This window comes from Clostridium sp. DFI.1.208 (genome assembly GCF_024463855.1).
Lineage (GTDB): Bacteria > Bacillota_I > Bacilli_A > Erysipelotrichales > Erysipelotrichaceae > Clostridium_AQ.
In genome coordinates, this window is sequence record NZ_JANGCA010000004.1 from 57,672 (window position 1) to 115,342 (window position 57,671).

General features: G+C 43.4%; 42 protein-coding genes and 2 tRNA genes (1 of these 44 only partly in view). 41 read left to right on the forward strand and 3 right to left on the reverse strand.

The window, feature by feature from the left end:
- The 11 genes from NE665_RS03265 to NE665_RS03315 form a co-directional block, all read left to right on the forward strand.
- On the forward strand, window positions 1-426 hold the 3' portion of the coding sequence (locus NE665_RS03265; protein WP_117443502.1) for a zinc-dependent metalloprotease family protein. Its footprint begins 147 nt before the window's first position; only the last 426 of its 573 coding nucleotides appear in the window; the start codon falls outside the window, past its left edge; its stop codon occupies window positions 424-426.
- A gap of 156 nt (window positions 427-582) precedes the next feature.
- The gene (locus NE665_RS03270) at window positions 583-1,182 is read left to right on the forward strand and encodes a hypothetical protein (RefSeq protein WP_147324016.1); all 600 of its coding nucleotides are present in this window, start codon (window positions 583-585) and stop codon (window positions 1,180-1,182) included.
- A gap of 336 nt (window positions 1,183-1,518) precedes the next feature.
- Window positions 1,519-1,746: a hypothetical protein gene (locus NE665_RS03275; protein ID WP_147324017.1), complete on the forward strand. Its 228-nt coding sequence runs from the start codon at window positions 1,519-1,521 to the stop codon at window positions 1,744-1,746.
- A 308-nt stretch (window positions 1,747-2,054) separates the two neighbouring features.
- A complete protein-coding gene (locus NE665_RS03280) occupies window positions 2,055-2,747 on the forward strand; it encodes a response regulator (RefSeq protein ID WP_117443505.1) in 693 nt (230 codons plus the stop codon).
- 240 nt (window positions 2,748-2,987) lie between these two features.
- Complete coding sequence (locus tag NE665_RS03285) at window positions 2,988-3,470, forward strand: PTS sugar transporter subunit IIA (protein ID WP_117443506.1); 483 nt, start codon at window positions 2,988-2,990, stop codon at window positions 3,468-3,470.
- Entirely contained in the window at window positions 3,467-3,769 is a 303-nt protein-coding gene (locus NE665_RS03290) for a PTS sugar transporter subunit IIB (RefSeq protein WP_002607967.1), read from the forward strand. Before NE665_RS03285 ends, NE665_RS03290 begins: the two co-directional genes overlap by 4 nt.
- Before the next feature lie 50 nt (window positions 3,770-3,819).
- Complete coding sequence (locus NE665_RS03295) at window positions 3,820-5,235, forward strand: PTS transporter subunit IIC (protein ID WP_117443507.1); 1,416 nt, start codon at window positions 3,820-3,822, stop codon at window positions 5,233-5,235.
- 3 nt (window positions 5,236-5,238) lie between these two features.
- Window positions 5,239-6,528, forward strand: coding sequence for a sn-glycerol-1-phosphate dehydrogenase (locus NE665_RS03300; RefSeq protein ID WP_117443508.1), 1,290 nt, complete (start codon window positions 5,239-5,241; stop codon window positions 6,526-6,528).
- A gap of 8 nt (window positions 6,529-6,536) precedes the next feature.
- Window positions 6,537-7,232, forward strand: a complete 696-nt coding sequence (locus tag NE665_RS03305; protein WP_117443509.1) for an L-ribulose-5-phosphate 4-epimerase — start codon at window positions 6,537-6,539, stop codon at window positions 7,230-7,232.
- A 28-nt stretch (window positions 7,233-7,260) separates the two neighbouring features.
- On the forward strand, window positions 7,261-8,067 hold the full coding sequence (locus tag NE665_RS03310; protein WP_117443510.1) for an HAD-IIA family hydrolase: 807 nt from the start codon (window positions 7,261-7,263) through the stop codon (window positions 8,065-8,067).
- A gap of 361 nt (window positions 8,068-8,428) precedes the next feature.
- A complete protein-coding gene (locus NE665_RS03315) occupies window positions 8,429-11,890 on the forward strand; it encodes an InlB B-repeat-containing protein (protein WP_233104555.1) in 3,462 nt (1,153 codons plus the stop codon).
- Window positions 11,891-12,335: 445 nt separating this feature from the next.
- On the opposite strand, the gene NE665_RS03320 is transcribed toward NE665_RS03315, so the two are convergent.
- Window positions 12,336-12,411 (reverse strand) — tRNA-Val (locus tag NE665_RS03320).
- Between the two features lie 791 nt (window positions 12,412-13,202).
- On the opposite strand from NE665_RS03320, the gene NE665_RS03325 reads away from it, so the two are divergent.
- The 6 genes from NE665_RS03325 (at window position 13,203) to NE665_RS03350 (ending at window position 22,082) form a co-directional block, all read left to right on the forward strand.
- A complete protein-coding gene (locus NE665_RS03325) occupies window positions 13,203-13,799 on the forward strand; it encodes a TetR/AcrR family transcriptional regulator (RefSeq protein ID WP_117443513.1) in 597 nt (198 codons plus the stop codon).
- A gap of 21 nt (window positions 13,800-13,820) precedes the next feature.
- Window positions 13,821-15,893, forward strand: coding sequence for an efflux RND transporter permease subunit (locus NE665_RS03330; RefSeq protein WP_117443514.1), 2,073 nt, complete (start codon window positions 13,821-13,823; stop codon window positions 15,891-15,893).
- 12 nt (window positions 15,894-15,905) lie between these two features.
- Entirely contained in the window at window positions 15,906-18,098 is a 2,193-nt protein-coding gene (locus tag NE665_RS03335) for a hypothetical protein (protein ID WP_118654567.1), read from the forward strand.
- Window positions 18,099-18,204: 106 nt separating this feature from the next.
- Window positions 18,205-19,452: an HD domain-containing phosphohydrolase gene (locus NE665_RS03340; protein ID WP_117443516.1), complete on the forward strand. Its 1,248-nt coding sequence runs from the start codon at window positions 18,205-18,207 to the stop codon at window positions 19,450-19,452.
- Window positions 19,453-19,783: 331 nt separating this feature from the next.
- A tRNA-Thr gene (locus NE665_RS03345) sits at window positions 19,784-19,859 on the forward strand.
- A gap of 1,008 nt (window positions 19,860-20,867) precedes the next feature.
- The gene (locus tag NE665_RS03350; RefSeq protein WP_117443517.1) at window positions 20,868-22,082 is read left to right on the forward strand and encodes an ATP-binding protein; all 1,215 of its coding nucleotides are present in this window, start codon (window positions 20,868-20,870) and stop codon (window positions 22,080-22,082) included.
- 435 nt (window positions 22,083-22,517) lie between these two features.
- Here the strand turns inward: NE665_RS03350 and NE665_RS03355 are convergent, their stop codons facing one another.
- On the reverse strand, window positions 22,518-22,718 hold the full coding sequence (locus NE665_RS03355; RefSeq protein ID WP_117443518.1) for a hypothetical protein: 201 nt from the start codon (window positions 22,716-22,718) through the stop codon (window positions 22,518-22,520).
- Between the two features lie 628 nt (window positions 22,719-23,346).
- On the opposite strand from NE665_RS03355, the gene NE665_RS03360 reads away from it, so the two are divergent.
- The 15 genes from NE665_RS03360 (at window position 23,347) to NE665_RS03430 (ending at window position 46,016) form a co-directional block, all read left to right on the forward strand.
- A complete protein-coding gene (locus NE665_RS03360) occupies window positions 23,347-25,620 on the forward strand; it encodes a LuxR family transcriptional regulator (RefSeq protein WP_178760004.1) in 2,274 nt (757 codons plus the stop codon).
- Window positions 25,621-26,017: 397 nt separating this feature from the next.
- On the forward strand, window positions 26,018-27,058 hold the full coding sequence (locus NE665_RS03365; RefSeq protein WP_117443520.1) for a site-specific integrase: 1,041 nt from the start codon (window positions 26,018-26,020) through the stop codon (window positions 27,056-27,058).
- A 101-nt stretch (window positions 27,059-27,159) separates the two neighbouring features.
- Complete coding sequence (locus tag NE665_RS03370) at window positions 27,160-27,729, forward strand: four helix bundle protein (protein ID WP_233104556.1); 570 nt, start codon at window positions 27,160-27,162, stop codon at window positions 27,727-27,729.
- A 70-nt stretch (window positions 27,730-27,799) separates the two neighbouring features.
- On the forward strand, window positions 27,800-28,786 hold the full coding sequence (locus NE665_RS03375) for an RNA-directed DNA polymerase (protein ID WP_117443522.1): 987 nt from the start codon (window positions 27,800-27,802) through the stop codon (window positions 28,784-28,786).
- A 50-nt stretch (window positions 28,787-28,836) separates the two neighbouring features.
- A complete protein-coding gene (locus tag NE665_RS03380; protein ID WP_256302456.1) occupies window positions 28,837-38,610 on the forward strand; it encodes an Ig-like domain repeat protein in 9,774 nt (3,257 codons plus the stop codon).
- Window positions 38,607-39,884 (forward strand): hypothetical protein, encoded by a 1,278-nt coding sequence (locus tag NE665_RS03385; RefSeq protein WP_147324027.1) that lies wholly within the window; start codon window positions 38,607-38,609, stop codon window positions 39,882-39,884. Before NE665_RS03380 ends, NE665_RS03385 begins: the two co-directional genes overlap by 4 nt.
- 32 nt (window positions 39,885-39,916) lie before the next feature.
- Entirely contained in the window at window positions 39,917-40,666 is a 750-nt protein-coding gene (locus NE665_RS03390) for a hypothetical protein (RefSeq protein ID WP_117444447.1), read from the forward strand.
- Window positions 40,659-41,441, forward strand: coding sequence for a hypothetical protein (locus NE665_RS03395; protein WP_117444448.1), 783 nt, complete (start codon window positions 40,659-40,661; stop codon window positions 41,439-41,441). Before NE665_RS03390 ends, NE665_RS03395 begins: the two co-directional genes overlap by 8 nt.
- Window positions 41,438-42,193 carry a hypothetical protein gene (locus NE665_RS03400; protein WP_117444449.1) on the forward strand — a complete coding sequence of 252 codons (756 nt, stop codon included), beginning with the start codon at window positions 41,438-41,440 and terminating at the stop codon, window positions 42,191-42,193. Before NE665_RS03395 ends, NE665_RS03400 begins: the two co-directional genes overlap by 4 nt.
- Window positions 42,194-42,311: 118 nt before the next feature.
- The gene (locus tag NE665_RS03405; RefSeq protein ID WP_233104558.1) at window positions 42,312-42,770 is read left to right on the forward strand and encodes a hypothetical protein; all 459 of its coding nucleotides are present in this window, start codon (window positions 42,312-42,314) and stop codon (window positions 42,768-42,770) included.
- Window positions 42,771-42,779: 9 nt separating this feature from the next.
- Window positions 42,780-43,103 carry a hypothetical protein gene (locus tag NE665_RS03410; RefSeq protein ID WP_117444450.1) on the forward strand — a complete coding sequence of 108 codons (324 nt, stop codon included), beginning with the start codon at window positions 42,780-42,782 and terminating at the stop codon, window positions 43,101-43,103.
- 15 nt (window positions 43,104-43,118) lie between these two features.
- Entirely contained in the window at window positions 43,119-43,988 is an 870-nt protein-coding gene (locus NE665_RS03415) for a thioredoxin family protein (RefSeq protein ID WP_117444451.1), read from the forward strand.
- Window positions 43,989-44,001: 13 nt separating this feature from the next.
- Window positions 44,002-44,460: a hypothetical protein gene (locus NE665_RS03420; RefSeq protein ID WP_233104559.1), complete on the forward strand. Its 459-nt coding sequence runs from the start codon at window positions 44,002-44,004 to the stop codon at window positions 44,458-44,460.
- Window positions 44,461-44,494: 34 nt separating this feature from the next.
- Window positions 44,495-45,307 (forward strand): polymer-forming cytoskeletal protein, encoded by an 813-nt coding sequence (locus NE665_RS03425; RefSeq protein WP_117444452.1) that lies wholly within the window; start codon window positions 44,495-44,497, stop codon window positions 45,305-45,307.
- A gap of 25 nt (window positions 45,308-45,332) precedes the next feature.
- Window positions 45,333-46,016: a polymer-forming cytoskeletal protein gene (locus NE665_RS03430; RefSeq protein ID WP_233104560.1), complete on the forward strand. Its 684-nt coding sequence runs from the start codon at window positions 45,333-45,335 to the stop codon at window positions 46,014-46,016.
- A 585-nt stretch (window positions 46,017-46,601) separates the two neighbouring features.
- On the opposite strand, the gene NE665_RS03435 is transcribed toward NE665_RS03430, so the two are convergent.
- The gene (locus tag NE665_RS03435) at window positions 46,602-48,596 is read right to left on the reverse strand and encodes an FAD-dependent oxidoreductase (protein WP_117444453.1); all 1,995 of its coding nucleotides are present in this window, start codon (window positions 48,594-48,596) and stop codon (window positions 46,602-46,604) included.
- A gap of 131 nt (window positions 48,597-48,727) precedes the next feature.
- On the opposite strand from NE665_RS03435, the gene NE665_RS03440 reads away from it, so the two are divergent.
- The 9 genes from NE665_RS03440 (at window position 48,728) to NE665_RS03480 (ending at window position 57,666) form a co-directional block, all read left to right on the forward strand.
- On the forward strand, window positions 48,728-49,333 hold the full coding sequence (locus NE665_RS03440; protein ID WP_233104561.1) for a TetR/AcrR family transcriptional regulator: 606 nt from the start codon (window positions 48,728-48,730) through the stop codon (window positions 49,331-49,333).
- Between the two features lie 203 nt (window positions 49,334-49,536).
- The gene (locus tag NE665_RS03445) at window positions 49,537-50,415 is read left to right on the forward strand and encodes a peptide transporter (protein WP_233104562.1); all 879 of its coding nucleotides are present in this window, start codon (window positions 49,537-49,539) and stop codon (window positions 50,413-50,415) included.
- A gap of 270 nt (window positions 50,416-50,685) precedes the next feature.
- The gene (locus NE665_RS03450) at window positions 50,686-51,264 is read left to right on the forward strand and encodes a DJ-1/PfpI family protein (protein WP_117444454.1); all 579 of its coding nucleotides are present in this window, start codon (window positions 50,686-50,688) and stop codon (window positions 51,262-51,264) included.
- A gap of 29 nt (window positions 51,265-51,293) precedes the next feature.
- Window positions 51,294-51,944 (forward strand): alpha/beta hydrolase, encoded by a 651-nt coding sequence (locus tag NE665_RS03455; RefSeq protein WP_117444455.1) that lies wholly within the window; start codon window positions 51,294-51,296, stop codon window positions 51,942-51,944.
- Window positions 51,945-52,002: 58 nt separating this feature from the next.
- Complete coding sequence (locus NE665_RS03460; RefSeq protein WP_117444456.1) at window positions 52,003-52,377, forward strand: hypothetical protein; 375 nt, start codon at window positions 52,003-52,005, stop codon at window positions 52,375-52,377.
- An 80-nt stretch (window positions 52,378-52,457) separates the two neighbouring features.
- A complete protein-coding gene (locus NE665_RS03465; RefSeq protein WP_117444457.1) occupies window positions 52,458-52,997 on the forward strand; it encodes an AAA family ATPase in 540 nt (179 codons plus the stop codon).
- 391 nt (window positions 52,998-53,388) lie between these two features.
- Entirely contained in the window at window positions 53,389-54,300 is a 912-nt protein-coding gene (locus tag NE665_RS03470; protein ID WP_117444458.1) for a sugar phosphate nucleotidyltransferase, read from the forward strand.
- 178 nt (window positions 54,301-54,478) lie between these two features.
- Entirely contained in the window at window positions 54,479-55,660 is a 1,182-nt protein-coding gene (locus NE665_RS03475; protein WP_117444459.1) for an AraC family transcriptional regulator, read from the forward strand.
- A gap of 77 nt (window positions 55,661-55,737) precedes the next feature.
- Window positions 55,738-57,666, forward strand: a complete 1,929-nt coding sequence (locus NE665_RS03480) for an NAD(P)/FAD-dependent oxidoreductase (protein ID WP_117444460.1) — start codon at window positions 55,738-55,740, stop codon at window positions 57,664-57,666.
- Window positions 57,667-57,671: the final 5 nt, after the last annotated feature.

Sequence of the window (57,671 nt, forward strand, 5' to 3'; positions counted from 1 at the left end):
TCGAAATATAAAACATCCATTCGTACACGTGCACAGAACTGGATGTACACTGGATACGATAATAAAATATATATGACGGAGGTATCAAGTAATTATGCGACACATATGGATTTCTATGCAAAATCATCGGATAGTGTTATAAAAGGCAAGGTACTTGGTTATACAGCTTACTATGGCGGTACTGGAAGCAGGATAAGTCCATTAGGAAAGGGACCTTCAAAAAATTATTTTTATACTGAGATCATTTTAAAAACCTCAGTACCTACAAATGATAATAAGGGAACAATTGCACATGAAATGGGTCATGCTTTCGGACTTGCTCATACAGAAACCTCAAAGGCGAGGCTGATGTGGCCTGATACCGGCAGAACCAGAATAAAACCTGCCAAGCAAGAAAATGATATCATAAATTACTTATATAAATGATGGAGGTCTAAACGAATGAAAAAAACGGTTTGCTTTATACTGGCTGTCCTGATTCTTACAGGATGCAGTACAGTAACAGAAAAAGAAAGCGATTCTAAAATGGGTCAGAATGTTTCAGAAAAAATATATACAGCCTCTACCTATATCACGGAGGATATGAAAAAAAAGGCTGGAGATGCCTCATCCATTACTGCAGAAACCATAAATAAAACAATAGGTGAATGGTCAGAAGATGCTGATTTAGTTGTCTTAGCTACTGTAATCTCAATTGATGAAGCTAAAACCGTATTAGCAAGCGGAATAAAGGATGAGCTTGGCTTTACCTTCAGTACAATTCTCGTTCAGCAAACTTTTAAAGGTCAGGATATGAATGGGAAAACCTTAAAAACATTGAAGCAGGGAGGTATTCTTACACAGGCACAAATCGAGCAGGCAAGTGATCCTGAAGCTGTAAAAAAACACGATTATCTGAGAAAGAAAAATGGCGGAGAGAATCCTGCTGATGTTTATGTTAATACGAATTTAGAGAATGATGTTATGCTGGAAGAAGGAAAAACGTATCTGCTCCTACTGAATTATGTTGAAGAGGAAGATCGTTATGAAATTCTAGGTTTGAATAATTGTACAAGAGAAGCGCAGATACCACAAACAAGAACGATTCGTCAGCGCAGCTTCAAAAAGGACGAAATTATGTTAAAGAATTATGAAACACAGGAATTTGAATCCTTAGACAATGTTTTATCCCAAATTCGGTAAAGGAATGAATCCATTTGCGTAAAGATAACAGTAAAATTTCAATACAAGTATAGTTGGTAAACGATAAAGGGTATTGAGCAATTATGACGATCACCCAATAAATAGGTACATTAGGATATGGGTAAATCAAGACCACTTGTAAAGAAACAAATCATGAAATATATTCTGTGCATAGCTATAGGCTTTCTTTTATACCCTATGGCTATGACCTTAGGAAAGCATATTGCTATATACATTGAAAATAGAAAAGAACTGCCTTATCCTGATAAGCCTGTATCCTTTGTTCTGGATTATCTTAACACATGGCATGAGGAAAATTATGAAAGAGTATGTGACATGACAAGTGATCAATCAAAAATGCTATGCGAGGTACATTCTCCAATGACCTCCTTAACAATTAAGGATGTTGAGCTATTGAAAGAAGAAAAGACTTCAGCTGATGTATATGTGGAATTTGAAACTAAATTCCGGGATATGGGCATACAGGAAACCTATTACTGGACATTTCATCTGACACGCAGTAAGCAAGAAAGCAGCTGGAAAATGGAGAACTACGGATATTAGTAGGACAAGCCTCAAAAGCAGGAAGAATGGGAATAAGTTCTCCTGTTTTTTCTTTTCCTGTACGATATGGAAACAATGATTCAGATAGCTTTTTACACCTTAAAATGACCGAATGATACCTGTGGCATACCGCTTGTCCCAAAAGCCTTTTCATCTTTTCAAATTATGCTATTGTATATATAACGCACGAAGGATAAAAACCGGCACCTGAATGAATCCATAAAGGAAGCTCTCCACTATCCTGTGTGCTTCACCATATACATGGAAGCAGGAAACAAGGCAACACGCCATACTACAGGGAGGTACTTATGCAGCACTATACAATACTGATTATTGATGACAAAAGAGAACAGGCAAAGGAAATCAAAAAGAAAATTGAAGCCCTAAATCCCGCCTTTCACGCAGACATCGCCAATGACGCAAGCTATGCACTAAAGGGCACCTATGATGCCTATCTCAGCGATCTGATGATGCCGGTTCACTCTGGTATTGAAATCGGAAATATGATCTATAAGGAAAATCCGGATGCCATTATCATTCTGATGTCCTCACTAGATAATTTCGCAATCGAACGCACCCAGCAATTTTCCGCCTTTGCCTTTCTTCCAAAATCCAAACTGGATCAGGAGCTTTTCCCACTGCTTCAGCGTCTGGAACGTCGCCTGAACTACATCAATATACGCATCCATGTCAAAGAAGGGGAAAAAAGCATCGCTGTACCGATTCATAAAATCCACAGAGTGAGCATTGTAAAAAAGCAGCTCTGTCTGGATATGGGGAATACACGCTATACCTGTTCCATGCGATTTCAGGATTTTCAGCGCATATACGATGATTATTTTGTCTGCCCGAAAAACGGTCTGCTCATCAATCCATCCTGCGGCTATTACTATGAAGCGGGGCATACGCTGCAGCTGAAGGAGGAATCGATTCGTGTCAGTCTGCTGAAGCGGAAGAAATTCAAAGAAAAATACCAGAAATATTATAACCGTGTCATGTGATACCTGGCTGTCACTTATTTTCATAGAAGACTCTGTACGACCATATAGGGTCTTTTTCTTATAGTACAATATGCGTATGTCTGTTTTGCAAAGAATTCCACTGTTCAAAACTCTGCAATCCTTTGCGCAGTCTTTTACTCTTTTATGAAAGCGCTTTTTGCATTACACTGTAGGTGGATAGAAACAACGGGATACATGAAGGGGAAGCATCCCTCATGACCGACAAAAAGGAGTATGGAAATGATTTGGGAAGACTTAGATAAAAAACTGATTCACCTACAGGCGGAAGCAGAGCATGCCAATGATATCTTTGATCAGCTGGGCACCTGCTTCATAAACGAGGGCTACAGCCGAAGCGATTATGTTGAGGCTCTGAAACAAAGAGAGGCACAGTTTCCAACCGGATTGGATATCAACGGATTCGGTGTCGCTATACCGCATACGGATGCCGGCTATGTACTGCATGAAACCGAAGGAATCATGACACTGAAGCATCCGGTAACGTTCATTCAAATGGGCAGTGATGATACACAGGTAGAGGTGAAGGTTGTCTTCATGCTGGCGATTGAGGATCCCAAATACCACATCAAGAAGCTGCAGCAGATTCTGCGTATCATACAGGACAGCGCCGTGCTGGAGAAGATTTATCAGGCATCCAGTGCCGACGAGGTCATAGATATAGTAAAACAGAAGGAAATAGAAATAGGAGGAGAAAACTTATGAAATCAGTAAACATTCTATCAATCTGTGGTTCGGGAACTGTCACCAGCAGCATGGTGGCCGCAAAGCTGAAGGACCGCTTGTCCGAGCACGGCTATCAGGTAAGTGCCACCGAGGCAAAACCGACCGAGGCTTTAAATCTGGCGCAGTCAAAACGCTTCGATATTATCGCACACACATCCCCGCTTCCTAAGGGCGATTATGGGATTCCCTGTGTCAATGCCTTTGCCTGCATCACAGGAATGGGAGAAGACAAGTTCTTCGAGGACTTCCTCAAGGCACTGCAGTCAATAGGGAAATAGGCATTCGACTTCACAGTACGCAGCATAAATTATAAAGGAGAGATAAACGTATGGTTATATTAGAATTCTTGAAATCGATGATTGACAACTTTGGGGCTGCGATTATCGTACCAATCATCATCGGAATCATCGCATTGTTCTTCCGTGTCAAGCCGCAGAAGGCCTTCCTTTCCGCCTTATATGCCGGAGTATCTCTGGAGGGGATTTCTTTGATGGTAGGCGCATTTACACCGATTATCACCCCGCTGGTAAAGAATATGGCGGATGCCATGGTCAACATCACCGGTGTTAATCTGAATGTATTCGATGTCGGCTGGCAGGCAACCAGTCTGGTAGCGTTCTCGACAAGTGCCGGTATGATCTATCTGGGACTCGGTATCGTATTACAGACAGTGCTGTTTCTGATCAAATGGACAAAGTGCTTTCAGCCCTCTGATTTATGGAATAACTATTCCTATATGGTATGGGGAGCCATGGTTATCTTTGCGACAGACAACTTTGCACTGGGCATCGCCTGCATGGTGCTGCTGAACCTGTATTCTCTGTTGATTTCCGATATGCTGGCCAAACGCTGGTCAACGTATTATCAGTATCCAAACTGTACCATCATCGCTATGCATAACATTGAACCGGGTATTTTCGCCATCGTCTTTGACCCGATTCTGAATGCAATCGGCTTCAACAAGCTGAAGCTGAATCCGCAGACAATCCAGCAGAAAATCGGATTCATGGGGGAACCGATGACCATTGGATTTGTATTGGGCGGTATTATCGGTATCCTTGGAAATCTTTCCAATCTTGGCTCTATGGCAGGCTGGGGCTCTGTGCTGACAGCAGCTGTTGCTACGGCTGCGGTTATGGCTATTTTCCCGAAAATCACAGGCTTCTTTGCACAGGCATTTGCGCCGATCACCGAGGGTGCCCGTAAGTTCATGGGAAATACCGGAGATCGGGAGTGGTATATCGCTGTCAATGATGCTGTCGGCTATGGAGAGCCTGCAACGCTGACATGTGGATTGCTGCTGATGCCGGTTATGGTGCTGATCGCATTCTTCCTGCCTGGCAATCAGACACTGCCGGTTGTCGATCTGGTCGCAATTCCTTATATGGTAGAGGGACTTGTTGCCGTATTCAACGGAAACATGGCAAAGGTCATCGTAACGGGTGCCATCTGGTTCAGTGTCGGCTTACTGATGTGTACGTATACAGCACCGCTGTTCACCGAGGTTGCTAAGGGCGCAGGCTATGCGATTCCGGCAGGTGCTGCCATGATTACCAGCTTCAATATTCTGGGAAAACCGCTGATGGGGCTGATCTTCCTCGCCTTCCTGAGTGGAAGCCCGCTGTGGATCGGCGTCGCCGTCGTGGCATATGTGGTCTGCTATGCAGGATATCGCATGAAACAGAAAACCGTAGAGGAATATCTGGAAACACAGGCAATGAAAAATGCAGAGGCGGAGGCTTAGGCTATGAAGATTGATGTACAGGAATTCCGTAAGCCGTGTGCCTGCGGGAGAACACATGAAATTGTTGTGGATGATATGATTATTGAGAAGGGTGCCATACAGCGCCTTCCTCACATCATGAAGGAATATTACAGCGAATACAAAACAATTGCCATGCTGTGCGATGACAATACGTATGCGGCAGCCGGAAAGCTTGTGGAGGAGCTTCTTCCCGGTATCATTACCATCCGGCTAAATCCTGAAAATCTGCATGCGGATGAACATGGCGTGGAGGCTGCACAGAAGCAGCTGGACAACTATGCGGGAATTGACTTCCTGATTGCGGCAGGCTCGGGAACGATTCATGACATTACCCGTTATCATGCTTATGAGAAAAAGCTTCCATTTCTGAGTATACCTACCGCTGCCAGTGTAGACGGCTATGTATCCACCGTTGCCGCCATGACATGGCACGGCTTTAAGAAAAGCTTTACGGCGGTATCCCCGTGCTTTGTGCTGGCGGACAGTGTAATCTTTTCAAAGGCACCACTTCGTCTGACGGCGAGTGGCGTCGCTGATCTGCTGGGAAAATTCACGGCACTGTGTGACTGGAGAATCGCGCATGCACTAACCGGTGAATACATCTGCGATACGGTTGTTGATATGGAATATAAGGTATTGAAGGAGCTTTGTGAGAATCTAGACGGTATCCGCAATCAGGATGTGAGCGCCTATGAAAACCTGATGTATGGTCTGTTATTGAGTGGAATTGCCATGCAGATGATAGGAAACTCCCGTCCGGCATCCGGAGCGGAGCATCATATGTCACACTTGTGGGAGATGTCCGCAATCAATGAACCGATTGATTTCTATCACGGAGAAAAGGTCGGCGTGGGACTCTGTCTGGCCACGGCAGTTTACAAGAAAGCAGAACAGAAGCTGCGTGCAAAAGACTATCAGGTGAAGGCTCACATGGAGCTGGAAACGGAATTCATCAAAGCCAATATCACCAATCCTGTCCTGCAGGAGGAGATTCTGAAGGAAAACACACCCAATCTGCTGGCGAATATCACAGGGGACATGCTGAAGGAGAAGGAAGCTGACATTCTGGCGATTCTGGCGGAGCTGCCGGATGCGGAAACCATGATCGGCTGGATGAAAAAGGTACACGGTCTGACGACGATGCAGGAGCTGACGCTTGCTGAGGCATTGAAAACAACAACACAGCGTCTGAGTCCGTATGTCCGTCAGCGGCTGACCTTCATGCGATTATTAAAATTCTACGATTTCTATGATGAAATCACAGAAGGGTAGGGATCATCATGCTGGAAGAATTAAAGCAGCGTGTTTTGGAGGCAAATCTCTTGCTTCCCAAACACGGACTGATCACCTTTACCTGGGGTAATGTATCCGGCATTGACCGGGAACAGGGCATCATCGCTATCAAGCCGAGCGGTGTGGAATACGATCATATGACAGCACAGGATATCGTGCTGTGTGATCTGGATGGAAACGTGGTGGAAGGAAAGCTGAAGCCAAGCAGTGATCTGATGACACATCTTGCATTTTATAAGAGCTTTCCCAAGATCGGCGGAGCGGTGCATACACACTCTCGCTGGGCAACCGCCTTTGCGCAGGCAGGACGAGCAATCCCTGCATTAGGGACTACGCAGGCGGATTACTTCTATGGAGATATTCCATGCACCAGGCTTATGCGTGAAGCGGAAATTCAAGGAGAATATGAACTGGAAACAGGACATGTGATTGTAGAAACCTTCACAAAGGGAAATTTGAATCCAGATACAATGCCGGGCGTGCTCGTACACAGCCATGGACCTTTCGCATGGGGAGAAGACCCCTTTGAAGCAGTGCATAATGCAGTTGTGATGGAGGAATGTGCTGCAATGGCATTCGTCAGTATTCTGCTGCAGGACAATGCGGTACAGCCGATGCAGCAGGTATTGCTGGATAAGCATTTCAAACGAAAGCACGGACCGAACGCCTATTATGGGCAATAGGCTTTGAAAGATTGTAAGGATGGATATTATGATACGAAATAAGGAACAAATTCGGGAAGCGATGAAGCCCATACGGGCATTCATTCTGGATATGGATGGAACGATTTATTTAGGGAATGCATTGTTCCCCTATACCCGCAGCTTTCTGGATATGGTAAAACAAAGCGGGAGAGCATATTATTTCTTTACAAACAACTCCTCTAAGGATGTTAAGACGTATATCGATAAGCTGCACACCATGGGCATTGATATCGAGCAGCAGCAAATGATGATCTCCACACATGTCATCCTGCGCTGGCTGAAGGAGCATCATGCAGGAAAACGTGTGTATGTGGTAGGGACACCGGCTCTGCAAGCGGAGTTTCAGCGTCATGGCTGGCAGCTGGATGAGGAGCATCCGGATATCGTGGTTCTGGGCTTTGATACGACGCTGACCTACGATAAGCTGTCAAAGGCCTGTCACTTCATCCGGGAGGGAGCCGCCTATTACGGCGTCAATCCCGATCTCAACTGTCCCATGGAAAACGATACCTTTATACCAGACTGCGGAAGCATGGCAAGACTGATTGAAGCAAGTACCGGCCGCTATCCGGAATTCTTCGGAAAGCCGAGTCCGAAAACACTGGAGTACATCATCGGGGAAACCACTCTTGCGGCTGAGCAGATTGCGATTATCGGGGATCGTCTGTATACGGATATCGCCGTTGCGGATCACAGTGCGGTTACCAGCATTCTGGTAATGAGCGGAGAAACGAAGGAAGCGGATATCGAAAAGAGCGAGGTAAAGCCGGATATCGTAATTGAAGATATCGGAGAGCTGGCAAAGCTCCTGTAGGAAACCTATGCGTCATATGGCTTTCGATCAAAGGAATGCATTCCATAAAACAATGAAGGAATCCTCTTGTACAGACAGGGGATTCTTTTGTATTCTTCCGATACATACCGGTACACATTCAATTTCTATGCACCAATCTGTCTTGCATAAAAACAGCAAAGAAAACAGTAAAGAAGTCAAATTTATTGTATGACAATGATCTCATAAATAAGGAGTGCCCGCTATTACCCCATCTATTGATCTGCGCTTCCTCAGTGAACAAAACCGCATTTGCTTTTAAGAAGAAAAAGTTCATCAGAAGATGTTTCTATTTATCCAAGGTTAGAGTATACTGATGGTAGATGGTGAAACGAGGGATTATATGAAAAAGAAAATGAAATGGCGAAAGCTGGCACTAGCCCTGGCTTTGGCAGTGTCCTGTATGCCGCAGAGCATGAAGGCACAGGAGGATGCTGCGCAAACAGAAGCCCTGCCTTTTGAGATAACGAATATCGGCGTATCGTCCAACACGGTGAAAGCCAAAGAGGCTGTTACGTACACAATAGATGTACAAAGTGAAAAGCCGATGAGCTCCAGAATAACAATACATCTGAGCGCCCCGATTACAAAAAAGGAAAAAGGGGTAACTATGAAATATGACGGAAACGGACGATACACAGGCATATTTCAAACGTCTGAGGATGAAGAAGACGGCATATGGAGGGTTGATCGTATCGATGCGGGTCTGGAAAATGGAGACAGAATTTTGGTATATAATACCGTTGACCTGCCAAGCTATGCGGTATATGCATATGACTTTTCCCCTCTGGATGTAACAGTTACGGATTCAACAGGCGCCGATGTTACAAGACCGGAGCTGCACGGAATTTCCGCTTTGACAAAAGAAGTCTATCCGGGTTCAGCAATTAAATATCAGGTTGATGCAAGTGATGATATGAGTGGAATCGAAAGTATTTCAATCACCCTGCTTTCTCCCAGCGGTAAGGAGTTGAAGAAAGACGCGAAATATTCGCAGGATCAAAAGGTATATGAATTGACGATTCCTACAGACAGCGATCTGGAGGAAGGAAACTGGACCATTTATTCAGTAGCTCTATGGGATTTCAAAATGAATTTTGTGAACTATATCAATCGGCTCTCCGGTTCATCTTCCTATGAGAATATACGCTATTTGGATATGTCTGCACAGGGATTTCAGGTAGTGCCTGATCCGGATGCTGCCCAGGGGCTGAGTAATGTATTTTATATGACGGATTCGAAAACTGTAAATGATCATGTTTACGATGGGGATTTGTATATCGGAGAAAATGCTTTCCTTACAATGAAAAATGTGCATGTGACAGGGAATATCTATGTACTGGGCGTATTGCGTTCCACAAATATCAAGGTTGATGGAACGGTGTTCTGCAGAATGAGTACGACAGGATATAACAACACACAGGGTACATTTATGTGGTCAGGAACAAATAGTATTCACAGTGTACAGGCAACCAACCGGCCGGTAGCGATGGTTCCGGTTCGCATTGATCAGACGCTCACTGCTTCCCGTAACGGGGATGTGGCGTTTAAGGGGGTATCCCTGCCGAATATCACGATTGCGGTGGAAGGAAAAGATGTGCAAACCGATTATCGAGGGCGTTTTGATGCTGGTATTGTGAACATTGGAGAAATGGATACCGTAAATATCACATGGAAGCTCCCGTTTGGGATGCCGGCTGAAAATAAGATTGCAGTAGAACGGGAAACTCCTGTATCACTGCATATGCTTACGCCCCCCGATAAGCTGGAGTATATAACCGGGGAGAAACTATCGTTGAAGGGAATGCGCATAGAGGCTGTATATGCGGATGGCTATAAGAGGGAAACCACGGCATACAAGGTGGAGGTTATCGCCCTGACAGCTGGAAAGCATACGATTGCGGTGACCTATCATGGCGCAAAGACCTCCTTTGTAGTGACCGTGAAGGATATTCCGGTTTCCTCTTTGAAACTGGATCAGAACAATGTGGTTCTGCGTCCGAAGGAATCCGTTCAATTACAGGAGAATATACAACCTACCAATGCAACAGACAAATCCGTGTCATGGAAATCAGACAATCCTGCAGTCGCCTCTGTGGATGAAAAAGGCAGGGTTACCGCTTTGAAGAATGGAACTGCAGTGATTTCAGCTGTTATGAAGAACGGCTTGCGTGCAGAGTGTAAAATTACGGTGAAAATTGCTGTGGACTATGTACAATTAGATAGCACATATAAGGATGTATATGTTACTCAAACAGGTCAGTTAAATGCAACGGTGTATCCGGAAGATGCGACCAACAAGAAGGTGAAGTGGCGCAGTACGAATACCAGTGTGGTGAGCGTGGATCAAACTGGTCATTATAAGGCTTTGAAATCAGGATTTGCCTATATTTATGCTACATCGGAAGACAATGAGCATATTGAGCGCTTTTGTGAAATCAATGTAAATGTTCCTCCGGTGGAGGTGAATATTCAGGAATCATCGTTGAATTTGAAAAGAGGGCAGTCCTATCAGCTTAACTATACAGCCTACAGTCCTACAGGCGTAGATGTCGCTTTCAAGTGGGAAAGCGTCGATCCGAAGATCGCTTCTGTGAATCAAAAGGGAGTCATAACAGCACTTAGGGAAGGCGTAATATCCATCACGCTGAACTCATCGTATTATAACGGCGGTGATATGGTTCTTGTGACGGTCACCAACCCGGTCAGCGCATTGAAAATGAATAAGACATCCGCGAATATGACCAAGGGCAGCTATCTGCAGCTGTCTGCATCTGTATCCCCATCGGATGCATCGAACAAAGGTCTTACCTGGACATCCAGCAACAAGAATATCCTTACGGTCAGCAGCAGCGGAAAGGTTTATGCGAAGGGCTTTGGGACAGCAACGATCACTGCACAGGCAAAGGATGGCAGCAAGGTAAAAGCAGCAAGCAGAATTTTCAGCGGCTATGGTATCAGCTATGTGCTCAATGGCGGAAGCAATCATAAATCCAATGTCAGCGTGTATTACAATCAGGCAGTCAAGCTGTACAATCCTACCCGCAGCGGATACAGCTTTAAGGGCTGGTATTCCGACAGCAAATATAAGACGAGAGTAACGTCCTATAAAAAAGGAACCAAGGGAAACAAGAAGCTGTATGCGAAGTGGAGCAAGAACACCTATCGCATTACGTATAAGCTGAACGGTGGGAAAAATACGAAGGCCAATCCATCCACCTATTCTGTGACTTCCTCCATTTCCTTGAAAAATCCAAGCCGTAAGGGGTATTCCTTCAAGGGCTGGTACAGTGACAGTAAATATAAGAACAAGGTAACCAGCATCAGGAAAAGAACCGGAAATCTGACACTGTATGCGAAGTGGAGTGCCACTTCCTACCGGATCACCTATAAGCTGAACGGTGGTAAAAATACAAAGTCCAATCCATCCACCTATTCTGTAACTTCCTCCATTTCCTTGAAGAACCCAAGCCGTAAGGGCTATTCCTTTAAGGGCTGGTACAGCGACAGCCGCTATCGGACTCGGGTCAAGACAATTAAAAAAGGAACAACCGGAAACAAAACACTGTATGCGAAATGGAGCAAAAACAGCTACCGCATCACGTATAAGCTGAATGGCGGGAAGAATACGAAATCCAATCCTGCCAAATACTCGATCACATCCTCTGTGAAGCTAAAAAACCCAAGCAGAAAAGGCTATCGATTCACAGGCTGGTATACGGATGCTGCTTGTAAAAAGAAGGTAACAGCTATCAAAAAGGGAACTACGGGAAATAAAACCTTTTATGCCGGATGGAAAAAATAGATGAGTATCGCAAAAGCATGCACAGCATCGCAGGATGAATCGTTTTGTTTCTGCCCTTTCCTGAAGAAAAAAACCAAGGGACAAAACAGAGATTTGTAAGCGATGAAGAGCATTAGAAAAACAGGGAATCCAAAGCTATTGTGTTCAACAATAGGAATTCGGATTCCCTTTTTCATGACTGATGTGTTGGAAAAACATGCAGCTTGCTTTCGTTTGCTTCAGATAGCCTGCATAATCTCAGAGAACAGCTTGTGTGTCTGCCGGTACAATTTCTGCATGTATGCAACCATTGCAGTCATCCTATCTATGTGTGCGTCATTCGTATCGTGAATGAAGAAAAGGATGCGCCATCGGAAAGGGTATGCGCGAGTCGCACGCAGGCTGATATTATAAAAAAACGGCTCTGCCTTGTTTATAAGGTTAGAGTCCGTTTCACGTTTATTCATGGTGGAGGCTGAGGGACTCGAACCCCCGACCCTCTGCTTGTAAGGCAGACGCTCTCCCAACTGAGCTAAGCCTCCATCAACGTTATTTATGATACCATAGATATTTTTAAAATGCAATTACTTTTTTGTAAAATCACCAATTTATACTATGTTTGATTACGATTCACAGCTAAACTATGTGATTTACCTATGAACTATTAGAATATGGAGCTCATGTAACAGGTTCTATATTTTCATTTTCTCTTATATGCTGATACTTCTCTATGTTTCAAAGGGCTGTGTATCGTAACATGTTTGATTCAGATTCTCCACGTAAATCCTGTAGGCTGCATAAGATATAGGAAATATCATGGCTATTGATTTGCTATAGTCTGACTTCCCTTTATACGATTGCAGCATGATGAAAAGAGTCGTTGCTGTAGTTGAGCTGATTCGTTGTACTTGACATCTTCATGTCCTCCATTCTATAAGGGCTGCTTACCCTTTCTATACGTATGAAAGGGGTGAAATTCCTAAATAATCTACACATACTGTAAGATTTCTTCTATTTTTCAATTAACATGGTCAATTACTGATTTTGAATCTATTATACATCCCTGCTGAATTTCCTTTCAGTCTTTTGATATTGCTCAGTTGATGCTGAAGCAGCATCGTGTCTGTACTATTTTATAAAGCAGTAAGTACAGGAAGGAAAGGGACTTATAAATATGTAAAATCGATGCCATTTAGACAAATGCTGGAAATTGTATAGAGAACCTGTTTATTAGCAGCATATAAATTATTGACGAATCGTCATTTTTGCAATATCCTTTTCATCGGTTAGAAAAATGACGAATCGTCATTCAGTGGAAACGGGAGAGAAGCCTATGAAGAACAAGGTACTAATAAACAAGAGTGAGAAAAAGAAGCGGATTGAAGAAGCAGCACTTGAATTGTTTTCCTGCAATGAGGTGCATCAGATATCCATCGATCAGATTGCCCAGAAAGCGAGAGTCGCAAAGGGGACATTCTATCTTTATTTTCACGACAAGGTACAGCTGATCAATCATCTGATTGTCAAGGAAAGCTCCTCGATTATCAATGAGGCGCTGAATGAAGCCAAACAGCAGAAAATTGATGATAAAATCGATGAACTGATTTTCCTGATTGACCATGTCATCGCCTACTTCTGCAAGCATCCGGAGGTTATCAAGCTTATCCAGAAAAATCTGTCCTGGAGTCTGGTTGGCGGAAAGCTGAAAGAGGATGAAAATTATGAGGTGGCTTCGCATATGAACAGCTACTGTGACTTTCTGGTAACACTCGGTTATACCCGTAGTGAGGCCTATCAGCTGCTGTTTATGATTCTAGAGCTTGTTTCTACCCTGTGCTATACCGCAATCGTTCTGCATCAGCCGGATGATATTGAACAGCTGAAGCCGATGCTGTTTACCACGATTCGCAAAATGATCGAACGATCATAAACAAGATTGGAGATGAAATGTATGAAGAAGCTTTCTGATTTTATTGTAAAGAAAAGAAATCTGATTCTGCTCGTTGCCGTACTGCTGCTGATACCCAGTGTCATCGGGTATGCACGTACGAAAGTAAATTATGACCTGTTGAGCTATCTGCCGCAGGATGCCGAGTCCATGATCGGACAGAAGTCACTGAGTGATGACTTCAATTTGGCAAGCACCGGTATGCTGGTTGTTGAGAATATGCCGGATAAGAACGTATCGGAATTAAAAAAGGAAATCAAGGCCATTGACGGCGTTAAGGATGTCCTGTGGCGGGATGATGTTTTGGATATCAGCATTCCCAAGGAGATTCTGCCAAAGGATGTACGTGAGATGCTGTATTCGAATAAGGGAACACTGATGGTTATCACATTTCAGGAGGAAACCTCATCCCAGCGTACAATGGATGCCATTAAAACCATTAAGGGCTATGCCGATCGTGAATGCTATCTGGGCGGCTTTTCTGCCATCACAGAGGATACCAAGGATTTGATGAATGAGGAAACTCCGCTGTATGCCGTAACTGCAATCATCCTGTGTATGATCGTATTGTTTATGGGGCTGGAGTCCACCGTGGCACCGTTCGTCTTCGTTCTGGGAATCGTTTTCCCGATTGTTTACAACTTTGGAACCAATGTCTTTCTAGGACAGATATCCTATATTACGAAGGCACTGGCACTTGTACTGCAGCTGGGTGTCACCATGGATTATTCTATCTTCCTGCTGCACCGCTATCAGGAGGAAAAAAAGAAAAGCAGTGATCGTGATGAGGCGATGTCCAATGCAATTCAGGCAACCTTCACCTCCATTACAAGCTCCTCGATAACAACGGTCGCAGGTTTTCTGGCATTGTGTGCGATGCAGCTGACCCTGGGAAAGGATATCGGTATCGTAATGGCAAAGGGTGTTATCTTCGGGGTATTGTCCACCATTATCATCCTGCCTGCCCTGCTGATGCTGTTTGATAAATATATTGAGAAGTGGAAGCATGCTATCATCCTGAAGGAACCGAAAAAGCTTCCGGGCTTTCTTACAAAGCATTATAAAACCATATTGATTGTCTTTGTTATTATCTTTATTCCGATGATCTATGCACAGGCACATACCAATGTCTATTACGATTTAAATGCGACAATGCCTGAGGACTTTCCAAGTGTCATCGGCACAAATAAGCTGAAGGACCAGTTTCATATGACAACCACACATTTCCTGCTGGTGGATGATCAGCTGGAGAACTATGAAATTAAGGATATCTGTGATTCTGTGGAAAAGCTTCCGGGAGTTTATTCTGTGGTTTCCTATGAGAGTCTGATTGGTGGAGGAATTCCGGGTGAGCTGGAGCCAACAGCAGTAAAAAGCATCCTGCAAAATGGTGGCAGGAAGATGATTCTTGTCAACAGCACCTATCGTTCTGCGACGGATGAAGAGGATGAACAGCTGAATAAGATTGATGCGATACTGCATAAATATGATAAGCAGGCAGTGATTGCCGGGGAAGGCTCCCTGACCCGCGATTTGATTACTACGACGGATATAGATTTTAAGATGGTGAATATATTATCCGTTGCCGCGATTTTTCTGATTATTGCAATCACCTTTCGCTCACTGGCACTTCCTGTTATCCTGGTTGCCTCCATTGAATTTGCAATCTGTATCAATATGGGGATTCCGTTTTTCACCGGGTCAACGCTTCCATTTATCGCCAGCATTGTCATTGGTACGATTCAGCTGGGAGCAACGGTGGACTATGCAATCCTGATGACCACACGCTATAAGGAAGAGCTCAGCAACGGAAGCAGTGTCATAGAAGCCGCAAAGGAAGCAGCAGCAAAGTCTGCGCCAAGCATCATCACATCTGGATTGTCCTTTTTCGCAGCATGTATCGGTGTATCCTTTATTTCCAAAATGGATTTGATCAAGAGTCTGTGTACACTGATTTCCCGCGGAGCAGTGATTTCCATGCTTTCTATTCTGCTGGTACTGCCTGCCATGCTGATTATATTCCATAAGCTGATTGAGAAAACAACAAAGGGCTGGCCGAAGGCTGACCTGAAATAAGGAGGGTATTATATGAAGAAAAATGTGAAAGCAGTAACCTGTGCAGCATTGAGTATGATGCTGGTAAATTCCGGTATGGTGCTGTATGCAAAGGATGATGAAACCGTAAAGGATGAAACGGTATATGCGATGCTGAACAGTGATGGCAGTGTAGATCAGGAAATTGTCAGCAGCTGGCTGCACAATGATAACGGTATTCGCGATATAAAGGAAGTGCTGGATCTTAACAATGTTAAGAATGTGAAAAGTGATGAAAAGCCGGAGGTTTCCGGAAAGACCTATACCTGGAATTCAGCTTCCAATGATGTTTATTATGAAGGAACAAGCACCAAGACCCTGCCAGTACAGGTAAAGGTGAGCTATAAGCTGGATGGAAAGGACATCAGCGGAAAGGATTTGATTGGAAAAAGCGGTAAGCTGGAAATTCATATTTCACTAAAAAATACGCAGAGTAAAACAGTGAATGTGAATGGCAGACAGACACGCATTCATCCATTTTATATGGGAGCAGGTGTTCTTGATCTTTCTACCGATCATTTCTCAAATGTGAAGTGTGAAAACGGCAAGATACTTTCTGAAGGGAATAACACCATGGTTGCCTTCGTCAGTGTTCCGGGCTTGCAGGATACACTGGAAAGCTCCGGCATGGAGGTCGCAAGGGATTTGCATATACAGGATGAATTCACAATTACCTGTGATGCGAAGGAGTTTGAGCTTGGACCGATCATGTTTGCAATGACACCGGAGGTGCCTGTGGATAAGCTGAAGAATATCAATTCCATGGATGATCTGACAAACGGGCTGGATGAGCTGACCAATGCAAGTGCACAGCTTTTGGATGGTACATCACAGCTTTCACAGGGAACAGCGACCTTCAATGGCAAGATGCAGGAGCTGGTAAATGGTGTGCCGACACTGACGAACGGTGTATCTGCATTAAAGAATGGTACGCAGGAGCTGGTGAGCGGATCTTCCAAGCTGTACAGCGGATTGAAGGATTTGAATACCGGTATGAATCAGGCGAAGGAGGGAACTGCCAAGCTGAATAAAGCAACAGATGGTTTGGGTACACTGGTAAGCGGTGTTGATGAAATCAATACGAATATGCAGGCATTGGCAAAGGGCTTGCAGGATGGAAGCAATGAGCTGAATGCTTCACTGGATATCAAGCAGTTAAGTCAGCTGCTGACGTCTGTTAGCAGTTTGCCCGATGAAATCATCGCCTTATCTGATAAGGCAACCGCATTAAATTCAGCAATGCAGTCTTTAGATAATATTTTGAATAATTCAAATATACAAGCGGCAAGTAGTGCTATGTCCAGCGATGCAGATGCATTACAATCGAAATTATGCGCAGGTGGTGATACAACAGAAAGCTGTACACTGGCAAAGAAATTAAGTGCAGAGACCGCTAGCGTCAATAATGCATTGTATGGAGATTTAGATGGAGAGGGACATAATGCTTCTAATGTAGCAGCTGCACTGACAAAAGAAGTAAACGACTTAGTGAAACAACTGCCTGCATATAAAGAAATGGCAAGCAGTATGAAAGCAACACTTGCTGATATGTCATCCTCTCTTAATGCTTTAAGCAAATTGCAGTCAAGTCTGAATACTGCATCTCAGGGAGCACAGCAGCTGGCGCAGGGTACGCAGCAGCTCAGCGAAAAATCATCCACACTCTTAGAATTGAAAAAAGGAATCTCCACACTGGACTCCAGCATGACAACGGCAGTTGGTGGCAGCAGCGAGCTTTATAAGGGAAGTCAGGCTCTGGTATCCGGTCTACAGCGTGTTGATCAGGGAGCAGGCACGCTGCAAAGCGGTTCTGCGACAATCGGTAACGGTGCGCAGCAGCTCTATGCTGCATCAACCCTGTTAAAGGATAAAACAGGGGAATTACATGCTGGTATGAGCAAATTCAAAACAACCGGTATTGATGAAATGCAGAAGCAGGTTACCCTGTCACTGGATGATGTTACACAGCTTCTTGCTATTAAGGATGAAATTGTAAAGGAAGCTGAGCAGGAGCACACCTTCAGCGGTGCACCGAAAAACAGTGAAAGCAAGGTCAAATATATTTATAAAACGGAAGAGCTGCAGAAGGAAAAAAAGACAGATACACAGGAAACAAAGAAAACAAAAGAAGAAGCAGAGGATGATTTCTTTGATAAGATTTCAAATTTCTTCTCAAAGATGTTTTAATTGCAGAGGGGCAGAGAAACGCTGCCTCTTTTTTTCACACGGAAACTTATTGTAGAAACCAGACGTGTACAGTATAATGGTAACAGTTGCATGCACAGGAGGACACATGAAGGTCATAGAACACAAACACGTGATACCGATTATACGAAATACATTAAATGCATTGGATGCGCGGCTGGTGGATCACGGCTATCGTGTTGCTTTTTTGATGGAACAGACACTACGCCATGCAGGCCTCTTTAAAGGAAAAGAATTGCGCGATATTGTCATGACCTGTTTTCTTCATGATATCGGAGCTTATAAGACGGAGGAAATCGAGCAGCTGATTCAATTTGAAACCTGGGATATCTACCAGCATTCTGTATACGGCTATCTTTTTTTGAGAAATCTGTCCCCGCTGCGCCCGTATGCGGATATTATTTTATATCACCATATATATTACAGAAAGCTCAAAAATCACAATATACCCTATCTTCTGGTGTCACAGCTTCTCAGTCTTTGTGATCGTTTGGATGTCTATCAGCTCGAGTTGCCGCTTCGGGATGTGGAGGCCTTTCTTCGCCAGTTTGAGGAGGATTATTTCAGTAAGGAAGCGATTGACCTGTTTCTTTCCGCAGACGCACAGTGTCACATGCTGGATCAGCTTTATGTGCGGCATCAGGAGGTGAAGGTAGCGGTCTTTGATGAAATACCGTTTACGGAATCAGAAGGAAAAGCATATTTGCATATGCTCAGCTATGCGATAGATTTCCGCAGTGAATATATGGTAGCACATACCATCACAACGACAAGTGTCTCCACAACGCTTGCGGCGCTATGTGATTTTCATCAAGAAGAAATGGAAAAGGTGTATTACGGAGCCTTGCTGCATGATATCGGTAAGGTCGCTATACCGGTAACGATCCTTGACTTTCCCGGCAGACTCAGTCCGCATGACATGGCAGTTATGCAGTCGCATGTAACATATTCCATGAAAATTCTGCATGGTGTAGTCGATGAGGAAATTGAGCATATCGCTGTCCGTCATCATGAAAAGCTGAACGGTAAAGGATATCCTCTGGGATTGAAGGCGGAAGCTTTAACGACATCCGAACGCATTGTAGCAATAGCGGATATCATCAGTGCTCTCATAGGAAAGCGCAGCTATAAGGAAGCATATGATTGGGAGAAAATCAAAGAAATTTTACAGGAAATGGCTGAGGGGCAGTATCTGGATGATAGAATAGTACAGATTGCCTGTGACAATCTTCCTCACATCCTGCAGACGGTGAAGCGCGATTGTACACCGGTAATCGCAATGTATCAGGAAATACGACGTGATTATGAGCATAGGGTAGCACAGCTTGGCAGGTAAGCAGTACATGAATGTGACTGCATAGTTCAATAATTACAGCCACGCAGAGCTGCTGCATATGGCTATGCCGGGAAGAAATGCAGGAATTAAGCAAATAATCTTATAAAAATTTCTTTTTGATTCTGTACATAGGGAAGAAAAGATGATATAATAATCGCGGTCTCAGGGAAACAATTTCATGTGAAAGCTATTTCCTTATTCTGCCGGAGTGGCTCAATGGTAGAGCAACGCACTCGTAACGCGTAGGTTGATACATTAAGTGATGTACACGGATGCGAATAAATTCTAATGACAAAATATAAAGTGAGAGGACATAGTCCTCTTTGAAAATGCCGACATAGCTCCAACGGTAGAGCAATCCACTCGTAATGGATAGGCTGCTGGTTCAAATCCAGTTGTCGGCACCATGTAAATAACAAAATCACAGGTTGCGTTCTGTGATTTTTTTAATGATACAGCGAACTACGCAAAGTTCCGCAGAGTCCAGAAGGACTTAAGTAAGTTGAAGTATACAAAGCATACGAAATAAAAGCCACCCGCTATGCGGCTGAGCAAAAAAAGTTTTACAGTTGAATCACCTTTCCAATTATAATGGTGGTGTTCAAGCTACGTTTAGAAAAGGAAAGGTGATAAGCATGGCCAAAAAGTATAATTCATTAGCCCATACACGTAGAGGCGGGGTTCGATTCGTCGAAATACGTGAAAATCCTTTATTTTAGGTACTTTTTGAATCATTTTGTATTTACGGATAAGAGTGTGAATTATAGAAATAAAGAGCTTAAAAAGAATGTAGAGGTCTCAGTAGTAGCTGATATAGAGTGTGTTGATACAATTTAATATGGATTGTTTAGTACCGGATAAATCACTTATTATGTTTTCTATCTCACATACATAAGATAACATATTCAGCTATTGTATTGAATTAGAAAATGAAAGCATCCTGAAGATTGCGTTAATCGTATAGAGCAAGAAAATAAACAAGGCCGGCACGTAATTTGTACCGGCTTCTTTAAGGAAGAGGAGAAGGGAGGTGAAGTCTTACTGACTTCATGTTTAGTATAGGGCATGCTCATATTTTTATGCAGAATGAACGAAACTATACCTCTTAACAGGCGACAAAGTGTTTACATCACCTTGTATTTATACTATCTCTTATATGTGACATTACAAATTATGGAGGAGGAAATAAGAATTACAAAGAACCGCTGGACGAGCGGGGATAGCTTGCTTATGCTTAGGACGTTGTTTTATCGAACAAGAAGCTCCCACTTCTATGCTAGTCATAGCATAAATGGTGAGAGTACGTCACCTGTTGATCTATTATTTATTATTCAGACTTATTAAAATCATTGACTTCCCCTTTGAATTCGGCTAATATAAGATTGTATCGTAAAATAGACGAAGGAGTGATGGCGATGTACATAAAACGTCATATGGAAGAAATTGTGAAAGAGTGTATAGAGCAGTTTCCGGTATTACTAGTAACTGGACCGAGACAGGTCGGTAAAACTACAATGTTAACAAAAATATGTGATAATTACACCTATTGTACGTTAGATGATCCCCTGCTTTTAAGAGAAGCAGTAGAAGAAACGAATCTGTTTTTGATGAATAATGAGCCGCCTTTGCTAATAGATGAAGTACAGTATGCACCTGAAATATTCCGATATATAAAAATGAATGTGGATAAAAATAAAAGAAAGGGCGCATTTGTGTTGACTGGTTCTCAGGCTTTTCAGCTAATGAAAGGAGTCAGTGAGACGTTAGCAGGCAGAATGGCGGTTATTGAAATGCAGGGACTGTCACTAAGAGAAATATTTGGTGTTTATTTTCATAAGGAGTTTATTCCAACAACGGAGTATATCCAAGAGCGAAAGGAATTTATCAAAGCTTATGATCATATATGGGATATCATGCATCGTGGAACGATGCCTGCATTGATTGATAAAGCTATCAGCTGGGAAAGATATTATTCATCTTATGTGAAAACATATATTGAAAAAGATGTGAGACAGTTAGTAAATATAGCTGATGAACTGAAATTCATGAAGTTTCTTACAGCTTTAGCTGCAAGATGCGGTGAATTGCTTAATTTTAATGCGATTGCAAATGAAGTTGAAATCAGTATTGATACGGTGAAACGGTGGATTTCAATATTACAGACATCCGGTATTATTTTTTTGCTGGAGCCTTATTCTAATAATATATTAAAGAGAGTGGTGAAATCACCTAAAATTTATTTTCATGATACCGGTTTAATATGTTATTTGACAAGGTGGACAACTCCTGAAGTATTGAAAAATGGTGCAAAAGCCGGAAATATATTCGAGAACTTTGTTGTTTCTGAAATTATGAAAACGCATTTGAATGCTGGTAAAACGATATCATCTATATATTATTATAGAGATAAGGACAAAAAAGAAATTGATCTTATTATTGAAAAAGATGGCGTTTTATATCCGATTGAAATAAAGATGAGTGCAAATCCAACAAAGGGAATGGCTAAAAATTTCTCGGTTCTTCACAATATTCCGGATAAAAAAATAGGTATCGGGTGTATCCTTTGTCAATATGACAGTAAGCTTTATCTCAGTGAAAATCTTATCTCTCTTCCAATTACTTATATCTGATACAGAGCACTTCTACTGTGGAGGAAATGATTGCATAAGAATCATTCCCTGCAGCAAGCTTATAGGAATATCAGAATTACAAATGGTCTTGATGTGTATGAAATCTTATGTCTATTGCTAAAATCGACAGAAAACGACATATCGTGTGACAGTTTATAATCAAATGAATTACGTTGTTACCCTTGAAAAAGAAAGATGCCTAGACAGTAATTGCGCCATAGGCTATATCTCGTGGTCTTTTTTTGTTTTTCTGCTTACAGTATCTTATCATCGATCTTCTGTACATCATACTCTTGTAGAAACCGCCAATTGGTTACACCCGGGATATTCTTTTCATACTGACCAAGGATCAAAATCAATCCATCGTTTGCCTGACAAAAATAACTACAGACGATAAAGTCATCATCGTTTGTATTCTTGATTTAGATGCATGCACTACTGCGTTGATCGGAACGCTAAATACTTCGATAAAGCAGCTGATATGCAGCCTTCACCATCATACTGCTGAAGCAGCTCTTTTCTTTTCATCAAAGGCAACTGTATGACCATCTCATCACCAACAGGGAGTATACTTAAGGCAACGAAGCTGACAGGCGCCTGTCTGGCAGTGATACGGATTTTAAATGAATCCTTCATAACAAGCACTTTTGTATTCTGTGGAAGTCATGAATGCAGCTTTTGAACAAACGAGCTCTCCATTCAGAATACATTTTTTAGTTACACATGTTTGAATGTCAATCAGCTTGCGGATACAATGCCAGAAATGCCTTATCACGCTTGTTTCTTTAATCTGTGCCCTGATCAGCACGGGAGCTATATGTTTCTCGCGAAACAGGGCTTTTTGTTTCTGCATACGATAAGAATAATCGAATCATAAGCTTTTAAACAATAGCTGATCCATATGCGTGGATATTCCAGTCTTTTCCTCAACCAGCGCATGTAGGTATCCAGGTCGATGGAGCCAGCATTCAATTCCGCTATCTTTGCACATATTTCAGCCAGCAGATATTCGATATCCTCCTGCCTGATCTGTTCATCATACAGTACCTCTGTGATTGTGGAGAGATAGATCCTGCTTGCAGTTTGCACCGCCTTTTTTCTATCTGCCTACGCAAATATTCATCCCTTTTGCTTATGTTCACACTTCTTTCTTATACTAAGTATATTATGTGTTAAAAAGGATATACAGCAGTTATCAGTAAAAGTCAAATATTACATGCTGAAATCAATTACGTCCTTCTGTATAATAAAAAACGGTGATAAAATGAAATACATGAGAAAGGTGATTTTACAGGAGAAATTGAGACAGATACGGCATTGTCCAGTAACCTGTTTCTATGCTCCAAGGGGGAGTGGGAAGACGAAGCAAATCAAAGGCTATCTAAAAGCCAATCGAGTGCGGAGAAAATGGATCGATCTATTACAGTATCCCCTTTATGATGAAGAAAAGGTAGCTGAGCTAAAGGAGTTATGCAGGCAGCTCGATCCAAATGTAATCCTGATCCTGGAGCATTATACACAAGCGTATAAAGCGATTGTCCAGGAATTGGTCACAGAAAAAAGGCAGCTTGTATTGTTGATCAGTGATGAAATGCAGGACAGCTTTCATAAAAACTGGAATTATATCGATTTGCATGACATCTCCTTATCCAAACAAGAGCTATCAGCGGTTTGTGAAGAAAATGAAATCAAACTAACACAAAGCGATCTTGAGCTGATTTACAATGCAACATTTGGTTGGATACCGGCTGTTGAGGCTTATCTGAATTACTATCAGCATCATCAGGAAATCATGGAAACAGAGCATCTGTATGCAGTCGTGAAGAATATTTATCAGCATATATCAAAGCGCCTGAAAAAGCTGTTGCCGGTATTATCCCTGTGCAATTCGTTCACCAGAGAGCTGTGCCTGGATATGGTGGCATCCGCTTCTATAATAAAGGAGCTGGATAAGCTGGCGGAACACGGCTGGCTGATTCGTAAAACAATCAATCAGCAGTATGAAGTGGCGGACGCTTTACGGTATTTTCTAAAACAAAAGCTGCAGGATCAACAAGCGGATATCCGACAGCTGCACATCACATTTGCAAAGTGGTTTGAACAACACCATCAGATTATTGCGGCATTATACCATTATGATCAGGCAATGGAATATGAGGAGGTACTGCGGATTCTGGAAGACAGACGAAGCGTTACCTATGTCGATGTATCCAGCAGGCTGCTTTCCAAAATTTATGCACATATCCCAAAGGATGCCCTACGGGAATCGCCATACGCCTATCTGCGTGTTATCAATGACACTCTGACGTCCCTGAATGTCCGTCTGGGGCTGGAAATGCTGGAGGACTATGAACAGCGTATCCCATCCTATACGGTTCCACAGGACAGGCTGAACGGGGAGCTGCAGCTGATCTACGGCTATACACACATCAATAATATTTACAAAATGAATGCCTGCTTCAAAAAGGCACATGCGTATTTCCATGGAGAAATCTCCAGAATATCCAATTACGGTATGAATGTGACGCTGGGCTCTCCGCACACGATGCATATCTATCACAGAGCACCTGGAGATCTGGACCATCTAGTCTCCTATATCAAAGAGGAGCTGCAGTATTATCTGGACATCACAGGGAATCTGAATGCCGGATTTATCGAACAGGCAAAGGCAGAACAGTATCTGGAGACAGGAAGCTTTGGTCAGGCCATACAGAAGGCATGGGAGGCATACTATGTTGCCCAGACCCATCAACAGGAATCCATTATGATCTGTTCCCTGTTCACGATTCTAAGAGCAGCCTCCATGACACATGATGCGGAAACCGTACAGATGGTGAAGAAGCAGCTTCTTCAGATGCTGGAGCACAACGAAAACATCTACCAGAAATCCGCCATCCACAGTGCACTCGGGTATCACGATGCAATAAATAGAAATACAGAGGAAGCAGAATTCCATCTGCGGCGAATGGAAGATTGTACGATTGTCGACACCAATTACATCACCTATATCGTAAAGGGAATCGTGTTATTGTATCAGAATGAATATGAAAAGCTGAAATCCATTGCGGCGATCATGATGAGCTTCTATCAGCACGAACCACATGTGTTTGGAGAAATCTATGCACATATCTTTGAGGCTATCTGTTATTATAAGCAAAATAAAATAGAAATCGCAAAGCAGAAATTTCAAAAAGCTGTCGATATGAGTAGACCGGATGTTATAGTCTTACCTTTTCTGGAACTGTATGGGGGAATCGAGCCGCTGATGATTGCAATACAGAAGGATGAGCATATACAAACCATTCTTCAGCGCTACAAGAAAACCGACCATGGCTTGACTACGTATAAGCAGATTCTGACACAAAAGGAGCTGGAGGTCGCAAGACTGCTGGCAAAGGGCTATGCGAGAAAGGATATTGCCTGTATGCTACATGTGAGTGAGGAAACCATCAATACACATGCGAAAAGGACCTTCAGTAAACTGAAAATACATAGTAAAAGCGATCTGCTGGACCTCTATGTAAATGATAAGATTTAAAGAAAAAGTTGATAACCTGCGTAAAAAATCACCATTTTCTGGGGACGCGAGAAAATAAAATTTCTGATAAGATACATATGAACAAACAAACACTGCAGTGTTAACGTTCATATGTTTTTTTGTCAAAAAGGGCATAAAAAAAGTAGCATGTACGCTACCGGATTTGTTTCCTACAGTAGGTAACTGTAGGATATTTGATTCAATTTATTTATACCACTTAAATTGTCTTTTGTAAACATTTTCCAGTCATATTTCTGTCATTTGTTCATAATATGACGATTTTGTGACAGGAAATGCTACAATCCTTAATTATGAAAGGTTATTTGAATGTAAAATTGGAAATATTTAACAAAAAAGAAGGTCTTAAAATATACGATGATGAAAGGAGTAAATTCCAATGAGAAAATATACGATTGATCCGGAGAAGCTGGAAGCCTTCAAAGAACATAAGAAAACATATAAGAAGACACCGACACTGTCAAACTGGCTCAATGACTGGTTAAAGCACTGTATCAAGCCACACTGTAAGCCTTCCACCTATACCAATTACTCTTCATATATCCATAAACATATTATTCCTATACTTGGAGGGTATCTTTTGACGGAGCTGGAACCAGTCATGATTCAGTATTTTATCAAGGATCAGCTGGATAACGGAAGAATCAACGGAAAGGGCGGTTTATCAGCGAAAACAGTAGAGGAATACCGCAATATGCTGAATCTGGCATTGAATAAAGCTGTGGAGGATGGATACATGTCCTCAAATCCATGCCAGTTTGTACAGGTTTCCAGAGAACGTGCAGAGGAAGTCCGTACCTTAAGCATAGAGGAACAGGAACTAATACAGGAAAACGTTATTTTCAAATGGAAAACAGCCTCAGATGTCGCTATCCTGGTCGCAATGCACAGCGGTATGCGTATCGGAGAGGTTGCCGGTCTACAAATCAGGGATATCGATCTGAAGCGCAGACTGATCTATGTGAAGCGCTCTTTGAACCGCTTTAAGGATGATGATGGTAAATACAGTCTGCGTTATGGTACGCCGAAAAGCGGATGCGGCCGCTGTGTCCCAATGAACGATGACTTACATGCTGTATTATCTGTTTATATGGAGAGCATGCCATCTATATATAAGAAAACAGAAGCGCCATTGTTCACGAATAAGTCAGAAAAAGCGATGGAACCAAGGCTCATCAGCTATCATTTCCATAAACTTATGAAGAAATTGGATATCGAGGATGTGCATTTCCATTGTCTGCGGCATACCTTTGCGACCAGAGCGCTGGAAGCAGATATGAACATCAAGGTATGTAGTACGATTCTGGGACATGCCTCTACCCAGATTACAACGGATATCTATACACATGTCACACCACCGCAGATGGCTAGAGAAATGAAAAAAATGAACATACATAGATTAAAAGAAAACTACGCATGAACACCGGTTTATCCTACAGTTACCTACTGTAGGTGAAAGAATGATAGCACAAAGCTTCTATATTTGTCTACTATTTCAGTAGGATTTATTGGAGGAAATTCATGGGAGAAAACGGGAAGAAGGATCTGCTGGTAACACAGAAAGCCAAGGAACTGTGTGATTATGTGTTCTTGATATCCGAACGGATGCCGAAAAAAACAAGATTCACATTGACCGTGCGTTTACAAAACCTTGCTCTGGATGTCATGTCACATATCTACACCGCAAATGAAGTGTTCATACGGCATGACAGAGATAGGGAACGGATCGAGGAACGGATGTATTATCAGAGGAAAGCAGGCACGAGCTTGAAGCTGGTCGGTTATGTGGCACATATTGCATTACGGCAGAATGCCATCCTACCAAAACAGTTTGAAAAGCTCTCACAGATGATTTATGTATGCGGCAATATACTGGGAGGCTGGATACAATCAGATGTCAGTCGCTTACGTGCCATCGTCAGAAAAATAAGGGGGTACGGTAGCTCGGCGTTAGACAGAGGCAAAGCCGCGCCACCATCCGCCCAACGTCACCAACGCTGCATATCACATAGCCAGATGTATATCGTAGGTACGGTATGCCAGAGCACGATAGCAGATTTTCTGGTCCGGCCCATACAAGCGGGCGAATAAAGTCCTATCATGGACTGGACTTACAGCTATTTCAGTACATATTTTCTTGAAAGAGGGAGGTAGGATACGGATGATAACGACTGCATATGAGGAGATCACAGATTTTCAGACAATCTATGAAACTTATGAGAAATGCAGAAAAAAGAAACGGCCGACGTATGGACAGATCCGCTTTGAAATGAATCTGTCCAGTGAGCTGGTCAAACTGCAGAACAGCCTGAAGGATCATACCTATCGCATGAGCAATGTCAGAAAATTCCTCATCAAGGAACCAAAACCCCGTTGGATCACCGTATTACCATTCCAAGACAAGATCGTACAGAAGCTGTTGAGTGCGAATATCTTTCAACCCTACCTGGAAACACACAGTATTTATGATTCAGCCGCATGTCAGAAAGGCAAAGGTGTCACCTTTGCAATTTCGCGACTGACAAAACACTTAAGAAACTATTATAAAGAACACGGAAACAAAGGGTATTTCCTGAAAGCCGATATCAAAAACTTTTATCCAAGCATCACGGTACAGAATGTCAAAGACACCTGGCTTCCACAGATCGAAGATGAGAACCTGGCAAAACTGATTCAGCAGCTCCTGGACAGTCATCCAAAAGGCGTAGCCATGGGGAATCAGTTATCCACAATCTTTGCCGTCTTTTACCTTGATCCAATCGATCGATTCATCAAGGAAGAATACCGTCTAAAATATTACACCCGCTATGTCGATGACTTCATCTGCATTGCAGAGACAAAGCAGGAACTACATAATTTACTGATGCTGATGCAGCCAATCCTACAAAGGCTGAATCTTGAATTCAATGAAAAGAAAACGATGATCATCCCAATGAAAAATGGAGTGGATTACGTTGGATGGCATTTTTATTTGAATGAGAATGGCAGAGTTATCAGACGAATGCGAAAAGCAAGTAAGATTAAAATGAAGCGCAAATTGAAAGACTTAACTTGGAAAGTACAGCATGGAATCATAAGCCAGCGTGATTGGATACTCGGCACCAAAGGACTTGAATCACATTTGGCTCTACAAAAAGCACGAGAGTAAAATGAGTAGAACGGACAGCGACAAGGAACAGTGAAGCGGAGGTAGATGATATGAAAAAAATGAAACCACAAAGACTAACGAGGGGACTAATGCTCCTGATGATAGGACTACTTGCGTTCCCGACAAGCTCTTTCCAAGAGATAGCGATTGATAGAAGTACGATAGAAGCACAATCGACAAGGTACAGCAGTAACCAAGCTACGACCCGCGGAAGGATTTCAGACTTGACAGTGGAAGAAGGTACTATCGCATACCTGACGCCGGAGATTAGTGTGCTGTGGCTACAATCCGGGACTGGCGCTACTGTTATGAGAACATCGAACGTACTACCAACGGGTACCTTTGCACAATGCGACAACGGAATGCAGGCCCTCAAGGAAAAACTGCCGAACGGGTTAGTGGAGAAAATGGAAATACGAACACCTACAGCTCAGGAGTTCGCAATACTGGGGAAGGCAGGTTTCGCAAGTGTTGAGAATGTCTGGGGTACACCGATAACGGCCAACCAACGTGAACAATGGAAAGGAGGGGGAAAAGTAAGTCCACCGAGCAGGACGGAAAGCAGACCGAAGGACCAAAACACTTGTGAAAACGCAGCCAAAACCGAGAACGCAGGGTGGGAGGTAGCGAAGCGCACGGTAACCAACAGCAAAACATTCAGCGTAATTACGGGATATCCAAACCCCCGCATAGTACAGCAGACTATTCCAAAATGGGATTCAAGGTACGACTGCGGTAACGGAGTCTCAGCCAACCAGATCACGTCTTTCTTTGAGGGGAAGGGACTTAAGTGCCGCGGGGGAGTCGACTACACCCAGTGTAAGGGCCTACAGATTACTATGCAATGCCGCGCGCCGGCCGGCGGATATCAAATCGGAGACGTAGATCGCGCATGGGCGTCTCACACAGTCGTTACAAATCGGCTAGACGGCTATAAATACGTGAAGGATGTATCCGGGGATCCACTTGTCACCCCAGTGACGAAAAAGTGCGAGACCACTTTTTCAGCTGATACAGCCACCATCCGCCCAATAGTGACCATAAATCGAGGATCAATAATCTTTGCATCGTCAAGTAGTACTGGTGTGCGGACCGCATCTAGCACACTGGAACCAATGAATGGACGGTTTACGACAAATTTACAATCTAGTGAGTCGGGTGGTTATAAATTCATCGTGGAAAATTCAGCGATGAAGGTTTCAGATGTTCAAACAAAAGAAGGCGATACCTCAGTCTATAAACAGATAGGCAACAAGATTGCAATAAAAAAAGGCACGAAATCCTTAACACTGAACGTAGGGGCTACCGGTTCAGGGGCAGCGGCACCGAATGGTGTATCTGCACTTTCTACAAGCAAAACTGGAGAAGAAATGTTTGGTACACTTGCATCTATAAGTGGTGCAGGAAACAATGAAGTTACCATTGATTTAGAGAATCTGATGGATGTTGAAACTGGAGGATCAAAAAAGACAATAAGTTTATATGCTGAACAACAAAATGGACCTCAGAACACAGACTATATATCTGCACCGTATGATATCGAAGTATTTGTTGTTGACGGTGAGCAGGAATTGGCTTTAAAGAAAGATACAGTAATGAATGGCTATGAATATGGTACTGATTTTACTGTAACTGCCATAGTTAATGAAGATAAAGAAAATAGAAAATTTGATGCTGAAAAAGAAATGGTCGCAACGATTGCGGAAGGGTATGAAGAATTCGCAACTGTAAAGTCTTCTACTTGGAATGCAACAACTGGAGAAACAACGATTGTAATACATCCATTAAAAAGCGGTAAGGTAAAATTGAATCTGCACAAAGATGAAAACTGGGACAAGGGTTTTATCGTTTCCAGTGGAGATGTCAAAACTGCGGAAATAGACATCGGAAAACGTAATGTAACCTTACAGCCTAAAAAGCAAACACAGGTAAAAAATGAGTTGTTTGTAGACCCTGTGATCGAAAGTCATTATCCAGGGGATGCAGCGAAACCAGGTCTGGTAAATGATGATGCATTACCAGAGAGTATCACGGTAAAAACAACGAATAGTGCTACGAGCACTGTAGAGGATATACCATCAAGGACGCTGTCAGGTAATAAACGTTTCACTACGATAGGAATATGGACACAGAGTGTTGATTTTGAGGAATATAACAAAAATAAAACACTGGACGAAAAGTATGTATTTACCGGCGCAGAAAATGATTATGAGGTAAAGGATGCATTTACTCCAGATGATACGTATATTGATATAAGCCCTGTGTGTAAATATAAGGATGATGATAAGGATTGCTGGAACAGCGGTACCGTAACTGTCAAGCCAAGTGAGAAAGCGAAGGCGGAAGGCTATGACCTGATTAAGAATACAACAAAAGCAGAGGATCAGATAGAAACCAATGAAGATAATTTTGCTTCAGAATTTACAATCACAGGCCCTGCAAGGACAGCAATCGAAGATATTAAATATAATTTAAAAAATTCCACCAAGAATTCACTTACCAATCAGGACACGATAGATAGATCGATTCGTATCGATGAAACAGAACCTGCAAAAATCAATGCGAAGGGTGAAAAGGTAGAGACACCAAGTGTGACCGCTTTATTATCCTTGGCAGAAGCTGCTATTAAAGAGTCTGTGGAAGCTGCAGGAGGAGATGCAGGCGGTATCCGATTCGATTCCTCACCAATACAGCTTACGATCAGTGCAGAGGATGAACAATCCGGTATCCGCTTTGTAAAAGCATATCAGGAGGATGGTACGGGGGCAGTAGGTTCAGAAATAGCACTTACTGAGAAAACGGCAGAGAATTTGGAAAATGAAGCTGTACCAGGATCTGATAACAGTATCGATAGTAAGAAAACCTATAAGAAGAAAGTATATACGGCTTTACTGCCGACTTCATATAAGGGAAAAGTCAAAATCGTGGCTACAAACAATGCAGGTTTGGAATCTTACAAAACAACTAATTTTATTGTTCATGAAACAGCAGATGAAGCTGATATGGTCGTTGAAGCTGGAGCATCGGCAGTTAAAAATGCTGATGGTACCTATCAACCGGGGTTATCGGATGGTGCCGATAGAACCAATGTAAAATGGCCGTTAAAGATACAGGCGCCAAAAAGTGGTATTAAATCAATCAAATACTATATCACAGATGAGAGCAATTTAGTAAATTGGAAAGGTTCAAGTATAAGTCCAATTGATGTAACGAGTGAGTATAAAATCAAAACGCTTAGTGAGAACCTGAATTGGGATAATGTGAACGATAATCTTTTAGATACTGAGGAGCATGATGAAGCAGTAGTCCCTTTAAAAGAGGCGATTGCTGAGGCACAAAAAGCCGGAAAAACGATCCTTCATGTTCATGCAAAACTGGAAAGTAATGCAGGAAATATAAAAGAAGAAGTATACTCTATTAAAGTCATGAGCCAGGGAATTGAATTCAATCAGGATATACAGGATGCAAATGTTGCCGGACCAGATGAAACTATCATGGTAGAGGCTATTTATGGTACGCCAATCGATATCACAGCACAAATGGTGGATGCTTCTGAGAACTGGGCCGCAACAGGTGATTTCACCTTTGAAATGAGCGATGCTGATAAGAAATTCGTGAAGTTGTCTGATACAACGCAGGAAGCATTTCAAACAAGCAAGAATACGACAGGCACAGATAAAGGGAAAGCTACGCTGACACTGACACCCCTGACAGGAAATGATCAGGAGGTCACTTTGAAAGTGAAAAAAGCGGGCGATGCCGAATATATGGAATCGAACGAGCTGACATTGAAAATCAAATTAAAGAGTAAGAAGATCGATATCACCGCAGATTCTGCTACTACTTATGACGTAAGGACGGGTGAAAAACATCCAACACTTACATGGGAAATTACAGACAGAGATTCAACAAGCGACGGTCTTGTAAAAGATCCTACAGCTGGAATCGATGATACAACAGATGCGAAAAAAGTCGATTTCTTATTAAAGGCAACAACCTGTGTCGATGGTGCTACCTGTGGTATCGATGATTTGACATCCTATACACAGGATTCACAGCGTATCAATGAGACTGGGGAATGGAAGCTGGTATTTACGTATAATAAGGACAATACGAGCGGAACTTCAAAGGAAGCAGAATTCAATAGGAAATATGATATCAAGTTTATCGATGCAAAAGATTCTGTTAATGGTTCTGATAAGAAACTGATTGTTACGCAAGACAGTGTTTTAGAAAGCTGGTATACGATTACACCTGACCCAGAAACTGATGTCGCCAGTGATAAAGATGCGTGGAATAAAAGCGAAGTAAAAATTGAACCAACAAGCAATGCGATTACTGGTTCAGCTGATACCAAGGATTTAAGAACATACGACACAGTAACCAATGATGTCAAAATCAAGGCAAGTAAGTCTGATAAGCCGGAAGATTGGGGATGGGATTCATCCTTTACACGAACGAAAAATGACGGAGCGGATGCTAAGGAATATGAAATGCGATTCCGTGATTCTAAAACAGGTGCATTTACGAATGTCATAAAAGCAAAACGTACAGTGCGTGTGGATGAGGACGATCCTTCAACGATCAATTTCAAAACTGAAGCAGTACAGAATGTATCTCCTGCAGTTTCACTTATGGCTGATATAGTAGATGCTTTAGGTGGAGATGCAACAGGTATCCGTTTTGCGAATCAGAAAATAAAGCTGACGATCGATGCAGAGGATACGAGATCTGGTATTCGTGAAGTAAAGGCTTATAAGGTAAATGCAGACGGTTCTCAGGGGACTGAGATTGTGCTGAATTATCAGGATAGTGAGAGTACAAAGAATACAGCTGTAGATGCTCCAACAGATGGAACCGAAACGTATTCCAATAAGGTATATACAGCTGAATTGGACGATTCCTTCAATAGTAAGATTTTAATCGTTGCGATGGATAATGCTGGTAATAAGGCAAAGAAGACCACGAATAGAATCGTATTGGAAAAGAGTTCTGAAAAAGGAATGTTGCTTGAAGCAGGAGCAGGAGCTCCGAAAGATGATGCAAATGAATTTATCGTAGGCAATTCCTATGTGAATGGGAATACGGAGACATTATGGCCATTAAAGGTACAGGCTGAGCATAGTGGTATAAAAAAGATCACCTATTACATTACCGATACAGAGGGAAATGAATTGAGTGGAAAGGCTGATGCTCAGTTAAATGTTACAGGCACAGGTGAAGGTACGTTTGGTATAACAGAGCTGCCAAATACAGTAGATTGGGAAAAGGCTGATGATGCATCTCTTGTGACAGAGGTAAAGGAAAAGGGCGTCGTATCATTAAAAGAGGCAGTTCAGAAGATGAAAGGGAAAGCTAATGCAGTCATTCAAGTGCATGCAAAGCTGGAAAGCAATGCAGGAAATATCTTGGAAGAGGTTTTCTCTATCCACATCGATAATCAGCAGATCGATTGGAGTGATGATGTAAAGAATAAGGGTACAATAATAGATGATGTACTAACATTGGAAGCTACATATGGTACACCGATCGATATCAGTGCAGAAATGATTCAGGACTCCAAGGGCTGGGCTTCTGACAGTGATTTTGTATTCAAACTAGCAGATGGTGACGATGCTTACGCACATCTCTCAAGTGTAACACATAGTGGGCTTTCAACTACAGGAAACCCTACAACGACTGCGAATGGAAAAGGTAAAATCACGCTGACACCACTTACAGGTAACGATAAAGAAGTAACTCTTAAAGTGAAGAAAGCTTCAAATGACACTTACGTGGAATCTAATGAAATCACATTAAAGGTGAAGCTGAAGAGTAAGAAGATCGATATCACGGCCGATCCGGTAACCACCTATGATGTAAAGACTGGTGAAAAACATCCGAAGCTGACCTGGAAGATCACAGACAGAGATCAGGAAACAGGCGGTCTTGTGAAAGATACAGATGCGGCAATCGATGACAAGGAAGTCGATTATCTATTAAAGGCGACGACCTGCGCAACAGGTGCAACCTGTGGTATCGATGACCTGACGTTCTATACACAGGATAGCGATCGTATCAATAAAACAGGAGAATGGAATCTGGAATTCAAGTATGACAAGACAGTCGTAGATGGAGATAGTGCAGAAGCAGTATTCAACAGGAAATACGCTATCAATTTCATAGATTCCAAAACAGCAGATAAAGGTGCTGATAAGACACTGAAGGTTACTCAGGACAGCTTCACAGAAGACTGGTATACGATAACACCGGATCCGGAAAACAAGGTGAAGACGGATACGGACGCATGGAATAAAAGCACTGTGACAGTCAAACCGACGAATGACGCAAAAACTGGAACAGACAATGTGAGAACCTATAGTACGATCACCAATGATGTAGAAGAGGCGAAGGGAACTGCCACTGATTCTACGAGCTGGGGCTGGACAACAGAGTTCACGCATGATAAAGATGAAGATACAAGTGCGAAGAAATATGCACTGCGCTTCCGTGATCCAGTGACCGGAGCCTTTACAGATACTGCGGATGCGAAACGTACCGTACGTGTGGATGAGGATGCTCCATCCGATATCAATTTCAAAACAAAGGTAGTTGATGATGCTTCACCTGCTATTAGTCTTATGGCAGATATCGTGGAAGCAGTCGGTGGTGATGCCGATGGTATCCGTTTTGCGAACAAGGTGACAGAGCTGACGATCGATGCCAGTGATCCAAGGTCTGGTATTCGTGAAGTCAAGGCCTATAAAGTGAATGCAGACGGAAGTCAGGGCGAGGAGATAGTTCTCACCTATAAACAGGATCAAAGTACGGTCAATGCAGGCATTACAGGTCCGGGAAGTACAGCAGATGGAAGCAGTACATATTCCAAGAAGGTCTATACCGCAGAGCTGGGAAGTGCCTTCAACAGTAAGGTGCTGATCATCGCAACGGATAACGCAGACAATGAAGCAAAGAAGACGACGAATACGATCGTCATTGAGAAAAGTGATGCGACAGAGATGGTACTGGAAGCAGGTGCTGCTGCACCAAAGACCGGAACAAATTACACGGTGAACAATGCGTATGTAAATGGAACAACGGAAACGCTGTGGCCGATGAAGATCAAGGCACCACACAGCGGCATTAAGAAGATCACCTATTACATAACAGATACAAAAGGTACTGCACTGGATGGAACAGCAGCTGCACCGATCGATGTGACAGGCACTGGAAAATATGGAATCGATGTACTTCCGAATACGGTGGCCTGGGAAACAGCTGAGGATAAGGCACTGGATATCGTGGAACATGATAAAGGGGTCGTTTCTCTGAAGTCTGCATACAATCAGATGAAAGGGAAAGATGATGCCGTCATTCAGGTTCATGCAAGGCTGGAAAGCAATGCAGGTAATGTGAAAGAAGAGACATTCGCAATTCATTTCAATAACCAACAGATCACATGGAGTGATGCGGTGAAAGCATTGGACACAGATACAAGTGATGATGCCATAACACTGGAAGCAACGTATGGAACACCGATCGATATCAGTGCGGAGATGATACAGGCATCCACCGGATGGTCAGCGACAAGCAATTTTGTATATGCGCTGGCAGATGGTGATGATGCGTACGCAAACATTGAAGTACATGGTACGACACATAGTGATATGACCACAACAGGCAATCCGGATGGAACCGCAAAAGGAAAAGCAGGCATCACGTTGATACCACTGACAGGGAACGATACTATTGTAACTCTGAAGGTGAAGAAGGAAAGCGATGATGAGTATGCGGAATCCAATGAACTTACACTAACGGTCAAGCTGAAGAGTAAGAAGATCGATATCACGGCAGATCCGGTAACCACCTATGATGTAAAGACTGGTGAAAAACATCCGAAGCTGACCTGGAAGATCACAGACAGAGATCAGGAAACAGGCGGTCTTGTGAAAGATACAGATGTGGCAATCGATGATAAAGAGGTCGATTATCTATTAAAGGCGACGACCTGCGCAACAGGTGCAACCTGTGGTATCGATGATCTGACGTCCTATACACAGGATAGCGATCGTATCAATAAAACAGGAGAATGGAAGCTGGAATTCAAGTATGACAAGACAGTCGTAGATGGAGATAGTGCAGAAGCAGTATTCAACAGGAAATACGATATCAATTTCATAGATTCCAAAACAGCAGATAAAGGTGCTGATAAGATACTGAAGGTCACTCAGGACAGCTTCACAGAAGACTGGTATACGATAACACCGGATTTGGAAAATCTGGTGAAAAAAGATAGTGAAGCATGGAATGGCAGTACAGTCACTATGAAACCCACAGATAAAGCTACAACAGGGAGTGCTGAAGCAAATAATGTGAGAACCTATAGCAAAATTATCAATACTGATGTAGAGAAAAAGGGAAATGCGGATAAACCAGAAACATGGGACTGGACGGATGACTTCACACATGATAAGGATGCCGGAACAAGTCCGAAGAAGTATGAATTGCGCTTCCGTGATCCAGTGACCGGAGCCTTTACAGGTTCAGCAAATGCCAAGAGATCCGTGCGTGTGGATGAGAGTGCACCTGTAAAGCCGTTTATCAGTGTAAATGATAGCAATATACCAGCTTCAATTCCGGATGCTGGATCAGTACAGGGGAAACGCTTCTCTAAGGATGGACTGAATATCACAACGAGTGTCGTTGATGAGGAGAGTGGAATCCGTTCCTTAACCATATATAAAGTTGATAAGGATGGAAATACTACAGAAATAACAGATGCTACGCTAAGTGATGAAAATAGTACTGTACCGGGTGTTGAGGAAGGTACCTTTGCAGTTAAGAAGAAAACAGCTACATTCCTGATAAATGATGAATTCAAGGGAAGTATTCGCATTGTGGCAGTGAATAATGCTGGTAAGACAACGACACTGGAAACGATGCAGCTCATCAATGAACCAAGTGATAAGCCAAAAATAACAGTAGTAAAAGATGAAACGGAGACAGAGAAAGTGCCGGAAAAGATTACACGTGAGAATTACGATAAGACGTATATCTATCCTATGAAGATTGAAGCACCGGTATCCGGTATTAAACAGATTACATATACCATGCAGGTAGATGATTGTGAGGAGACCGTGACAACATTGTTAAAAAACACGGGCGATATCACAACACCGTTGGGGGTTGAAAGCATCGACAATCAGGCGGTCATCAAGGGTACTACAGAAAAAACACCAATCTATACTCTGGATAAGGATGCTGTAAATTATGATACCTATTTCCCAATTCAGGCATATATCGATGAAATGGTAGATAACAAGGTAGAAGTCGGTACGATCAGAATCAAGATGGAAGTTGAAAGTAATGCTGGAAATAAGGTGACCCAGGAATTTGAACTGCCTGTTGATCTGCTGCTGAATGATGCTGCTTCCTATATCATCACACCGAAACGGATACAGTTAAAAAATACAGTAGACGGGAAAGAAGCTGTAGGTAGTGACAAGTTGGAACTGATCACCGTGAAAGAGGAAGATAAGCCTGCAGGTCAGGATATCACGCAGTATTTCAATGTGTATACACCACATGAGATCACATTGAACAATGCAGAATCAAAGACTGGAGAGACCTATGTCGTATCGGTATTTGACGAAGCTGGTAAGAAACTGACAAGTGACAAAAACCTTCTGGCATCACTTATCTATGATGCGAAGACAGAAGCAGGTTTCACATTGAAGACACCGATAGTTACGAATCCTGAAAAGGAGAAGTATAGAGGTGAATATGACGGACTGATGACCTATACCGTGAAATATGGAAAGAAAGATGAAGGTAAGCAGCCATGAGAAGGAGATTATGGGTGCTGCCTCTGATGTATCTCATGGTCATGATGTCTTTGGGAACGATCCATGCGGGTGAGGCAAGCAGTGAAGCAGAGGTCGGCTTCGATGTGAACGAAGACAGTGTCTATCGCTTGAATGTACAGGTGATCGGAAGAGGTGTCGTTCGGGACGGAAGACAGTATATCCGAACAAGCCTGACCTATGAGACGGCGCCCGGGGTCGTCAAGGAATTTATATTGGAGCCGGAAGAAGGCTACCGGGTAAAACAGGTCAGCTATGAGAGATTACAGGCTGACATGCATGAACTTTCAACAGACAGTCCGTCTATGGATGATGCGGCAACACCGGCAATGGCAATGGCGCTAGCAGAGGATGAGGATGTGTTGCTGGCGCGATATGCCGGTCCACTGCCTGAGAACATCATCGATGTTACGGATCAGCTGGTCGACAACAAGATAGAGATACAGACGGAAAGTGTGGATACGAAGCTTATCGTGGTATATGAAGAGGTACCAGGTAAGGATGGAAATCTGGCTGGTGCTGTGGGGGACGACGGAAACAGTGGAAATGATGTCGTTGATACCGCAGACCATACGGATACCGTACCATATCTGATCCTGATGCTGGCCGCCATGCTGATCATGGCAGAGCGAAAGCGTAGATTGTCTGAGGAAGAATATAACAAACAGGAGGAAATGAAAATGAAAAAGACACGAGTTTTTACCGCAACGATGGCATTGACGATGGCAGCCGGTATGTTCGCAATGCCAATATTCGCAACAGACGGAAGTAATGACGGACAGGGAACGAATCCGGACAGTACGACGGTAAGCTACAACAACGCTACGATCATCGAGAATCCGGATGGAGCGCCTGCGACTTGGGGTGTGGAAGTACCGAAGGCAATTACCTTTACAGATAAGATTTCATCTATCCGTGCTGATGTGAAGCTGGTGGATCTGTCCGCAGATAAGAACCCCGGATATCCGGATGCTGCCAATGCTGTTACAGTTAAGGTAAAATCAGAAAACGGCTATGAGATGAAACTAAATGATCCGGATGAACCGGATTCCCTGAAGTATACACTGGGATATGAGAAATCCGGAGCGATGACGAATGCACCGATCGCGAAGAACACAGATTTTGAGATTGGAAAACTGTCTGAGGATAATCTAAAAATCAAAGGTATGGCAGTGAAGCTGTCCAACGCATTGATGACCGGTAATCATACCGACAAGCTGATCTATACAATCTCTACAACTACGGTAACACCTTAAGAAACAACACTATAAGAAAGTGAGTGAGCGTATTGAGCGACAGACAGGCACCTGACAAACACTGGAAGCATGATGGAAGCTGTCTGAACTATTACAGTCGCAGAGCCATGAAGAGAAGGTACCCCGAAGGGGGCTACCTTCTGCTTGGTGGCATCGGTGAGGGACTGAAGGATCAGACAGGAGAAGTGAGGATCGATTCAGAGTGTTATCCATGCTATGCACTGCATTATGCAAAATGGCGGTATGGGGTCGACGGATATGCAGCATGTGATGATGGAGAAGGCTATTATGCGGTGATTAGAAATCATGTTCCCCGTCATCTCTTGCTGCTATTTTTATTACTGGCACTGATTGGTGCTCTGATGGGTGGAATGTACATGCTTGGAAGGAATACGGCACTGGATGAAAACGCGGTGGACTTCAGTCCAGTAAACGGGGAATCCATCGATCCTGACCCGAATCATATCGCATTTCCTGCCTATCATGATATGAAAATCGAAGCAGGGACAAATGTTCTACATGTGGCGTTATGGAATCCGAAGAAGAATACCTGCTACTTCAAATTCACGATCACAGATGTGAAGAGTGGGAATGTATTATATGCAAGCAAGCTGGTCGCACCGGGTAAGGCTGTTAAAGATGTAGAGCTTTCCGAGGTGATCGAGGCAGGGACACGAGATATCTCGATTGCAGTCGATACCTTCGATCTGGAGGATGAGGATGTCCCATTGAACGGTGCGAAGGTGGAAGTGAAGCTGACAGGAGTGAAGCGAAGTGGATGAGCGCATGCAGGTGTTTCGGGACTGTTCGGACTATGATGCCGTAAGGAATCTGGATGAAGATATCCAGATTGCATGTTACAGCCGGAAGGAATTCGAGCGGCGTCATGAAAACGGAGGCTATCTGTTGTCTGGTATCATCGGTAAGGGTGCAAAAGAGGAATGCGGGAAGCTGCATCTGGAGGACGACGTCCTGCCAATCTACCGCTGTACCTACAACAAGCACCTCTATGAGCCGTATGGCTATGTACTATGTGAGGATGATACGTATCTGGTCATCCTGCAGCTTCGCATACGAAAATTCCTGCTGCTGTTCCTGCTTCTGGCATTGCTCATCCTTTTCGGTCTATTCCTTTATCGGGGCATGGGACGAAGCGGTCCAGATCTGGAGCCGGGTACACGGGATTTCAAGGCGGCACAGAAGCTATCGGATGATTACGGAGAGACGAGGATCATCATACCCGCCTTCCAGCCACTGAATGTCCGCGCAGGGGATACGGGTGTCAAGACGGTGCTGTGGAACCCGGAAAAGAATCAGGTGTATTTTCAGTTTCAGCTCGTTTTGAAAAATACACAGGAAGTCATCTATGAAAGCCGATTAGTGCCGCCGGGACAGGCGATCTATGAGTTATCTTTAAAACGCAGCTTTGATGCGGGTGTCTATCCGCTGATCGTGCGGGTGTCGACATATGATATTGAAGAATATGAACAGCAGATGAATGGCGGAGAAGTTGAAACTTCACTAAACGTCGTTAAGGATACAGGTGATCAAAAATGAAACGATATGAGCTGATCGAATCATATGATCAAAGCTGTACGGTACAAAAGGGAATACAGATCCGCTGTTTCAGCGTCGAAGCCTTTGAACATCTGCAGAGAAAGGGAGCCATCATCGTCGGCAGTGTGCATGGCAAAGGGAAACATACGCTAGGCACGGTATCGATCGACGGAATGGAAATGGACTTTCAGGACCTGGAATATAACAGGCATCTGTACAAGCCTGCGGGGTATATCCAATGCGAAGATGAAACCTACCTCGTCGTATTGAAGCGCAGCTGGATCAAGCTGCTGCTGTTGCTGTTGCTTCTCTTACTTCTTGTCTGTGGCTCCTTGTTCTATTTCCTGAACAGAGAGAGCGGTCCGGATCTGGAGCCCGGCTTGCAGCAGTTTCAGGCGGCAAAAGGCCTGCCGGATGATTATGGCAAGACCTCCTTCATCATTCCTGCCTACAATAAGATTAACATGCAGGCCGATACGGATCAGGCAGGTGCTGCCCTGTGGAATCCGGAAAAGAATCAGGTGTATTTCAAATTCGTCATAGAACTACGGAGCAATCACTCTGTAATTTATGAGAGCCGACTGGTACCGCCGGGTATGGCGATTCGCAACATCACCTTCAATCGCAGCTTCGCGAAGGGGGAGTATCCTATCACCATCCGAGTGAAGACCTTTGATGTGACGGACTATAAACAGGAGCTCAACAGCGGAGAGGTTCAGACCGTGCTGGTGGCTCTGGAAAGTAAGAAATGATCGTATCAGCTCCCTGATATCTGTGTGATATCAGGGGTCCTGATAGGATGGTGTATCGTATGATCCGCCATCCTATGAGGATCAAGATACAGAATAAGAATCTGAGGAGAGTGAGAATATGTGTATCTGGACGATGGAAAACAACTGGGGACAGCTGAAGGGACAGCTAAAGCGTGATGATATCCTAGTGATCTCTACACTGAAGGAGCTGAGCGACATGCACAGCGGTATCCGAGAGAAGCTGCAGTACTGTAAGGAAAGCGGTGTACGTATCTGTCTAAAGGGCATCTGTCTGCAGGAAGACATCTATATGGATTTTCTCAGTGTGATGGAACGAGAGGAAAATTTGCGAAGAGACCGTGTGAAAACCGCTCAGCAAAGGGGAATCCGAAAAGCGCTGGAAAGGAGTCGATTGGGAATGGGGAACTATGGGAGGCCGAGAGCGGAGATCCCGGAGGATTTTGACGAGCAGATCCGCTATCTGAAAAAAAACCATTTATCACTGGAGGCATACCGCAGGAAGACGAACCTTAAGAAATCGACGTTTTACAAATATGCGCGGATGGTACTGGAATAGGAGAAGATGATGAATATCGAACAGAAACGGATCGAGGAGATCAGACAGGAACACCGCAAACAGGAAGAGCGCTGTGAAGCGCTGAAGCAGAAGAAGCAGGTGATGGAGGACAGATATGAGCAGAACAACCGCAGGCTGACGATGTGCATCTGGATCCTGTTCGCTGTATATGCTGTCATGTTCATGACGCAGCTGTTCGCTTATAAACTGCTTCCACTGGAGCTGCGTGAGGTGGCATGGCAGAGTGCAAGGATCGGGAAATGGGTAGTATGTATCCTGGCTATCATCCTGTATGCGGTAGTGAAGCATAATGAAGGTAGTACCTATGAATAAGAATGAGGAGAGAATATGAGAAGATTATGGAAAACGATGGCCGTGCTGCTAGTGTGCGGCGCATGCCTGATGGGCTGTACAAGCACACAGGAGAAGAAGACTGCAGCCACAGGATCCGACAGCGCTACCCTGAAGCAGATGGATCTGAAGGAGCTGGAAAAGAAGATCAAAGACAAGGATGGGTTCATGGTGATGATCACTCAGAGCACCTGTTCCTACTGCAATACGATGAAGCGTACCCTCATCCCGTATTTCCGAGAGCACGGGGATGTCCCATTCTTTGAAATCGAGATGGATATGCTAGGTGATAAGGTTTCGGATACGGAGGCGAGCTTCACCAAGTTGCAGTCGCTGGTGCCAAGCTTCAGCGGATCTACACCGGAATATCTGTATTTCAAGGACGGTACCCTGCAGAAGCAGCAGAGTGGGGAGATGAGTGAGATCGCGTGGAACAATTTCATGATCGAGTGCGGCCTGGTCAAGGGAAAGAAGCAGGAAGAAAAAACAGAGAGCTATACGCTGGCGGAAAGCAAACAGCTCAAGGACAGCTCGATCACAGACATCGCGAAGCTGTTGAAGGAGAAGAAGGACTTCTATTTCTACTTTGCAGCAGAAGATCGCTATAATTCGGCCTTTTCCAAAAAGCTGAAGACCTATGCGGAAAAGCATAAGGTAGAGATCATCCAGCTGAACAATTCCAAAATGGAACAGCCGACGAGCGAGAAGGAAAACGAAGAGATGAATGCAGCAATCGAGACCATCAACAAGGCGATGACGATTGAGATCGCACCATCCTTATTTCGCATAAAAGACGGGAAAGAGGTCGATGTGTTGAAGGACAATGTCAGTGAGGATGAGCTGATCGCATGGTTCAAAAAGCAATGATGAGGTGATGACGATGTGCTTATGGACATATGAATCGAACTGGAAGGAACTGAAGGGAAAGCTAAATAGGCATGATGTCCTGCAGATGGATACGTTACAGGATTTGTGCAGAGAAGATGGTAGTGTCGTTGAGAAACTGCACTACTGTTCCTCCATGGCAATACGGCTCAAACTGCGGGATGTGGTCATCGATGAGGAGCTGGCACAGGATATCATCGACCTGATCACACATGAAGAGGAGCATAAGAAGCAGGAGCTGAAGAAGGCACAGCGCGTTGGGATTGATCGTGCGTTGGCTAAGCAGCGAAGCGGACAAGGAACCTATGGTAGACCACAGGTGGAACTGCCGCAGGATTTTGAAGAACAGGTCAGAAAATGTGTCCGCAATGAACAGCCGCTGGAGACATATCGCAAGGCGACCGGTCTAAAAAAGGCAACCTTTTATAAATATGCGAAGAAGGTCTTGCAGTAGAAAGATTCGTGATATAAGGAAATGAGGGTAGACGATGAAGGAAAAGGAGGATACGATCTTATCACCCCGCAGGAAGCGGAAGAAATCAACCACTGAGGTCATCTTCCTCGTGCTTAAGGAGTATGTGGATCAGCTGATCTTCATCGGTATCCCCCTTTTGATTCTCATCCTGCAGATTATGCAGGTGTGGGCTGATACGAAGCAGGGAAGCCTCATGGCGATGCTTCTAAAATGGGGTCTGCTCATGGTACTGCTTGGTCGTGGTATCCAAAAGCTGTATCAGCGTTATTTTCCAAACAAGAAGCCCGTACAGGAGAAGGAACAGAAAGCAAAGCAGCAGAAGCCAATCACACAGACAGTTGTCAAGCCGGTATTGGTGGAGTCTTTACCTGTCCAACCGGTCAAAGAGAGCGCTACGCTGATCCCGGAGGATATGCACATCCATGGCGATGTCGAGGTACAGCGGGATCTTTCTATCTATGGCATCGTCGAGGGCAATGTATATTGCAAGGGGGATATCCGCCTGTTTGGCAGGGTGAATGGAAACCTGCGATGTCAGAATCTGTTTGTCGATAAAGCAGAGCTGGAGGGCGATATCCAGTGCAATGAAACAATCTATCTGTCACCGAAGAGTATCGTGATTGGAGATATCGTAGCCTGGCGGATGTTGCACAAGGGCTATATGAAGGGAAATGCATATGTCAGAGAGAGTGTCAGGATGGAGAAATCCTCGTATCTGGTAGGAGATGTGACATCCATGGAGATCGAGGTGGAGGAAGGTGCATCCATTCAGGGAAGGATGAGGATCGAAGCGATCCCATATGGAGAAGCGACATACGATTTGTAGAAGAGAAAGTGAAGGAGGAATGCCCGTGATCTGGAATCAGAAGACAAAGAAGACTGAAGAAGTGAAGCAGCAGGAAGAAAAAGAATACCAGCAGGAAGACAGGCAGGAGGCCATACGGGCAGAGGAATTCAAACGACAACAGGCCGCACGCGCGGAGGAAGAAAAACGAATACAGATGGAACAGGAACGCCAGCTCAGAGCACAGGCGGAAAAGGAGAACAGAAGAACGATGGAAACGAACAGAACTTTTGATGAGCATGAAACAGCGCGTGAGGAAGCATCCGTGATTGGAGAACATACGGAACTGACAGGGGATGTGAATACAGATGATGATCTAATCATCCATGGCCGTATCAAGGGCAATATCAAATGCAGTAAGAGCATCCAGGTGTACGGCAGTGTGGAAGGCGACATCATCTGTCAGGATGCCGTGATTGTCAAGGCGGCGATACAGGGCAGTATCGAATGCAAAAATTCCCTGAATATCTCGCAGGAGACGAAGGTGGAAGGGAATATCATCACCTCCTCATTGGAAAACGGGGGCAGTATCCATGGGGATGTGCGAGCGGCAAACAATATCCGGCTGAGTGCGGATGCCCAGATCATCGGTGATATCATGACCGGAACGATCAGTGTGGAACAGGGGGCCTGTATCCAGGGGAGTGTATCCATAGGAGTTAAGGAAGGGACGAAGGGGTTGAACAGCTGAGAAAAGCTATATAATGAAAGTATGATTTTGGATGAGGAAGCAGCTCCTTGACAGTATGAGCGTAAATCGGTTGAATGCATTATATCGATACATAATGGAAAGCAAAAAGGGCAGATACCTGACTGAGGAATATCTGCCTCTTTTTTGGTAATGTGCTGATTTTAGACCGCTTACCCCTTATCTGCCTTTTTACCTTGTAAGTCCTCATGGAATGGAGGCTTTTTCTAAAGCGTTGTATATGTCGAAGCGATACGCTAAAACAAGAAAGATATAGAGAATAGTTCCTTTTGAATATCATCTGGCAGCAAGAAAAAAAGGAATCAACGTATCACATTAAAGCGATGTACTTGATTCCTTTTCACTTTCATAGGTGGTGGCTCTACCCATCTTTGATAAACGAAAGCGGTAGACTGTTCTTTTTTGCTTGTGAAAGAATACCCTGTGTGTATTCTCGAACATTGATAGAAGAAAACTCTATGTTATTATATGAGTACAGCCAGCAGTCATATAAGAATATTCCAATAGAAGCCTTCGGATGTTAAAACTGCCGGAGGTATTTTTTACTTCAGGATAAGGGATTGTATCTTACAGGTGGGAGCACAGCTCATAGGCATCCCAGATACCCTCCATGATATCCTTTGGATGAGAGCTGTCACCGATATTATAAATATCCTTTGCCTTCAACAAAATCTGATCATACAGGGAACGATTGCTGCGATAGCCAAGTGCAAGGATCGTGCAGTCACTTGCCAGCTCCTGTATAGTCCCCTGTGCCTCAACCACGATTTCATGCTCGCGGATTTCCTGCAGCTTTGTCTGTAAGCGGATATCAACCTGATGGTGCTCCAGTAATTCCATAATCATCTGCTTGTTCATATCGGCAGGGGCTCCGGTAGACATCAGCTTGTCAGCCATTTCTACGATGCGTACACTTGATCCATGTTGTGATAGCCAGATAGCCAGCTCACAGCCGACTAGTCCTCCACCAATAATCGTTGTCTCTTTCTTTGCGCTGACAGTACCCTTCAATACATCGACAGCAGTTACTCCGTATTCGATTCCCTTGATTGGCGGCAGGAACGCATGGCTTCCGGTTGCACAGATTACAACATCAGCGGCCTCGATGCGTGGATCCTCTACCTGTACATCACTGTTCAATTCAACCTGTACCTGCAGCTTCTCCATCTGGTGCTCATACCAGGAAATCAGCAGCTTTCCATCATCCTTGAATTCCGGAACACTTGCCCAGCGATACATGCCACCCAGCTGGTTTTCTTTTTCTACAAGTGTTACTGTGTGTCCGCGTAGTGCCAAAACTCTTGCGGCCTCCATACCGGCAGGACCTCCACCGATGACAAGGCAGTTTTTCATATTCTCTGCCTTAGAGAAGGCAGCCTCTTTTTCACGGTTGCATTGCGGATTTACAGCACAGGACATCAGACGCATGGAGTGTGCCCGGTTAAAGCAGCCGTCATGACAGGACAGACATGGGCGGATATCCTGCACGTCTCCATTTCGCATTTTGTTGACAAATTCCGGGTCCGCAAGCAGTGGTCTTCCCAATACCACCATGTCGCACTTTCCTTCCTGCAATGCCTCGGAAGCAAGCTGTGGATAGCCCATTCGCCCGGCTGTCAGCACCGGTACCTTTACAACCTCTTTTACCTTTTCGGCAAAAGGCAGATACAAGCCGCGATTCTGGAAGAATGGCGGATGTGCCCAGTACCATGCATCGTAGCTTCCGGCATCCACATTCAAAGCATCATAACCGGCTTCTGTCAAAATTTTAGCAAATTGCAGGCCTTCCTCAATATCTCTTCCCAGCTCCGGATAGGATTCACCAGGCAGGATGCCATGGCGTTCCGCACGGATAAAGCTCTTGAGTGAGAACCTTAAAATCACAGGGAAATCCTTGCCGCATGCCTGTTTAACAGCCTGTAATATGGCGAGCGGAAACCGCAGTCTGCCCATCAGGTCACCGCCGAACTCATCCTCGCGTTGATTGAAATATTCCATTGTGAAATTATCCAGCAAATAGCCCTCATGAACTGCATGCACCTCGATACCATCTGCTCCTCCCATCTTTGCCAGCATGGCGCAGGTCGCGAAATCCTTGATCAGCTCGTAGATTTCTTCAGTAGTTAAAGCACGATGCTGAATGGAAGGATCCCAGCGATTCGTGGTTGCACTCGGTGCAACAAAGGTATTATCCAGAATCATTGCAGGTATGGCGGAGCGTCCCAATCCTGCGGTTAGCTGTACAAACAGCTTGGAATTGTAGGCATGAATATTATCACTCATTTTCTTTAGCTGCGTCATGTAGCTTTGCGGGTCCTCCAGCGGACAGGGAAAGCTTGCCTTGCGATGCTTTTCGATTCTGTTTTCGATAAAATTGGCACCTGTGATGATTAGACCGGTACCTCCACGGGCCCGTTCTGTAAAGTAATCAATGGATTCCTGCTTATACGCCCAATGGTCATCCAGCTGTCCCATTGCCATCGGAGCCATAGCAAAACGGTTTCGTATCTCCACATTACCGATACGAAGCGGCGTGAATAAAGCTTCATATTCCTTTTTCATGATGTTCCTCCTTTAAGTGAACGTGTTCATTTAATTAAATGATAGCACTTACATAGAAAAAGTCAAGGGCTGGTTTGCGTTGTGTTTTTTTAACGGATACGTTACAATGAAGACACAAAGCAGGTGAGTGTATGAGCGTGGAAGAAAAGGAAATACGGCGGCGCCCGAATCAGACGGAAAAAACAAGAAGAAAAATTGTTGAGGCGATTCATGCGAGTATGAAGGAAGCAGATCTTAGTGATATCACCATCCGTAGCGTATGTAATAAGGCCGGTGTATCCATCGGCACCTTCTATTTATATTTTTCCTGTAAGGAGGCCGCTTTGCTGTATGGCTATCGTCAGGCGGATGAACAGTTTCTTGCATTGCAGCTGGAGGAGGATGCATGGAACAGCATTCGTAAAATCATGACCTGTTATCTGAAGATGGTCACACTGGAGGACATGCACGCCGTGCGTCAGATCTATATTTGCCATATTAAATACCATGATACCTATTTCTTTGATGAACAGCGTCCGATTTTTCAACTGTTGGCGGCAGAGGTTGGTAAGCTGGTTTCAAAGACTGCAGTGAAGGATGTGACATGGGGACTGCTGACGACTGCCCGGGGTCTGATTTATCATGCCTGCTGTTTAAAGGATGAGCAGATAGCACCGGACTGGCATGAGAAGCAGCTGGAGGAGCTTATGGATTATCTTTCTTATCGTGTGCAGAAATTACAAAGAGGAACTACGTGATCGCTGGCTTCAAAGACATGTTTAAAGTATTGTGGAAAAGGCTATTGCGAGAATTCAATTTGTCAAATGGCAGCGCCTTTTGATTACAGGGTGTATGGACTGACTGGTTTTTTCGGAAATAGAATTTTATATATTGGTAATTAAAGAGGTTTTAAAATTATATCAGGATGATAGGATAATGGTTTAACCCGAAAGGAGGAAGCATGTTATGGGAAAAGCTAAATGCAATAGAGGTTATGGAGGATTTTATCATGAGAGAACTTATAAGATTGACTGATTATAGTAAATCCGATATATATGAAATTTTTGAAATTGCTGATGATCTATTAAAAGGGAAATACAAAAACTTTTTTAAAGGGAAAACCGTAGTTATGTTTTTTCCTAATACCAGTATCAGAACAAGAGTTACATTTGAAAAGGGTGTCTATTTATTAGGAGGACAAGCTGTTTTGTTTCCAACGGAGACACTTGATAAAAAAGAAGATTTACAAGATGTTTTTGGGTATTTAAGCAATTGGGCTGATGTATTAGTCATACGTCATAAAGATATTCATGTCTTGGAAAAAATAGCAAGATATTCTTCGGTTCCGGTGATCAATGCAATGACTGATGTTAACCATCCATGTGAAATTATTTCTGATTTATATGCACTTTCAAAAATAAGGGATAATTTCATAAAAGATAAATTTCTTTTTTGTGGAGAAAATAAAAATATAGGATATGCTTGGAAGGAAGCTTCTGAGGTTATGGGATTTGATTTAGAGCAATGCTGTGGTGAAGGATATGAAATGGAAGGTATCGTAACGCATCATGATATTGAAAAAGCCATTTTAGGTAAGGATATTATTTGTACGGATTCACTTCCGGCTACCATGTTAGAGCATTTCAAGAAATGTAAAGTTACAACACAAGTAATGAAAAAGGCAAACAAGGGAGCTGTATTGAATCCATGCCCGCCATTCTATAGAGGTGAAGAGATATCAGACGATATAATAGAATCTGAATTTTTCGTTGGATATGAATTCAAAAAATATCTATTATATGTTCAGCAAGCAATTATGATGTATTGTTTGGTTCGATAATTTGGAATTTATAAAGATACAACAATAGATTCATAGTTCTGTTTACACAGTAATAAATACATTAAAACAGGTGATACTAAGGAGGAAATAATGAAAAATTCTATAAGACCCCAAATAATATTTTTAGGTATATGGAAGCAGTAAAGGAAGCATAAAGGGAAATCAGGAGTCATAGGAAGAATAAGCGACAATTAGAAATTTTAAAAAAAATCAGAGAAAATCACCAATCAAAGTAATTGTATAAATTAGAATTTGTGACAGGAGAAGGTTATGAAAATATTGTTATTGTGCTTAAATGCTTTTGAGACAATGGAATTTAGCCCTTTTGTGGATGTTTTTGGATGGGCGCATGATGATTTTGATTGTGATATAAAGATTGATATATGTGGATTTAGTCGTACGATTATAAGTACATTTGGAGTATCGATAACATCTGATATTTTAATAGATGATGTTGATGCAGGTCAATATGCTGCCTTGGCTATACCTGGAGGATTTGAAGAATATGGCTTTTATAAGGAAGCGTATCATGAAAAAACTCTGAATTTGATTCGCTCTTTTCATTCACTTCATAAGCCTATTGCATCCGTTTGTGTAGCTGCTTTTCCTTTAGCTAAAAGTGGCATATTAAAAAATAGAAAAGCAACAACATATCATTTACGTGGCGGATATAAGAGGGAAGAATTAAAGGATTTTGGCGTCATACTTGGAGATGAATGGATCGTGATTGATGATACTATCATAACATCTTCATGTCCAAAGACAGCACCTGATGTTGCCTTCCAATTATTAAAAATGCTAACATCACAAGAAAAAGCCATTGAAGTAAAAAAAGCGATGGGGTACTAACAAACCTTAGAATTTATTGGAGGTGAATTATGAGATTACTGATACTGTATGGTGTTAATTGCACGAAAGACATATGGAATGTTATAGACCCTTATCTAAAAGAATTTGAAATTGATTATGTGGAGTACCCGCATGAAGTAACACTACACGCAAAAAAAGTTGATGATATTACTGAATGGGTTTATAAAAACTATGGTCATCACAGTTATGATGCAATTATAGGACATAGTCTTGGAGGAATCATTGCATTGCAATTAACTGCAAAATATAAAATGAAAGTCGATAAAATAATCTATTTGGATACAAATTTGAAGCCTGCTAATGAATTTTATAGAAATTTAATGACACAAAAAAACATGGATAAATATGGAAATAGTATTCTTCAAATGTTTAGTAAAGAAAGGGAATTTTATACTGCTGAATTATTGAAGTCAATTCAAGTTGATTTTGATTATAGCACTTTAGTCAATGAAGTTACACAGGATATTTATGCGATTTATGGTGACCGTGGTATGTCGGAATATCCAGCAAAGATTCAGGATTTAAATTTATCTGCACAGGTTTTAAATCATCTCAATATATTGTTTATTCATGATTCTTGTCATATGATTATGGTTGAGAATCCTAAACAATTATCAAAACTTATGAAAGGTATACTACTAAATTCCACTTTATTTTAACTGAAAATGAGAATTTGTAATTGAAGTTTTTTGTATTTTGCGAAGGGAGAATATTTTTATGCTTTCCATATTAGGTGCAGTATTATTTGGAGTTATAGCAATTATGACAGTTCTTGTTGCTTGTGGTTTGCCTTTGGGCGAATTCACAATGGGAGGACAACATAAAACCCTACCTAAGAAATTTAGAATTGTGGCAGTTATTTCGTTTGCTGTCCAAGTTTTTGCAATGGTAATTGTTTTGCAGGCTGGAGGTTTTATTTCCTTGTGGTTGTCTTTTAAGGCTACGAAGTATATTTGTTTCTTCTTTGCCGTTTATCTATCCTTGAATACTATTATGAACATGATTTCAAAAAGTAGGAAAGAAAAATATGTTATGACTCCGCTTTCGCTTATAGCCGGATTTTGTTTTTGGATAACGGCATTTCAGATGTAGCATATAAAATGAGGATATTCTAGAGTGTGTCAAATTTCAGTTTATGAAAAAGGAAAATTAGAATTTGAGGAGGAGATACGATGAGCAAGAACGTGATTCATATATTTGGAGCATCTGGTTCTGGAACCTCAACGATTGGCAAATATATATCTGTCAAATGGAATTACTATTTTATGGATACGGATGATTACTTTTGGCAAGCAACCAATCCACCCTATACGAAAAAAAGAGATGCTTCAGAACGATTATCTATGATGAAAAAAGATATAAATGAACATGAAAAAATTGTTATAGCAGGTTCCCTTGTTGATTGGGGAGATGAGCTAATTCCCTTATTTTCATTAGCCATTCGATTAGAAACTAACACGGACATAAGGATTGAAAGATTGGTGAGGCGAGAACAACTACGTTTTGGAAACAGAATTGATATAGGCGGAGATATGTATGAAAATCATCAGAAATTTTTAAACTGGGCGGCGGCATATGATAATGGCGGTATAGATATGAGAAGTAAAGCAAAGCATGATGAATGGCAAATGAAATTAGGCTGTAAGTGTATTTTATTAGATGGAAGTATGCCATTAGAGGAAAACTTACAAATTATTCAAAATTATATGTGAAACAGAGATTGTAGGGGAGAAAATATCGTGCGCAATAAAACATCTGCGACTTTGTATTATTTAGCTTTCATGCTGTTTTATATAGTGGCTGTCACTAATTTTTTTTATGCAGGCTTTTTCATCTGGTGTAATCTGATTGTGTTTAGGCTCTGCTTTACTTTGCTTTGGGGAAAGTGACCGGCATAAGAATTAGCGCTCTGATGATAAAGATAGTTCCAACAAGAGGTAAGCAAGCAGGTTTACATAACGCTTTATCTTCAGCGATAGATACTTTTTTTGAGAAGAATTGGATTTCTGGTTTTCAGTATCTTGTGAAGAATTGTCAAAATCGTGTTGTAATCCTTTTCATCAAATACCAACTATGGTAAAATAGGGACAATGAGGTGAGATAATGAAAGATGTGACATTAGTTGTATTGGCGGCCGGTATGGGCAGCCGTTACGGAGGATTGAAGCAGATCGATCCGATTGGACCAAACGGAGAAATTATTCTGGAAATGTCTGCATACGATGCAATTCGCGCAGGCTTCAACAAGATTGTTTTTATTATAAAGAAAGCGATTGAGGAAGATTTCAAAAACGCGATTGGAAATAAGATTGCGGAGCATATCAAGGTGGAATACGTATTTCAGGAAATGGACGCATGTCTGCCGGAGGGCTATGAAATCCCGGCGGATCGTGTAAAGCCATGGGGGACGGCACATGCTATTCTGTGCTGTAAGCATGTCATCCATGAACCGTTTGCAGTGATCAATGCGGATGATTACTATGGAATTGCTTCCTTCCAGAAGCTGCATGACTATCTGGTTTCCAACGAGGATGAAACGGCGTACAGCATGGTAGGCTTTGTTCTTGGAAACACCCTGACAGATCACGGCAGTGTTGCCCGCGGTGTCTGCAAGGTAGAAGACGGCAAGCTGGCTGGTGTTGATGAACGCACAAGAATTGAAAAACGCGAGGGCAAGGTGCAGTATTACGAAAATGATACATGGTACGATGTTGATGCAAACTCTCTGGTGTCCATGAATATGTGGGGCTTTACACCGAAATTCATGGAGGAAGTGGAAGAACGCTTCCCGTTATTCCTGAAAGAAACGGTAAAGGAAAATCCTTTGAAGAGTGAATTTTACATTCCGGTAACAGTGGATACGCTGATTCGTGAGGGAAAAGCTACCGTAACCGTATTATCCAGTGATGACAAATGGTACGGCGTTACCTATCAGGAAGACAAGCCGATGGTAAAGGAAGGAATTCGCAAGCTGATTGAAGCTGGCAAATACCCGGTACCGCTCTGGAGCAAATAACAAATAAGGGGAGTTTCCCCTTTTCTTTTGCTTATGAGCAAGCATACAGCAGCTGATAGGCATAAGGAATGGGGAAGGAAGCACGCGACAAACGATAAACGCCTGTTGTTCGTACGACAGGCTCGATTGCTTCTGCGAAAAAGCAATAGGTGTAAAAAGCATAGCGAGGTGATCATGCATGCAGCAACAAAATGACTGGTACACGGGGATTGACTATTTTCAATCCTATAAGGAACAGGATATACAGGTAGAGGAACAAAGCATTGCACAACCAATGCCGCTCACACGGCATGAACGCGTGGAGCTTTGGTATGTTCTGGAGGGGGATGGCGATATGCGGGTGAACGGGATTTCGCATTCTGTTCAGCAGGATTCCTTTCTCTGTTTGTATGCCCATCATTTGTATGAGATTTCCTGCGTGCGAAAGCCGCTGCGGATTTTACGCATTCAGTTCTATATCGGTTTGTTTATGCATGCTATGTGGGAAAAGCATCCCAGAGGTAGAAATGCCTCCCTAGTATATGAAACACCGGCGTGCCTTCACTGTGCGGATCGTGAGGTGCTCCGGCTGTTTCTGCAGGCACGGCAGGAATTCAGCGGTAATGCCTTCGGCTCCCGCAACATGCTGATGTATATCGTTCTGCAAATTCATATGCTGTTTTGCCGCTATGCATTACAGGAATCAATGGAGGAGAAGCAGTCACCGGTCTGGAAGCTGATCAAGCGTACGATTGTAGCCTCACAGGAGTACACAACACTGCAGGATGCAGCGAACCAGCTGCAGCTGCATCCACGCTATCTCAATCAGAAAATCAAGGATGCCTGCGGCTACAGCTTTGCTCAGCTGCGCTCCTTCGGCAAAATCATCAATGCCTGTGCGCTGCTTCATTTTGAGGACTTATCTATATCCTATATTGTGGATTTACTTTCCTTCTCCTCAACGGCTGCCTTTTACCGTCAGTTTCAGACATGGACAGGTATGTCACCACTGGATTATCAGAAGCACCGGATTCTGGATAACACTCATTTCTATTGCCGTAAGGACCTGTATTTACAGATTATGCAGTATCTCTATCTGCATTTTTCACAGGAGATTACGCTGGAGGATATGGCGAGGGAATGCCACCGGAAAAGCTATGAGCTGGACCAGCTGCTGAAAAATGAATATCAGACCAGCTGGACACAGGAGCTGACATGGATACGTGTGCATCAGGCAGCCGCCTTATTGACGGCGACAAAGCAAACCATCACTTCGATTGCCATGGACTGCGGATTTTCATCTCTGGCTGTTTTTGAACGGCACTTTGCTGCCTGCATGGGATGTACACCGGAGCAGTATCGCAAAAAGCAATCTGCATAAATGAGAAAAAGACCAATGATTTTAAATATACGTATTCTATGGTTGCGTTATAATTTAAGTATCAGGAGGTCTTTTTTATGTTTGAAAAACTATTTGAACCAATCAGAATTCGCGGAATGGAAGTGAACAACCGCATTGTGCTGCCGGCGATGGGAACGAAAATGGCGGCAGAGGATGGAAATGTGACACAGCAGATCATCGATTATCAGGTTGCACGTGTAAAGGGCGGCTGCGGGCTGAATTTATCCGAGGTATGTGCTGTGCATGCACCAAGTGCTCCTAGAAAATTTCTGGCACTGCATAACGATTCCTATATTCCATCACACAAGGCATTTTGCGATGCCATTCATGAGGCAGGCGGGAAGTGCGGTGTGCAGCTGTGGCAGGGAAGTCTTGCCGCAAGCATGGATCCGAAGGCGAGAATTCTTGTGGCCAGTGATTTGCATGTTCACGGGAATACCATACCGGCTGTGGATGTGGAAACGATTGAAGAGGTTGTCGCATGCTTCGGTGCGGCTGCAAAGCGTGCGGTAAAGGCCGGCTATGACTGTGTGGAATTTCATTGCGGACATAATTATCTGCCGCATTCCTTTTTGTCACCGGCATTCAATCACCGTGAGGATGCCTATGGCGGAACATTTGAAAAGCGCTGTAAATTCCCGCTGGGCTGTATCCGTGCTATTCGTGAGAGCATACCGCAGGATATGCCGCTGCTGATGCGTCTGGATGCACAGGATGATTATCTGGAGAATGGATTGACCATTGAGGATGTCATTGCGTATTGCAGGCTAGCAAAAGAGGCCGGAGTCGATGTACTGGATATCTCACGTGGCAATATGATTACAGCGGGGCTGAAATACGAGGTACCGCCGATTGATATACCAAAGGGCTTCAATGTGGATAATTGTGCCAGAATCCGTAAGGAAACCGGTATGCTTTGTATTGCGGTCGGACGTATCAACACGCCGCAGCAGGCTGAGGAAATTCTGGAACAGGATAAGGCGGATATGGTTGTCATGGGACGTGCGCAGCTTGCCGATGCCAACTTCTGTGTAAAGGCAAAGGAAGGCAGATTGCAGGATATCGTATACTGTATCGGCTGTGATCAGGGCTGCTATGACGGATTTACCGATCCCAATGTACCATTCATCACCTGTATGCGAAATCCATATCTTGGAAAAGAAGCACAGGATGTCCTTGTTCCTGCACAGAAGCCGAAAAGGGTTTTGATCGCAGGCGGCGGTATCGCCGGTCTGGAAGCAGCCTGCATCCTGAAGCAGCGCGGTCATCAGCCGGTTGTATATGAGGCAGGCGGTGAGCTGGGCGGTCAGTTTGTGACTGCGGGAAAGGCACCGCGTAAGACGGAAATGAAGGAGGCTGCGCTGTCCTATGGGGAAAAGGCAAAGCGTCTTGGCATTCCTATTCATCTCAACACACCGGTTGATGCGTCGCTGCTTACAGAGGGCAACTGGGATGAGGTTATCCTTGCGATCGGGGCGGAGCCGATTCATTTGTCCATTCCGGGTGCAGAACGGGAAAATGTATACAATTCCCATGACATATTAAATGGAAAAGCAACCGCTTCCGGCCATGTCGCTGTTATCGGCGGTGGTCTGGTCGGTGTGGAAACCGCAGAATATCTGAGTGAGCAGGGGGCAGCCGTCACGGTTATCGAAATGCTGGACGGTGTTGCGAAGGACCTTGGCGCATTGCGCAAAATCTGTGTCATGGAGTCGCTGTATACGCATCATATTGAAACGATTGTCAGCACGTCCGTAAAAGCCGTTGTGGAAAACGGAGTTTTGGTGGAAAAGGAAGGTGTCGAGCAGGTGATTCCTTGTGACAGCGTCGTTATGGCAGTAGGTGCACGCGCAAGAAATCATGAAGCGCTGACAGACGCCTGTGAAAAGAAACAGCTTCCGTATCACATCATAGGAGATGCCAAAAAGGCAAGAAGGGCACTGCAGGCGATTGCGGAAGCACATGCTGTTGCACGTTCCCTGTAACAGGA

Bases quoted from the DNA above. Each gene is read 5' to 3' on its own strand.
- NE665_RS03270 (WP_147324016.1), top strand. From the start codon at position 583: ATGAAAAAAAAGGCTGGAGATGCCTCATCCATTACTGCAGAAACCATA.
- NE665_RS03275 (WP_147324017.1), top strand. From the start codon at position 1,519: ATGACAAGTGATCAATCAAAAATGCTATGCGAGGTACATTCTCCAATG.
- NE665_RS03280 (WP_117443505.1), top strand. From the start codon at position 2,055: ATGCAGCACTATACAATACTGATTATTGATGACAAAAGAGAACAGGCA.
- NE665_RS03285 (WP_117443506.1), top strand. From the start codon at position 2,988: ATGATTTGGGAAGACTTAGATAAAAAACTGATTCACCTACAGGCGGAA.
- NE665_RS03290 (WP_002607967.1), top strand. From the start codon at position 3,467: ATGAAATCAGTAAACATTCTATCAATCTGTGGTTCGGGAACTGTCACC.
- NE665_RS03295 (WP_117443507.1), top strand. From the start codon at position 3,820: ATGGTTATATTAGAATTCTTGAAATCGATGATTGACAACTTTGGGGCT.
- NE665_RS03300 (WP_117443508.1), top strand. From the start codon at position 5,239: ATGAAGATTGATGTACAGGAATTCCGTAAGCCGTGTGCCTGCGGGAGA.
- NE665_RS03305 (WP_117443509.1), top strand. From the start codon at position 6,537: ATGCTGGAAGAATTAAAGCAGCGTGTTTTGGAGGCAAATCTCTTGCTT.
- NE665_RS03310 (WP_117443510.1), top strand. From the start codon at position 7,261: ATGATACGAAATAAGGAACAAATTCGGGAAGCGATGAAGCCCATACGG.
- NE665_RS03315 (WP_233104555.1), top strand. From the start codon at position 8,429: ATGAAAAAGAAAATGAAATGGCGAAAGCTGGCACTAGCCCTGGCTTTG.
- NE665_RS03325 (WP_117443513.1), top strand. From the start codon at position 13,203: ATGAAGAACAAGGTACTAATAAACAAGAGTGAGAAAAAGAAGCGGATT.
- NE665_RS03330 (WP_117443514.1), top strand. From the start codon at position 13,821: ATGAAGAAGCTTTCTGATTTTATTGTAAAGAAAAGAAATCTGATTCTG.
- NE665_RS03335 (WP_118654567.1), top strand. From the start codon at position 15,906: ATGAAGAAAAATGTGAAAGCAGTAACCTGTGCAGCATTGAGTATGATG.
- NE665_RS03340 (WP_117443516.1), top strand. From the start codon at position 18,205: ATGAAGGTCATAGAACACAAACACGTGATACCGATTATACGAAATACA.
- NE665_RS03350 (WP_117443517.1), top strand. From the start codon at position 20,868: ATGTACATAAAACGTCATATGGAAGAAATTGTGAAAGAGTGTATAGAG.
- NE665_RS03355 (WP_117443518.1), bottom strand. From the start codon at position 22,718: ATGAAGGATTCATTTAAAATCCGTATCACTGCCAGACAGGCGCCTGTC.
- NE665_RS03360 (WP_178760004.1), top strand. From the start codon at position 23,347: ATGAAATACATGAGAAAGGTGATTTTACAGGAGAAATTGAGACAGATA.
- NE665_RS03365 (WP_117443520.1), top strand. From the start codon at position 26,018: ATGAGAAAATATACGATTGATCCGGAGAAGCTGGAAGCCTTCAAAGAA.
- NE665_RS03370 (WP_233104556.1), top strand. From the start codon at position 27,160: ATGGGAGAAAACGGGAAGAAGGATCTGCTGGTAACACAGAAAGCCAAG.
- NE665_RS03375 (WP_117443522.1), top strand. From the start codon at position 27,800: ATGATAACGACTGCATATGAGGAGATCACAGATTTTCAGACAATCTAT.
- NE665_RS03380 (WP_256302456.1), top strand. From the start codon at position 28,837: ATGAAAAAAATGAAACCACAAAGACTAACGAGGGGACTAATGCTCCTG.
- NE665_RS03385 (WP_147324027.1), top strand. From the start codon at position 38,607: ATGAGAAGGAGATTATGGGTGCTGCCTCTGATGTATCTCATGGTCATG.
- NE665_RS03400 (WP_117444449.1), top strand. From the start codon at position 41,438: ATGAAACGATATGAGCTGATCGAATCATATGATCAAAGCTGTACGGTA.
- NE665_RS03405 (WP_233104558.1), top strand. From the start codon at position 42,312: ATGTGTATCTGGACGATGGAAAACAACTGGGGACAGCTGAAGGGACAG.
- NE665_RS03410 (WP_117444450.1), top strand. From the start codon at position 42,780: ATGAATATCGAACAGAAACGGATCGAGGAGATCAGACAGGAACACCGC.
- NE665_RS03415 (WP_117444451.1), top strand. From the start codon at position 43,119: ATGAGAAGATTATGGAAAACGATGGCCGTGCTGCTAGTGTGCGGCGCA.
- NE665_RS03420 (WP_233104559.1), top strand. From the start codon at position 44,002: ATGTGCTTATGGACATATGAATCGAACTGGAAGGAACTGAAGGGAAAG.
- NE665_RS03425 (WP_117444452.1), top strand. From the start codon at position 44,495: ATGAAGGAAAAGGAGGATACGATCTTATCACCCCGCAGGAAGCGGAAG.
- NE665_RS03435 (WP_117444453.1), bottom strand. From the start codon at position 48,596: ATGAAAAAGGAATATGAAGCTTTATTCACGCCGCTTCGTATCGGTAAT.
- NE665_RS03440 (WP_233104561.1), top strand. From the start codon at position 48,728: ATGAGCGTGGAAGAAAAGGAAATACGGCGGCGCCCGAATCAGACGGAA.
- NE665_RS03445 (WP_233104562.1), top strand. From the start codon at position 49,537: ATGTTATGGGAAAAGCTAAATGCAATAGAGGTTATGGAGGATTTTATC.
- NE665_RS03450 (WP_117444454.1), top strand. From the start codon at position 50,686: ATGAAAATATTGTTATTGTGCTTAAATGCTTTTGAGACAATGGAATTT.
- NE665_RS03455 (WP_117444455.1), top strand. From the start codon at position 51,294: ATGAGATTACTGATACTGTATGGTGTTAATTGCACGAAAGACATATGG.
- NE665_RS03460 (WP_117444456.1), top strand. From the start codon at position 52,003: ATGCTTTCCATATTAGGTGCAGTATTATTTGGAGTTATAGCAATTATG.
- NE665_RS03465 (WP_117444457.1), top strand. From the start codon at position 52,458: ATGAGCAAGAACGTGATTCATATATTTGGAGCATCTGGTTCTGGAACC.
- NE665_RS03470 (WP_117444458.1), top strand. From the start codon at position 53,389: ATGAAAGATGTGACATTAGTTGTATTGGCGGCCGGTATGGGCAGCCGT.
- NE665_RS03475 (WP_117444459.1), top strand. From the start codon at position 54,479: ATGCAGCAACAAAATGACTGGTACACGGGGATTGACTATTTTCAATCC.
- NE665_RS03480 (WP_117444460.1), top strand. From the start codon at position 55,738: ATGTTTGAAAAACTATTTGAACCAATCAGAATTCGCGGAATGGAAGTG.